This window comes from Marinobacter alkaliphilus (genome assembly GCF_055394375.1).
The window spans coordinates 4,001,592-4,058,151 of the sequence record NZ_AP043751.1; the positions used below are offsets into that span (position 1 = coordinate 4,001,592).

The 56,560-nt window shown below is 57.4% G+C and carries 53 protein-coding genes, 1 tRNA gene and 1 CRISPR repeat array (1 of these 55 running past the window's edge); of the genes, 22 read left to right on the forward strand and 32 right to left on the reverse strand.

The genetic code is table 11. The features are described from left to right. On the reverse strand, window positions 1-152 hold the 5' portion of the coding sequence (locus ACZ5Q2_RS18345) for an ATP-binding protein (protein WP_432210595.1). Its footprint begins 1,423 nt before the window's first position; 152 of the gene's 1,575 nt are visible here — the first part of the coding sequence; its start codon is at window positions 150-152; its stop codon lies beyond the left edge, outside the window. Window positions 153-209: 57 nt separating this feature from the next. Next, window positions 210-944 (reverse strand): response regulator, encoded by a 735-nt coding sequence (locus ACZ5Q2_RS18350; RefSeq protein ID WP_058091771.1) that lies wholly within the window; start codon window positions 942-944, stop codon window positions 210-212. Window positions 945-1,185: 241 nt separating this feature from the next. Here ACZ5Q2_RS18350 and ACZ5Q2_RS18355 point away from each other — a divergent pair, with 241 nt between their 5' ends. Beyond that, window positions 1,186-1,947, forward strand: a complete 762-nt coding sequence (locus tag ACZ5Q2_RS18355) for a GNAT family N-acetyltransferase (protein WP_432210594.1) — start codon at window positions 1,186-1,188, stop codon at window positions 1,945-1,947. A gap of 17 nt (window positions 1,948-1,964) precedes the next feature. Then, window positions 1,965-2,780: a lysophospholipid acyltransferase family protein gene (locus ACZ5Q2_RS18360; protein ID WP_432210593.1), complete on the forward strand. Its 816-nt coding sequence runs from the start codon at window positions 1,965-1,967 to the stop codon at window positions 2,778-2,780. On the opposite strand, the gene ACZ5Q2_RS18365 is transcribed toward ACZ5Q2_RS18360, so the two are convergent. From ACZ5Q2_RS18365 to ACZ5Q2_RS18380, 4 genes are all read right to left on the reverse strand, one after another. Beyond that, entirely contained in the window at window positions 2,740-3,216 is a 477-nt protein-coding gene (locus ACZ5Q2_RS18365) for an FKBP-type peptidyl-prolyl cis-trans isomerase (protein ID WP_058091769.1), read from the reverse strand. The two genes, ACZ5Q2_RS18360 and ACZ5Q2_RS18365, sit on opposite strands and share 41 nt — an antisense overlap. Then, a complete protein-coding gene (locus ACZ5Q2_RS18370) occupies window positions 3,203-5,428 on the reverse strand; it encodes an acetyl-CoA hydrolase/transferase C-terminal domain-containing protein (protein WP_432210592.1) in 2,226 nt (741 codons plus the stop codon). The genes ACZ5Q2_RS18365 and ACZ5Q2_RS18370 overlap by 14 nt, the downstream gene beginning before the upstream one ends. Window positions 5,429-5,573: 145 nt before the next feature. Next, window positions 5,574-5,909 (reverse strand): hypothetical protein, encoded by a 336-nt coding sequence (locus ACZ5Q2_RS18375; RefSeq protein WP_058091767.1) that lies wholly within the window; start codon window positions 5,907-5,909, stop codon window positions 5,574-5,576. Window positions 5,910-6,126: 217 nt separating this feature from the next. Further along, the gene (locus tag ACZ5Q2_RS18380) at window positions 6,127-7,164 is read right to left on the reverse strand and encodes an NADP(H)-dependent aldo-keto reductase (RefSeq protein WP_432210591.1); all 1,038 of its coding nucleotides are present in this window, start codon (window positions 7,162-7,164) and stop codon (window positions 6,127-6,129) included. An 86-nt stretch (window positions 7,165-7,250) separates the two neighbouring features. Here ACZ5Q2_RS18380 and ACZ5Q2_RS18385 point away from each other — a divergent pair, with 86 nt between their 5' ends. The 3 genes from ACZ5Q2_RS18385 to ACZ5Q2_RS18395 are packed head-to-tail and all read left to right on the forward strand — an operon-like array spanning window position 7,251 to window position 9,760. Beyond that, window positions 7,251-8,498, forward strand: a complete 1,248-nt coding sequence (locus tag ACZ5Q2_RS18385) for a glycosyltransferase family 4 protein (RefSeq protein ID WP_230713742.1) — start codon at window positions 7,251-7,253, stop codon at window positions 8,496-8,498. After that, window positions 8,464-9,027, forward strand: coding sequence for a phosphatase PAP2 family protein (locus tag ACZ5Q2_RS18390; protein ID WP_061332312.1), 564 nt, complete (start codon window positions 8,464-8,466; stop codon window positions 9,025-9,027). Before ACZ5Q2_RS18385 ends, ACZ5Q2_RS18390 begins: the two co-directional genes overlap by 35 nt. Window positions 9,028-9,082: 55 nt before the next feature. Then, complete coding sequence (locus ACZ5Q2_RS18395) at window positions 9,083-9,760, forward strand: hypothetical protein (RefSeq protein WP_432210590.1); 678 nt, start codon at window positions 9,083-9,085, stop codon at window positions 9,758-9,760. Here the strand turns inward: ACZ5Q2_RS18395 and ACZ5Q2_RS18400 are convergent. Together ACZ5Q2_RS18400 and dinB are read right to left on the reverse strand one after the other, a co-directional pair. Beyond that, a complete protein-coding gene (locus tag ACZ5Q2_RS18400) occupies window positions 9,733-11,145 on the reverse strand; it encodes a pectin acetylesterase-family hydrolase (protein WP_061332314.1) in 1,413 nt (470 codons plus the stop codon). The genes ACZ5Q2_RS18395 and ACZ5Q2_RS18400 overlap by 28 nt on opposite strands. Before the next feature lie 164 nt (window positions 11,146-11,309). Then, window positions 11,310-12,374, reverse strand: a complete 1,065-nt coding sequence (dinB, locus tag ACZ5Q2_RS18405) for a DNA polymerase IV (RefSeq protein WP_061332315.1) — start codon at window positions 12,372-12,374, stop codon at window positions 11,310-11,312. Window positions 12,375-12,489: 115 nt separating this feature from the next. Here dinB and ACZ5Q2_RS18410 point away from each other — a divergent pair, with 115 nt between their 5' ends. From ACZ5Q2_RS18410 to minE, 5 genes are all read left to right on the forward strand, one after another. Further along, window positions 12,490-12,768 carry a DUF1244 domain-containing protein gene (locus ACZ5Q2_RS18410; RefSeq protein ID WP_058091762.1) on the forward strand — a complete coding sequence of 93 codons (279 nt, stop codon included), beginning with the start codon at window positions 12,490-12,492 and terminating at the stop codon, window positions 12,766-12,768. Next, a complete protein-coding gene (locus ACZ5Q2_RS18415; RefSeq protein ID WP_061332316.1) occupies window positions 12,768-13,130 on the forward strand; it encodes a HopJ type III effector protein in 363 nt (120 codons plus the stop codon). Before ACZ5Q2_RS18410 ends, ACZ5Q2_RS18415 begins: the two co-directional genes overlap by 1 nt. 23 nt (window positions 13,131-13,153) lie before the next feature. Further along, complete coding sequence (gene minC / locus ACZ5Q2_RS18420; RefSeq protein WP_106693471.1) at window positions 13,154-13,918, forward strand: septum site-determining protein MinC; 765 nt, start codon at window positions 13,154-13,156, stop codon at window positions 13,916-13,918. A 64-nt stretch (window positions 13,919-13,982) separates the two neighbouring features. Next, window positions 13,983-14,795: a septum site-determining protein MinD gene (minD, locus tag ACZ5Q2_RS18425; RefSeq protein WP_061332318.1), complete on the forward strand. Its 813-nt coding sequence runs from the start codon at window positions 13,983-13,985 to the stop codon at window positions 14,793-14,795. A 3-nt stretch (window positions 14,796-14,798) separates the two neighbouring features. Further along, on the forward strand, window positions 14,799-15,050 hold the full coding sequence (minE, locus tag ACZ5Q2_RS18430; protein ID WP_061332319.1) for a cell division topological specificity factor MinE: 252 nt from the start codon (window positions 14,799-14,801) through the stop codon (window positions 15,048-15,050). A gap of 14 nt (window positions 15,051-15,064) precedes the next feature. Here the strand turns inward: minE and ACZ5Q2_RS18435 are convergent, their stop codons facing one another. Further along, the gene (locus ACZ5Q2_RS18435) at window positions 15,065-16,072 is read right to left on the reverse strand and encodes a DUF2804 domain-containing protein (protein WP_061332337.1); all 1,008 of its coding nucleotides are present in this window, start codon (window positions 16,070-16,072) and stop codon (window positions 15,065-15,067) included. A gap of 137 nt (window positions 16,073-16,209) precedes the next feature. On the opposite strand from ACZ5Q2_RS18435, the gene ACZ5Q2_RS18440 reads away from it, so the two are divergent. The 3 genes from ACZ5Q2_RS18440 to ACZ5Q2_RS18450 all read left to right on the forward strand — a co-directional run bounded on the left by ACZ5Q2_RS18440 (window position 16,210) and on the right by ACZ5Q2_RS18450 (window position 18,940). Continuing rightward, window positions 16,210-16,944, forward strand: a complete 735-nt coding sequence (locus ACZ5Q2_RS18440; RefSeq protein WP_061332320.1) for an START domain-containing protein — start codon at window positions 16,210-16,212, stop codon at window positions 16,942-16,944. A 94-nt stretch (window positions 16,945-17,038) separates the two neighbouring features. Further along, on the forward strand, window positions 17,039-17,530 hold the full coding sequence (locus ACZ5Q2_RS18445; protein ID WP_058091756.1) for a CBS domain-containing protein: 492 nt from the start codon (window positions 17,039-17,041) through the stop codon (window positions 17,528-17,530). A gap of 24 nt (window positions 17,531-17,554) precedes the next feature. Then, window positions 17,555-18,940: a PhoH family protein gene (locus tag ACZ5Q2_RS18450; RefSeq protein ID WP_061332321.1), complete on the forward strand. Its 1,386-nt coding sequence runs from the start codon at window positions 17,555-17,557 to the stop codon at window positions 18,938-18,940. A 2-nt stretch (window positions 18,941-18,942) separates the two neighbouring features. Here ACZ5Q2_RS18450 and ACZ5Q2_RS18455 read toward each other — a convergent pair whose 3' ends face one another. Continuing rightward, window positions 18,943-19,926, reverse strand: coding sequence for an AraC family transcriptional regulator (locus tag ACZ5Q2_RS18455; protein ID WP_227510172.1), 984 nt, complete (start codon window positions 19,924-19,926; stop codon window positions 18,943-18,945). A gap of 114 nt (window positions 19,927-20,040) precedes the next feature. On the opposite strand from ACZ5Q2_RS18455, the gene ACZ5Q2_RS18460 reads away from it, so the two are divergent. The 3 genes from ACZ5Q2_RS18460 to ACZ5Q2_RS18470 are packed head-to-tail and all read left to right on the forward strand — an operon-like array spanning window position 20,041 to window position 24,501. Then, a complete protein-coding gene (locus ACZ5Q2_RS18460) occupies window positions 20,041-21,654 on the forward strand; it encodes an FAD-binding dehydrogenase (RefSeq protein ID WP_432210589.1) in 1,614 nt (537 codons plus the stop codon). Window positions 21,655-21,658: 4 nt separating this feature from the next. Next, window positions 21,659-22,846, forward strand: a complete 1,188-nt coding sequence (locus tag ACZ5Q2_RS18465) for an L-lactate dehydrogenase (RefSeq protein WP_432210588.1) — start codon at window positions 21,659-21,661, stop codon at window positions 22,844-22,846. Further along, window positions 22,843-24,501, forward strand: coding sequence for an acetolactate synthase large subunit (locus ACZ5Q2_RS18470; RefSeq protein WP_432210587.1), 1,659 nt, complete (start codon window positions 22,843-22,845; stop codon window positions 24,499-24,501). The genes ACZ5Q2_RS18465 and ACZ5Q2_RS18470 overlap by 4 nt, the downstream gene beginning before the upstream one ends. A gap of 51 nt (window positions 24,502-24,552) precedes the next feature. Here ACZ5Q2_RS18470 and ACZ5Q2_RS18475 read toward each other — a convergent pair whose 3' ends face one another. The 18 genes from ACZ5Q2_RS18475 to ACZ5Q2_RS18560 form a co-directional block, all read right to left on the reverse strand. Next, entirely contained in the window at window positions 24,553-25,041 is a 489-nt protein-coding gene (locus ACZ5Q2_RS18475) for a hypothetical protein (protein ID WP_061332326.1), read from the reverse strand. After that, window positions 25,042-25,380, reverse strand: a complete 339-nt coding sequence (locus ACZ5Q2_RS18480) for a hypothetical protein (RefSeq protein WP_061332327.1) — start codon at window positions 25,378-25,380, stop codon at window positions 25,042-25,044. It lies immediately after the preceding gene. Window positions 25,381-25,691: 311 nt separating this feature from the next. Further along, window positions 25,692-26,153, reverse strand: a complete 462-nt coding sequence (locus tag ACZ5Q2_RS18485; RefSeq protein ID WP_432210586.1) for a DUF2931 family protein — start codon at window positions 26,151-26,153, stop codon at window positions 25,692-25,694. 191 nt (window positions 26,154-26,344) lie between these two features. Next, window positions 26,345-26,959 carry a DUF2931 family protein gene (locus ACZ5Q2_RS18490; RefSeq protein WP_197463842.1) on the reverse strand — a complete coding sequence of 205 codons (615 nt, stop codon included), beginning with the start codon at window positions 26,957-26,959 and terminating at the stop codon, window positions 26,345-26,347. Continuing rightward, window positions 26,949-28,700, reverse strand: coding sequence for a type VI secretion system PAAR protein (locus ACZ5Q2_RS18495; protein WP_156471749.1), 1,752 nt, complete (start codon window positions 28,698-28,700; stop codon window positions 26,949-26,951). Before ACZ5Q2_RS18495 ends, ACZ5Q2_RS18490 begins: the two co-directional genes overlap by 11 nt. Window positions 28,701-28,986: 286 nt before the next feature. After that, a CRISPR array of direct repeats spans window positions 28,987-32,074; the repeat unit is 28 nt; unit sequence TTTCTGAGCTGCCTGTACGGCAGTGAAG. A 129-nt stretch (window positions 32,075-32,203) separates the two neighbouring features. Continuing rightward, window positions 32,204-32,767, reverse strand: a complete 564-nt coding sequence (gene cas6f / locus ACZ5Q2_RS18500) for a type I-F CRISPR-associated endoribonuclease Cas6/Csy4 (RefSeq protein WP_061333311.1) — start codon at window positions 32,765-32,767, stop codon at window positions 32,204-32,206. Between the two features lie 3 nt (window positions 32,768-32,770). Next, complete coding sequence (csy3, locus tag ACZ5Q2_RS18505; RefSeq protein ID WP_061333310.1) at window positions 32,771-33,799, reverse strand: type I-F CRISPR-associated protein Csy3; 1,029 nt, start codon at window positions 33,797-33,799, stop codon at window positions 32,771-32,773. Between the two features lie 41 nt (window positions 33,800-33,840). Continuing rightward, window positions 33,841-34,839, reverse strand: coding sequence for a type I-F CRISPR-associated protein Csy2 (gene csy2 / locus ACZ5Q2_RS18510; RefSeq protein ID WP_061333309.1), 999 nt, complete (start codon window positions 34,837-34,839; stop codon window positions 33,841-33,843). Then, window positions 34,836-36,170: a type I-F CRISPR-associated protein Csy1 gene (csy1, locus tag ACZ5Q2_RS18515; RefSeq protein WP_432210585.1), complete on the reverse strand. Its 1,335-nt coding sequence runs from the start codon at window positions 36,168-36,170 to the stop codon at window positions 34,836-34,838. Before csy1 ends, csy2 begins: the two co-directional genes overlap by 4 nt. Window positions 36,171-36,218: 48 nt before the next feature. Next, window positions 36,219-39,602 carry a type I-F CRISPR-associated helicase Cas3f gene (gene cas3f / locus ACZ5Q2_RS18520; RefSeq protein ID WP_432210584.1) on the reverse strand — a complete coding sequence of 1,128 codons (3,384 nt, stop codon included), beginning with the start codon at window positions 39,600-39,602 and terminating at the stop codon, window positions 36,219-36,221. Next, window positions 39,599-40,576 carry a type I-F CRISPR-associated endonuclease Cas1f gene (gene cas1f / locus ACZ5Q2_RS18525; RefSeq protein WP_061333306.1) on the reverse strand — a complete coding sequence of 326 codons (978 nt, stop codon included), beginning with the start codon at window positions 40,574-40,576 and terminating at the stop codon, window positions 39,599-39,601. The genes cas3f and cas1f overlap by 4 nt, the downstream gene beginning before the upstream one ends. Window positions 40,577-40,658: 82 nt before the next feature. Next, window positions 40,659-41,618: a helix-turn-helix transcriptional regulator gene (locus tag ACZ5Q2_RS18530; protein ID WP_061333305.1), complete on the reverse strand. Its 960-nt coding sequence runs from the start codon at window positions 41,616-41,618 to the stop codon at window positions 40,659-40,661. Window positions 41,619-41,697: 79 nt separating this feature from the next. Next, window positions 41,698-42,123 carry a secondary thiamine-phosphate synthase enzyme YjbQ gene (locus ACZ5Q2_RS18535; protein WP_058091873.1) on the reverse strand — a complete coding sequence of 142 codons (426 nt, stop codon included), beginning with the start codon at window positions 42,121-42,123 and terminating at the stop codon, window positions 41,698-41,700. 14 nt (window positions 42,124-42,137) lie between these two features. After that, a complete protein-coding gene (locus ACZ5Q2_RS18540) occupies window positions 42,138-43,205 on the reverse strand; it encodes a succinylglutamate desuccinylase/aspartoacylase family protein (RefSeq protein WP_061333304.1) in 1,068 nt (355 codons plus the stop codon). 6 nt (window positions 43,206-43,211) lie between these two features. Then, window positions 43,212-44,117 carry a 30S ribosomal protein S6--L-glutamate ligase gene (rimK, locus tag ACZ5Q2_RS18545; protein ID WP_058091875.1) on the reverse strand — a complete coding sequence of 302 codons (906 nt, stop codon included), beginning with the start codon at window positions 44,115-44,117 and terminating at the stop codon, window positions 43,212-43,214. Window positions 44,118-44,119: 2 nt separating this feature from the next. Then, complete coding sequence (locus ACZ5Q2_RS18550) at window positions 44,120-44,611, reverse strand: ATP-dependent zinc protease family protein (protein ID WP_061333303.1); 492 nt, start codon at window positions 44,609-44,611, stop codon at window positions 44,120-44,122. After that, complete coding sequence (locus ACZ5Q2_RS18555) at window positions 44,592-45,479, reverse strand: mechanosensitive ion channel family protein (protein ID WP_061333302.1); 888 nt, start codon at window positions 45,477-45,479, stop codon at window positions 44,592-44,594. The genes ACZ5Q2_RS18550 and ACZ5Q2_RS18555 overlap by 20 nt, the downstream gene beginning before the upstream one ends. Window positions 45,480-45,501: 22 nt before the next feature. After that, the gene (locus ACZ5Q2_RS18560; protein ID WP_061333301.1) at window positions 45,502-46,314 is read right to left on the reverse strand and encodes a hypothetical protein; all 813 of its coding nucleotides are present in this window, start codon (window positions 46,312-46,314) and stop codon (window positions 45,502-45,504) included. Window positions 46,315-46,454: 140 nt separating this feature from the next. On the opposite strand from ACZ5Q2_RS18560, the gene phrB reads away from it, so the two are divergent. Further along, window positions 46,455-47,846, forward strand: a complete 1,392-nt coding sequence (phrB, locus tag ACZ5Q2_RS18565) for a deoxyribodipyrimidine photo-lyase (protein WP_061333300.1) — start codon at window positions 46,455-46,457, stop codon at window positions 47,844-47,846. Window positions 47,847-47,989: 143 nt separating this feature from the next. Here the strand turns inward: phrB and ACZ5Q2_RS18570 are convergent, their stop codons facing one another. The 4 genes from ACZ5Q2_RS18570 to hemA are packed head-to-tail and all read right to left on the reverse strand — an operon-like array spanning window position 47,990 to window position 51,966. Beyond that, window positions 47,990-48,736 (reverse strand): HesA/MoeB/ThiF family protein, encoded by a 747-nt coding sequence (locus ACZ5Q2_RS18570; protein WP_061333299.1) that lies wholly within the window; start codon window positions 48,734-48,736, stop codon window positions 47,990-47,992. Window positions 48,737-48,747: 11 nt separating this feature from the next. Continuing rightward, window positions 48,748-49,602 (reverse strand): peptide chain release factor N(5)-glutamine methyltransferase, encoded by an 855-nt coding sequence (gene prmC / locus ACZ5Q2_RS18575; protein ID WP_432210583.1) that lies wholly within the window; start codon window positions 49,600-49,602, stop codon window positions 48,748-48,750. Then, window positions 49,592-50,680 carry a peptide chain release factor 1 gene (gene prfA, locus ACZ5Q2_RS18580; RefSeq protein ID WP_432210582.1) on the reverse strand — a complete coding sequence of 363 codons (1,089 nt, stop codon included), beginning with the start codon at window positions 50,678-50,680 and terminating at the stop codon, window positions 49,592-49,594. The genes prmC and prfA overlap by 11 nt, the downstream gene beginning before the upstream one ends. Continuing rightward, the gene (gene hemA / locus ACZ5Q2_RS18585) at window positions 50,677-51,966 is read right to left on the reverse strand and encodes a glutamyl-tRNA reductase (protein ID WP_354444390.1); all 1,290 of its coding nucleotides are present in this window, start codon (window positions 51,964-51,966) and stop codon (window positions 50,677-50,679) included. The genes prfA and hemA overlap by 4 nt, the downstream gene beginning before the upstream one ends. Window positions 51,967-52,200: 234 nt before the next feature. Between hemA and ACZ5Q2_RS18590 the strand changes: the two genes are divergently transcribed. The 5 genes from ACZ5Q2_RS18590 (at window position 52,201) to ACZ5Q2_RS18610 (ending at window position 56,546) form a co-directional block, all read left to right on the forward strand. Then, window positions 52,201-53,952: a tetratricopeptide repeat protein gene (locus ACZ5Q2_RS18590; RefSeq protein ID WP_432210581.1), complete on the forward strand. Its 1,752-nt coding sequence runs from the start codon at window positions 52,201-52,203 to the stop codon at window positions 53,950-53,952. Further along, window positions 53,952-54,578, forward strand: coding sequence for a lipoprotein insertase outer membrane protein LolB (gene lolB, locus ACZ5Q2_RS18595; protein ID WP_432210580.1), 627 nt, complete (start codon window positions 53,952-53,954; stop codon window positions 54,576-54,578). The genes ACZ5Q2_RS18590 and lolB overlap by 1 nt, the downstream gene beginning before the upstream one ends. A 4-nt stretch (window positions 54,579-54,582) precedes the next feature. After that, window positions 54,583-55,446 (forward strand): 4-(cytidine 5'-diphospho)-2-C-methyl-D-erythritol kinase, encoded by an 864-nt coding sequence (ispE, locus tag ACZ5Q2_RS18600; protein ID WP_286254072.1) that lies wholly within the window; start codon window positions 54,583-54,585, stop codon window positions 55,444-55,446. Between the two features lie 22 nt (window positions 55,447-55,468). Then, window positions 55,469-55,543 (forward strand) — tRNA-Gln (locus ACZ5Q2_RS18605). A 52-nt stretch (window positions 55,544-55,595) separates the two neighbouring features. Further along, complete coding sequence (locus ACZ5Q2_RS18610) at window positions 55,596-56,546, forward strand: ribose-phosphate diphosphokinase (protein ID WP_432210579.1); 951 nt, start codon at window positions 55,596-55,598, stop codon at window positions 56,544-56,546. Window positions 56,547-56,560: the final 14 nt, after the last annotated feature.

The window sequence follows — 56,560 nt, forward strand, 5'->3', positions numbered from 1 at the left end:
AGCCAGCGCATCAACGGGTCCGCGAACCGTTCATGCCAGTATTGATGACGAACGGAGTTGATACCGTTAAATAGAAGAACACACAGCAGAATGACCAGCGCAGTGACACCGGCCAGACGAGCATAGACTGTCAGGAAGAATTTCAGGGACATGGGGCCTACCCTGGTAACACGACCTGCCCACCAGGGCGGGCAGGTCGCGGAAAACGGTCAGGCTTCTTTGACGAACAGGTAGCCTTTACTGCGCACCGTTTTGATTCGACGGGGGTGAATGGGATCATCGCCGATTTTCGGCCTGATACGGGACACCCGAACATCAATCGAGCGGTCCTGGCCGTCATACTCGATACCACGCAAGGCGGTAAAGATCTCTTCACGGCTAAGCACCCGACCGGCATTACTGGCCAGCAACCAAAGCAGGTCAAATTCTGCGCTGGTCAGGTCAATGCTTTCTTCACTGAGCCAGGCCTCCCGCATGGAGCGATCAACCACCAGGTCATTGAACTGCAGGCGCACAGGCTCCTCACCACCTTCTTCCGGATTACCGGCAGGGGCGGTTTCCATCCGCCGGAGCATGGCCCGGATTCGGGCCAGCAGAACCCTTGGCTGTACCGGCTTGCCGATGTAATCATCAGCCCCCATTTCCAGGCCAAGTACCTGATCCAGGTCGTCGGTTCGGGCAGTGAGCATGATGATGGGTCCAGAATAGAAGGGCCTGACCCGACGGCAGATCGACAGGCCGTCTTCGCCCGGCAACATGAGATCCAGCACAACAAGATCTGGCTGCTCATTACGGATTCGTTCAACTGCGGCTCCACCATGAGTTTCCAGGGAGACTGTCAGCCCGTTGTTTTCGAGGTACTCGCGGGTAAGATCCGCAAGCCGTTCATCGTCCTCTACGATCAGGATTCGCCAACTCTCGTTTGTCTGTTCCACGCCATCCATCTCTGTTTTTTTATTCCGGTTTTTGGGGTCGTCCACCCGACAATACAGGCAACGTACCGTTACAGCAATTATACATGCTATTCAGAAATATACATGGAACGGTCATAGGGTTACAGCCTGTGACACAAATCCGGTTAGCGACAGATCCCGGCCATTGTCATACAGACGTCACCGGCAGTTCACCTCACTGTCACAGGAGCTTCATAGCCTTGGCTTGTGATTGAAACAAGAGGCCAAGGCCATGACAGCACAAATCGCCCGTTCCCAGCCGCGCCGGGGGCGCCAGCTGAAAACCACCCTGACACGTTGCCCACAACTCATCGAAACTGCCCAGCGTCTGCGCTACCGGGTTTTCTCCGAGGAATATGGCAGTGATCTGGGCGCCACCACGCCGGGCATTGATGCCGATGCCTACGATGCCCTGTGCGACCATCTGATCGTTACCGATGCCGGCACCGGTGAAGTAGTGGCTACCACTCGCATCCTGCACCAGGACGACGTGCCTTCGGTTGGCGGCTTCTATTCGTCGGGCGAGTTCGATCTGAGTAACCTGGGCAAATTGCCGGGCACCCTTGCGGAACTGGGCAGAACCTGTGTCCACCCCGATTACCGTAACGGTGGCACCATTACGCTCCTGTGGGCAGCCCTGGCAGAATATCTGGATAGCCGGAACGTGGATTACCTGATTGGCTGCGCCAGCATCAGCATGGCTGATGGCGGCATGAAAGCCTGGCGGATAGCACGGCACCTGCAGAATGAATACCTTGCTGCCCCGGCATTCCGGGTTACTCCGCGCCGGGCCCTGCCACACCTGACCCGTGCCGAACACGAACACAGCGACGATGTGCCAGCCCTGATCCGTGCCTACATGCGCCTGGGCGCCAGGGTGTGCGGAGAACCCTGCTGGGACCCGGACTTCCGCTGCGCGGACCTGCTGGTGGTTCTGGAAGTCAGCAAACTGACCGCCAGATATAGCCGGCATTTCATGGGGCGCACTGCCTGAAGGCAAAGGAGCAGCAGATGGGGTGGATACGATTACTAATCCGGCTTACCGGGTTCCTGGTGTTTCTTGCGTGCACCTGCGCCCTGGCCATCACCCTGAAACTGGTCGACCTGTTCCGGCGACAACCTGTCGACCGTGCGCCCTGGGCCGCTTTCTGCTTCCGTCGGGCCTGCCAGTGCCTCGGGTTCCGTATCCGGGTACACGGCCAGCCCACGGAAGCCCATGCACTCTACGTTGCCAACCACATCAGCTGGTCTGACATTCCCATATTGGGGTGCATAACGCCGTTGAGGTTCCTGTCCAAGGCTGAGGTGGGCAACTGGCCAATTATCGGCTGGCTCGCCAGACAAGCCGGCACTCTGTTCATCCAGCGCGGAAGCGGCCAGGCCAGACGAATAAAAACGGAGATAAGACGATGCCTGAATGCCGGGGAGTCTGTCCTGGTGTTTCCGGAAGGCACCACCAGCTCGGGACTGGCAGTGCTGCCGATCCACGGTTTTTTGCTGGCCGCCGCCCGCGACGCCAACACACCGATCCAGCCAATAACCATCGGTTACCGCAGAGCACATCGTCCGGATCCGATCGCCCCGTTCATCGGTGACGACAGTTTCCATACCCACCTGATCCGGCTGCTCAGGCAACCGCCGACCCGGGTGGATGTGGTGATTCACCCGGCCATAGACCCGGCCTGCCCGGAATCGAGTAACGCCCTGACCGCTTTAATCCATCAGCAGATCAGTGCCGGTTTGAAGCATATTCACGCAGGCGAATTCGAAGCCACGCCCACCGGCCTCAGAACAGCGGGCGCCCCTGGGCTACCTCGTCTTCCGTAGCCTCTCTGCGGCCGACGATCTCCAGGTCAAAATACAGGGTAAAGCCAGCCAGCGGATGGTTGGCATCTACCTTCACCAGGTTGCCATCGATGGAGACCACCTGCACCACCTGGGCCTGGTCGCCGGAATTGGTCTGGAACTTCATCCCCACCTGCAGGTTCTCCACGCCTTCAAACAGAGAACGGGGCACCTTGCGGACCAGGTCTTCGCGATAGTCTCCGTAAGCCATTTCCGGGGGGATGGTAACTTCAAGACAATCGCCCACCCGGCGGTCTTTCACCGCTTCCTGGATGCCCGCGATGATTTCCGGGGTGCCGTACAGGAAATGCAGTGGCTCACTGCCTTCCGAGGTATCCACCAGCTCACCTATACGGTTCTTGAGCACGTAATGGACAGTGAATACTTCGGGCTTGAGTTGCGGCTTATCGGCTTGCATCAGCTTGTTTTGTTTCCTGTTTTTTACGGGGTTCGAGTTTTTGCAGGCCATGGATTACCAGCTTCCGGTCCAGTTTTTCCCGGAATCCTGACGGCTTTTTCAAACCCATTCGATCAAGCAGGGCGTCATAACGCCCCTCTTCGTCGTCCGCCTTCAGGGCCTGCCAGATGGTCGCCAGTTTACCACGGGGAGTAGCCGTTGCGGCTTTCAGCCCCTTAAGGGCTTTCCCTAATTTCAACTCTTCGTCGGTGAAATCCTTGCCAAACGGGAAGGCCGGGAACCAGTCGCCTTCCCCCCCGGCCTTCAGGGCCCGAGCGACTTTCTCAGGGGTATTCTGGCGCCAGTGTGCCGGGAGTTTGAAGTCCGCTTTTACCTTGCCCGCTTTCTTGGCCTGCGCCAGCAATGACTCCTGGAATCGGGAGTCGGCAATCCGGATCAGCCTGAGGAACACTTGTTCATCGGACTGCCCACGAAGGTCCGCGATACCGTATTCGGTAATCACGATATCCCTCAGGTGCCTTGGGATGGTGCAGTGGGCGTAGTTGAATACAATGTTCGAGACGGTCTTACCGGCGGAGACCCGCGTGGCTCTCAGGGCCAGGATGGAGCGAGCCCCCGGCAACTCATGGGCCATGGCCACAAAGTTGTACTGGCCGCCAACACCACTCACCACACGGCCATCCGCCAGCCCGTCCGACACCGCCGAACCGTTTAGAGTGTACATCATGGCGGAATTGATAAACCGTCCATGGACCCGTTGTGCCACCTTGAGCTTCTGATCACCGAAGCGATGGTCATACAGGTGGTTGATAAAATTAACACTGGTCATGCAGATCTTGTCGCGCTGGTCGTCTGAAAGCTCTCTCAGGGTCTGATAGAACTTCTCCGGGCCAACGTAGAAACCACCGTGCATGGCAATCCCACCAGCCAGCTTGTCGCCCAGCGCCAATGCCTCGAGCGCTTTACGGGTGTCGGCATTGGAGAGATCCGCCTCAACCGATACCTCCTCATTGAGTCGTATCCTTCCGCCCTTGAACTCAACATGGTCGCGCAGCACCCCGTGCCGGACCAGCCAGTTCACATCCCGCGCCCGCAATGGTGAGGCGATCAGGCCTGCGTTGTGCAAAACGTCCAGGGCCTCCAGGCTTGGGGTCTCGGTGAGCTCACCCCGGTTGATCAGGTTCTGCAATTCCGGGTGGTTGTAGACTTCGCGCTTGAGAATACCTTCCTGAAGCAGGTAGACAAAACCGTCCACCATCATTTCGCTGCATCCATACAGTCCCTGCTCAAAAGGCTCTGTACCACCATACTCCTGCACCACCGGAAACTGATCCTGCACCTGCAGGTGATCGAACACGGCTTTCCAGGCGTCATTATGCTTGTGTCTGAGGATGGCGCTGTGCACCAGGGCGGCGCCAAGAGACCCGATCCCCACCTGCAGGGTGCCGCCATCCTTCAGCAAGCTGCTGGCGTAAAAGCCGATCAGGTGGTCCGCGGGGCTCACCACCATCTGGGGCGCGGAGAATAACGGATAGTCGGAGGCCCGGTGAGACAGGATCACGTCAAACTGGCTGGCTTCAACCTGGGCGTGATGACCGAACCACGGCAGGTGGTGATTGAGCTCTGCCACCATGGCCACCGGAGTGCCAGCGGCTTCCCGTTCCCGAAGCAGCGGCAGGATGTCCAGGGTCAAATCCGGATTACAACTGAAGCTGAGGTGTCCTGGCTGACCATGATCTTCACCAGGCGACATCAACTGGCCCAGCACATTGACGCCCTGCGCCATCAGGTCCCGGACGGCGTGGGTATAGTTGGTGCAAACGTAGTGGCGCTGCTGGCTTTGATTGTTGAGATAACTGCCGGCCTTGAAGAAGAATTCCGAGACAGTCACGTTGTCTGGCAACCGGTTCCGATTGACGTCTCGCGCGTAATCCAGCTCAGGAATGTTGCCATAAAGGCGTTTGGTAAAAGGCCCCAGAAAGCGCTTCTCCAGCGACGATGCACCCTCGGGAGCCAGTAACGACAACGCAGTGACAATATGCAGCTGGATTTCCGGATCATTCTTGGCACGCTGGTAAAGGGCATTCGCAAAGCGAACGGGCTTACCAAGACCGAGAGGTAATCCCAGAGTAATGCGCTTTCCTACCCGTTCGATTACCCGGTCCACGCACGCGTTCGCGTCGTCGTAATAGACTCCGTTCTGTTCTGCCATCACCAGCTCTCCACTGTTTGAGAATCGCAACGGGGTCGATGATCACACGACAGAATGAAGCTGACAATGCGTCAGGTCATGAGATTGGCTGATTGGTGGGAGTAACGTGGGAAGATACGGGTAAAACAGGGGTCTTGAAGGTGGTTCAGAAGCGCCAGCGCAGGTTAAGAGCCGCACCTTCGTTCAACAGACCAATGCCATGGTCAGGCTGCGCGGGGTCAGATGCGTAGATCTTGTGCTGCGCGCGGCGGCTCAATCCGATACTCAACAAACGCGAACCGATAGCGGCAAAAGCATCCAAATGGTTGTCTTCGTAATCTCCAGACATCCATTCCTGAAGCTCATAGATTTCCTCGGCCGATACCATGTCATCACGCTCAGCCATCATACGATCGGCCAGAATAGGCTCAGCGGCTTCGGCGCGCACTACGAACGCGACGAAGTTGAGGGCCAGCAGGGCGATAAACAGACGAATGATCATGATGACAACACGCACCCGGAAAAATGATTTCGGAACATTAACGCTTCAGCACCAAAGTCTAATGATTGCTCCTGAAAATGGTGTGACTTTGCACACAAATGCGCCAGCAGCCCGACGCAAATTGGTCACTTTTTTGTCAACAAATGATCACTTGTATTGCAATCTGTAACCGCCCCGAGAAACGGAAACAGGGCAACCTCGCCGTAGGCTGCCTCCCTCAGGGACAAGGGTAGGTAAATTCGTCGTGAATAGCCTCCACGGCCGCCACCAGATCGGGGCTTAGCCGGATATCTGCAGACCCGACATTTTCCTTCAACTGGTCCATGGTGGTTGCACCGATAATGTTACTGGTCACAAACTCGCGGCTATTCACCCAGGCCAGCGCCAACTGCGCGGGGGTCAGCCCATGGTGATGGGCCAGCTCCACGTAGGCACGGGTTGCATCAGCAGCCCGCTCCCCGGTGTATCGGCTGAAGCGTTCGTAAAGCGTCAAGCGGGCCTTTTCTGGCCATTTTCCGCCCAGATACTTGCCTGTCAGCATGCCGAACGCAAGGGGTGAGTAGGCCAACAAGCCGGTGCTTTCCCGGTGGGCAAACTCCGCCAGGCCCAGCTCGAAAGATCGATTCAGGAGGCTGTAGGGGTTCTGGATGGAAGCCACCCTGGGCCACTGTTTCTCGCGGGCCAGGCGCAGATATTCCATGGTCCCCCAGGGCGTTTCGTTGGACAATCCCACGTGGCGCACCTTGCCCTCTTTGACCAGCTCATCGAGGGCGCCCAGCGTTTCCTCGATAGGGGTCCAGGTTTCGTCCGGGTTACGCTGATACCCCAGCTTGCCGAAGAAATTTGCACTGCGGTCCGGCCAGTGCACCTGGTAAAGATCGATGTAATCGGTTTGCAGGCGCGCCAGACTACTCTCACAGGCTGCGCGAATATGCTCCCGGGTCAGCCTCGGGCCGCCGCGCAGATAACTCAAACCATTGCCCGGTCCAGCCACCTTGGTGGCAATCACCAGATCGTCCCGGCGCCCTCTTCGGGCAAGCCAGTTGCCCAGATAGGTCTCGGTCAGGCCCTGGGTCTCCGCTCGTGGCGGCACCGGGTACATCTCGGCCACGTCGATGAAGTTGATGCCTGCCCCGGTGGCGTATTCCAGTTGTTCAAACGCTTCCTGCTCGGTGTTCTGCTCCCCCCAGGTCATGGTTCCCAGGCAGATCAGACTGACATCGATGTCGGTTTGTCCAAGTTTTCGCGTTTGCATGAGATCTCCTCGTGCATATAGAAGACGTAAAGGGAATGTCACAAAGTTGTCGCATGGCTGTCATGCCGGATTTCCATAGTAGAAGCATGACAGCGACACATTCAGGATGCACCGTGACCAACCCCAAGCTGACTGACCGGCGCCCGCAACACATTACCATTGTTTCGGAGACGTTTCCGCCGGAAATAAACGGCGTGGCCAACACCTTGAAGCACCTGTGCCAGGGGTTGATGCAACGGGGCCACAAGATCACGGTGGTAAGGCCAAAGCAGGCCCATGAGCAAAAAGGGCTGTTTGAAAGCACCGGTGACGGCCTCTTTACCCGTGAACTGGTGGTCACCGGCCTGCCCCTGCCCGGATACAGCGATCTGCAGTTCGGCGTGTCGCGCCCGGCCACCCTGAAAAAACTCTGGCAGAGTCAACGACCAGACGCCATCTATGTTGCCACCCAGGGACCGCTGGGTGTAGCAGCAGTATCCGCCGCCCGAAATCTTGGCATCCCGGTGTCGTCCGGCTTTCACACCAACTTCCATAGCTACTCCCGTTACTACGGTGCCGGCGGCCTGGAACGATTACTCTGCGCCTATGGCCGCTGGCTCCACAACCGGACCGCCATCACTCTGGTACCAACCCGAAAAATGCAAGCGGTTACGCAAGCCATGGGCATCCACCCGACCGGCCTGTGGAGCCGCGGCGTGGACTGCCATCGCTTCACTCCCCACAAGCGTGACCACGACCTGCGCGCCCGCTGGGGCCTGACCAACAGTGACCGGGCGGTACTCTACGTGGGCCGACTGGCCGCCGAGAAGAACCTGCGCATGGCGGTCGCCTGTTTTGAACGGATCCGGGGCCTCCATCCCAATGCCCGGTTCATTCTTGTGGGAGACGGCCCAATGCGCAAACAACTGGCGGAACGCCACCCGGAATACATTTTCTGCGGCACCCAACGCGGAGAAGATCTGGCCAGGCATTATGCGTCGGGCGACCTGTTCCTGTTTCCAAGCAAAACCGACACCTTTGGCAACGTGGTTCTCGAAGCCATGGCCAGTGGGCTCGGAGTGGTCGCCTTTGACGACGCGGCGGCCGCTGAACACCTTCGCCACGAAGAAAATGGTCTGAAAGCAGAGCTGTCGGAGGACGAAGCCTTTATCAACCACGCATTGCGACTGGCTGACCAGCCCACCCTTTTGAGCCGGGTTCGCGCCCAGGCCCGCCTGGATGCGCTGGATCTGAGCTGGAACAGCCAGATTGAACAATTTGAACACCTGGTACTCAACCAACCGGCACAGGCCCGATACCATGGCATCAACAAACAAGGCATCTCGCTTCTTTGACCTGGCAGACCAGCGTGAATATGCGCTGTGCCAGGCCATCAACCGTGCAGTCCGGTTCCGGCCTGTACTGAGCTATTTCCGGGTCGTCAGCCGCCTTGGCGACGGCTGGTTCTGGTATGCACTGATCCTCGCCCTGCCCCTGCTGGCTCCGGAACAGGGGTTGGGGCTGGCGGTGCTGATGGCCTTTACCGGGCTCACCTGCACCCTCACCTACAAAGGCCTGAAACACAAACTTATCCGGGAGCGCCCGTTTATCTCGTTTCCGGCCATCAATTGCGGCACACCACCGCTGGATCGCTACAGCTTCCCTTCCGGGCACACCCTGCACGCAGCCTGTTTCCAGGCCATGCTGTTCGTCGCCATGCCAGTGGCCGCCTGGTATGTTCTGCCCTTCACCCTGTCGGTAGCCGCCTCCCGGGTGGTCCTGGGCCTGCACTACCCGAGCGATGTTGCCGCGGGGGCTGTCATCGGCGCAGGCATGGGCTGGGTGTCAGTCCTGATGTTCGGAGCGACTTTCGCCACGCTTTAGTGTCCCTGAGAATCTGGTCTAAACTGGTTCCGAAGCCTTATTGCCGGAGCCCGTCATGAAGCACGGAAAACCCTTCATCATTGCCGTGGCCACCGCAGCAGCACTGGTGTTACTCTGGCCTGGACCGGCCGACACACCGCCAGGGCAGGTCGACGACGGTGCCCCCAATGATCCCCTTTCACACGCCCCTGCCGACACGCCAGTACCGATCGATCTGACCCCCGAGCAACAGGCATTGCTGGAAGACCCCAGAATCATTCAGTTCGCCCAACGACTCGATTTCGAGGAAGAGCTGCAACGCTTTTTCCAGGAAGCAGCCGAACTGGACGCCCAGCAACGACAGAACCGGGCCGACCAACTGGAACAGCAGCTGGCCCGCTACGAGCAGGAAACCCAGGTCAGCGCGCCAGAAGCGCTCATGGTGAGGCTCGCCCTGCTACAGCTGCTGGAGCAGGACGAAGCGGCCGCCAAGGCGGCGGCCACAGAACTGATCGAACGCTATCAGGCCCGGTCTGAGGCGCGCCTTGAGGCCTGGCGGTCGGCCCCTAAACCCGAGTTTGATCGCTACAAGGTCCGGGAGAAAGAGATTGTTGAAGAGGTCATGGCCCTGGACCGAATACCCGGAGGGCTGACCCGAGACCAGTATCTGCGTCAACGCCTGCTAGAAGCGCGGATCGAGACCATGGGCCAGCCCGAACCAGACCCTCAGAGCAACTGGTCCAGCGACCAGTAGAGCAGATTGAACGGTTTGTTGTAATCCGCCACCGTGTCGGTCTCTGAAGCCTGCATAACCGAACCGCTGCCGTTCATCACGTTGTTCACGAAGTGGTCCAGTTCCAGGCCCAGTTCCTGAATATCCGAATTGGCGAACTCGATGATTGAGGTGCAGTGGCTTTCATTCACATCCCGGAACATGGGCAGGTAGTAACCAAAGTTATCCAGCCCGGCCAGGGTATTTTTCAGGCGTTCGGTATCCTGCGCCCATTTCTGGTGAAGCAGGGCCTCCTTGGTAGCCTGATCCGGCGCCTGTTCGATGTCATCGAAGAAACGTTCGTAGGAGTAGGATGAGTAATTCAGATCGCGCCAGAAATGAGTATGCCCCATGCGATCCTGAGGTAATGCACTGGCCAGGGCGGGATACAGCGACCCCAGGTCATTCAGGTTTAATCCGGGCAAACCAGACTTCAGATAGGCCAGAGGCCCATTGTCCTGATCCAGCCCCCACACCTGCCGGATCAAACCCTGCAGCAAGACCGAGGGGTACTGTTGTGGATCTGCCCCTACCGGCGCACTGAATGCCGGCCCGGAGTCGTTGATCAGAAAACTGCGGGTGGGCGCCATGTCCCGGCGGGCCGGATAATAGTTTGTCAAGCCACCGATGCCACCTGCGCTGCAGCCAGTTGTCAGCATCTGCCCGGGCCGCTGGAGATTGTCTTTCAACCAGGAAATCACCGCCCGGCTATTACGCAGCCCGTTGTGGTGCCAGACCAATGGTTCAGCCTCACCCTCCGGGTCCTGGTACACCGCTACCCGGTCACCGGAGTAGATGTCGCCAGTGCAGTAAGGCACGTAGACCATATTCCAGTTCTGGGTTTTCACCCGGCTCCAGGGGTGCAGGCGCACCACAAACGGGCTGACCAGGCTTGCGCCGGGGTTCAACAACGACAGGTAGTCGTCCGGTATGCCATCGGGGTTCCGGGCACCACGAATGCCAGTCTGACCGCTGCAACTTTCATAGTCCCAGCAGGCACCGCCGCCTTCAAAATAAACCACCGTATTGGAGGTGTTGGGCACCCGGTTTACAAAGAACTTGTATTCGGAACCGTTGCCACATACCGCCCCGGTTTCCGGCGCCAGTGGAACCGTCTGCCACTGGTAGTAGGCACCGGGCGAAAAGCCGTCGTTGTACCCAGGCGGATTTGCCAGCAGGGGGTATTCTCCCTGGCGTTGGTCAGAGGTAACCGGATTATCCGCTCCGGGAGGCGCAACCAGATTGCCGAGGGTTCGCCAGAACCCGTAGTCGCCAAGTTCCGCAGCGGCGGGGGCGGCAAAGGCTAATAATAACAACCCGGCCAGCGCGCTATGGCGACACCGGGACCACCTGTCAGGCTTGTTCATTTTTTGCTCTCCTGCACTTGTTATTTTAATGGGCGGGCCTGGCCCGCAACGATTACAGCAGGAAATCGTCAACCTAAAACTAGATATGACACAATGTCACGTCAAAGAGAGCGCAAGACCGATTTACACTAAAAAAGGCGGGGATATAGCCACTTGGGAAAAGATCAGTCGAACAGCCTCAGCTGGGTAACCGGTGCCTCATCGTTGCGAAAACGCACGCCCACCCCCAACAAACGGACCGGGCGATCGGCCCGGGTAACCAGCTCATCCAGCAGGGGCTGGTAATCGGCAACCTCGGGTTCGGCCACCGACTCCCGTACCCGCTCCAGGGTATGGGTTGAAAAATCACTGTAGCGAATCTTCACAAACAATTTGTGGATGGGTTTCTGCCGCCCCTTCCTGGCGAGTCTCAGATTGAGATCCGCCACCAGGGCGGGCATCACGGTTTCACAGGCGGTCTTATCCGGCAGATCCTGGGAAAACGTCCGCTCCACGCTGACCGATTTCGCCACCCGCGAAACGATTACCGGCCGCTCATCCCGGCCTGCGGCCATTTCAAACAACCGGTAGCCCTGCTTGCCGAATTTCTCAATCAGGGTGTCCACCCCCAGCAACTGCATGTCACCGCAGGTTTTCACGCCCATGGAATGCAGCTTGGCGGCGGTCACCTGGCCCACACCGAACAGTTTTTCCACCGGCAGGGATTCGACAAATTCCGGCACCTGCTCCGGCGTGATCACAAACAGGCCGTCGGGCTTGCGCCAGTCACTGGCAATCTTGGCCAGGAACTTGTTCGGGGCCACGCCGGCGGAGATGGTAATACCTACCTCCTGGCGGACCCTCTCCCGCAGGTATCGGGCCATCAGGGTGGCGCTGCCACGGTGATCCGTTATGTCCGACACATCCAGGAAGGCTTCATCCAGCGACAGGGGTTCCACCAGATCGGTCATTTCCCGGAGAATGGCCATTACCTGCTGAGACGCCGCCCGATATCGCGCCATGTCCAGCGGCACGGTCACCAACCCCGGGCACAGCCTGCGGGCTTCACTGCCGGGCATGGCCGAGCGCACACCAAAGGCCCGTGCCCGGTAGTTGCAGGTGGTCACCACGCCCCGGCCCTCGGCGCCGCCAACCGCCAGGGGCACGTCCCTCAGCGTTGGGTCGTCGCGCATCTCGACCGCCGCATAGAAGCAGTCGCAATCCACATGAATGATCTTGCGCTGGGGCATGGTCCGTGGGCTCGCGTAAACAATCTGTACATTTATACAGCCTTGTATCTTAAGCTAACATGCAGAGAATGTCAGGAACCCTAACACCAAACCGGAACGTCTTCTGCGAGGCCCCATGACCAACCCCATACCCGAGTCTGACCGCACTGAGATCGAAGCCGCTGCTTTCAGGCGCCTGGTGGAGCATTTACGCCAGAATACCGACGTGCAGAACATTGACCTGATGAACCTGGCGGGCTTCTGCCGCAACTGCCTGTCCAAATGGTACCGGGCAGAAGCACAGGAAAGAGGCTTTGAGCTATCCGATCCGGACGCCCGGGAAGAAATCTACGGCATGCCCTATGAGCAGTGGAAAGAAAAATATCAGATTGGTCCGAAGCAGGATCACAAATAATGAACGTCAATGAGGCAGTACGCATCCACCTGGCTTCCCTCGACGCGGGCCACGCCAATTTTGATGACACCCTGGCGCTGATCGACCAGCATTTCGAGTTTCAGCCCACGGGCTTCAACAATGGCCCGGTGCGAAACGATGCCGGTGAAAACGCCGGTTCCTGCCGGGTGTTCGCACTGGGCCAGTACTGCAACCTGAGCGAGGCGGACACCCTGAACCTGTTCGCCCAACACTATCAACAGGTGCTGGGCGACCCTGCGGGCGACAGTCACGGAAACATCCGCCAGTTCATCAGCACGGGCTGGTCTGGCATCCGGTTTGATCAGCAGCCACTGCGAGCCCGCAACGAACCCAACCAGTAAGCCACCAGGGAAGACACTGATTCATGAGCGATACCGCCGCCTCCGGGCTAAAACAGAGTTTCCAGCTGAAAAGTGCCTCTGTTTCGCTGACAGCCCTGGAACTTTATTACTTCGACAACGACGAGTTCGAAGCCAATCTCCGGGACAAGATCAGCCAGGCTCCGGGATTTTTCAAAGATATCCCCCTGGTGATCAGCCTGGAGAAATACGAGGGGCTGGACAGTGAGCTGGACTTCTTCAAGATGATCGGTACCTGCCGCCGCCATAACATCCATGTGATTGGCGTTCGTGCCGGCAACGACGACCAGCGCCGCCTGGCTCGAGGAGCCTCACTGGCGCTGTTTCCCGGCAGTAGCCTGCGCGAACAGGCGCCGGCCCGGGCGCAACCTGATGAGGCCACCAAGTCGGAAGCCGAGACCTCCAGCCCCGCTGACGTTCCCACCAGCGAACCGGCGCCGGCCAAGATCATCAGCCAGACCGTTCGCTCTGGCCAACAGGTCTATGCGCCGGAAGGGGACCTGATCATTCTGGCCCCGGTTCAGGCCGGTGCCGAAGTGCTCGCCGCGGGCAATATCCACGTGTACGGACCACTCAGGGGGCGCGCGCTGGCAGGCATCCACGGAGCTGAAACCGCCCGGGTATTCTGCCAGTCACTTGAAGCAGAGCTTGTGTCCATCGCCGGACACTATAAAATCTCCGAAGATCTTCAGGACAATGGCTGGAAAAGCGCTGTGCAGATCCAGCTCAGGGACGACCTGCTGGTGGTGACGCCACTGGACAAGGCCTGATGTTGTGACAGCCAATAACAACGTTGAAGACATGACGAATCCACTGCGAAACAGGAACTGAACCTTGGCTAGAATCATTGTCGTTACCTCAGGAAAGGGCGGCGTTGGCAAGACCACCACCAGCGCCTCAATCAGCACCGGCCTTGCCAAGCGCGGCCACAAGACCGTCGTAATCGACTTCGATGTGGGCCTGCGCAACCTGGACCTGATCATGAATTGTGAGCGCCGCGTGGTCTATGACTTCGTCAACGTGATCCAGGGCGAAGCCACACTCAACCAGGCGCTGATCAAAGACAAACGGGTAGACACGCTGTTTATTCTGCCCGCCTCCCAGACCCGTGAGAAAGAAGCACTGACCAAAGACGGTGTGGAAAAGGTCATCAACGAACTGTCGGAAACCTTCGATTACATCGTCTGCGATTCCCCGGCGGGCATTGAACATGGCGCTCTGATGGCCCTGTACTATGCCGATGAGGCCATTGTGGTCACCAACCCCGAAGTTTCCTCCGTACGGGATTCCGATCGCATTCTGGGCATCCTCCAGAGCAAGTCGCGGCGAGCCGAGATGGGACAGGACCCGGTCAAGGAACACCTGCTGCTGACCCGCTACAACCCTGACCGGGTAGAACGCGGCGAGATGCTGTCGGTGACCGATGTCGAGGAAATTCTGGCGATACCGCTGTTGGGCGTGATCCCGGAGAGCCAGGTGGTACTGAACGCCTCCAACCAGGGCCTGCCAGTGATTCTGGAAGACCAGAGCGATGCCGGCCAGGCCTATGACGACGCCGTTGCCCGGCTTCTGGGAGAGGAGCGCGAACATCGCTTCATGACCTCCCAGAAAAAAGGTTTCTTCTCACGGATGTTCAAAGGGGGCTAAGGGATGAGTTTTCTGGATTATTTCCGAAGCAAGAAGACCAATACTGCGAGCGTTGCTAAAGAACGGTTGCAGATTATCGTGGCCCACGAACGGGGCCAGCGTGACATGCCGGATTACCTGCCACAGCTCCAGAAGGAGCTGTTGGACGTAATTCGCAAATATGTCCAGATCAGTGACGATATGGTTCAGGTGGACGTGGACCGTAACGAAAGTTGCTCGGTACTGGAGCTGAACGTCACCCTGCCGGAAAAGTAATCGCTGCGCCCGCCTTACCAGCGGGCATAGTGGTCTTCCATCAGTCCCCGCAGCCCGTCTACGGGGACTGACTGGCCCGCCTCATCTCTGACCGTTCCCCGGAAGGTGCCCACAAACTGCCGGAAATTGGAGGCAAGCACGCCAGCGTTCAGCCGTTCCTTGCGCGTGCCTGCAGGCACAAAACTCAGGTCCACCAGGCCATCCTCGGTGGTAACCCGCCAATCGGCACCCGGCCGATATCGGTCAAATTCGAAGCGGGCGGCGCCCAGCTTCACACACCGGCCATCCAGCCACAGGGCGTTCTCGGTCATCCCGGTTTCATTCACACCGGCCGCCAGATTAAGCCCCACAGACACCCCCTGCTCGGTTACCCCGGCCAGACAGGCCCAATTCCAGGCAGTTTCCCGGCGCATGAAGCCACAACTCCAATCAATAGAGCCGCGGGTTTGCTCATCACAGCGCCATACCTGCTGGCCCCAACGCACCTCCCCCTCAACCGGGACCCCGGCGGATTTGCGGGTAAAAACCCAGCCATTGTAGCCTGCCGGGCAGACCAGCCTGAGGGGTTGGTCAGTGTCTCGGAGTTCCAGGTCCACCCGAATATTTCCCGGGGCCGTCACCCGGATGTTACGGCCGCCAGTGGCCGGTTCGATGGCCAGCGACACGTCACCTTTGCGGAACCGGGCATGACCATGTTCAGGATAGGGTTCAATATCAGTGTGCCTGGCCAGCGGCTGCATGAATGACTGCTCAAACATTTGACCGCTTTCAAAATCAAACAGATAGAAAAAACCGTTGCCCACCAGTTTCAGGTCCACGATCGCCATGCCGAACACCCAGCCCGGTGCCATGGCGCTGACAAACTGGAACTGATTGAACCGCCAGCGCCGGGCCAATCGGGACCGGGGCCGGTCCATGACCGTACGCAGGTCATAATCCATATAGTTGATGGTCTCAACCGGCTGCTCCATCACACCCGGTGCTATTCTGCCCTTGGCATCAATCAGGTTCTTCAGGGTCATAATAATCGTCAGATCAGGCCATTCATGAGTTGTGGCGCACCAGTACGCTACCTGGTTCACAATCCCATATTCCCGCCAAAAAGCAGAAACCGGCACCATGTTAGACTCAGCGCACCTTCATCAAGGAAGTGTAGCTTATGACAATAATCAGAGCCCATGGCTTCAAGGGCATTATGGTGGGTGTGGTAAGCACCCTCATATTCCTGACCCTGCCCGGCCTGGCCAGCGATCACCCTTCACTCCCGCCGGAGGATGCCCAGGAGTGGACCCTGCGCAAGGAAGTCGACAACATTCGCATTTACACCATGGACCAGAGCAATTCCGGGTTTCAGGCCTTCAAGGCCGTGGCCAATCTGGACGTTCCCCTGGAAAACCTGATGGCAGTGATGATCAATCCCGAATCCTGCAAGGAATGGGTCCATAACTGCACCGAATCCTATGCCTTTGGCCAGGGCGACTTCCACGATCGCTATGCTTACTCCGTCAACGATATGCCCTGGCCGGTGACTGACCGTGATTACGTGTTGCGCATACGCACCCGGGGCAACGGCGACACCGGCGAAGTGGTGATGGACCTGAATGCCGTGCCGGGTATGCGGGCCGAATTCAACAGCCGGGTTCGGGTTGATCGCTCAGACACCCTTTACCGTTTCACCCCGGACGGCGACAAAACCCGTATGGTCTGGGTTCAGCACACGGAACCCAACGGAGCTCTCCCCGGTTGGCTAGTGAATAATCTGCTGGTCGACATTCCAGTGAAGTCCCTGCAAGCGCTGGAGGCCGTGGCCAAAGAAGACAAGTATCAGGGCTACCAACTTGAATGGGGCGAGAACGGCAATCTTCAGGCGGTCGTCCCCGCTGACCAGCCGTGACCAAGGGTTGATCAAGACACAGAGACAGGGGTGACGGACAGCCAAGGAACGGCTAAGCTTCATCAAAAGGACTGCAAATGGAAGAAGCCCACCAATGAGCGTTCTCGCCCATGAGATCATGACCCCGACCGTTAAAGCCGTACCGCACCACTGGACCATGGACCGGCTGGCGCGTTTTCTGACGGACAACGAAATCACCGGCAGCCCGGTAACAGACGACAACGGCGACATCATCGGCATCGCCACCCTCAAAGACATCACCGAATTCCGCTGGAACGCCAGCCGCACCGGTGATCAACCGCAGCTGACCCCCGAGGAACAGGAAGAAGCCCGTCGGCTACGCATGGTTATCTTTGAAGAGATGGGCAAAGTGCCGGTTGAAGTGCGCGATATCATGACACCCATCGTGCTTTCGGTTGACGAAGATACCCCGGTGCGAGACATTGCCAATATCATGATGCGCGAACACCTGCACCGTATTTTTGTCACCAGGGACTCAAAAATTACCGGTATCATAACCACTTACGATATGCTGAAGCTGATTTCCCAGAAGGAACTGACGCAACGCTGCGCCGAGAACGACTGAGCCACCAGAGAGGTAGCCCTACCTATGCCAAGAGCACCGCAAGCTCGCCGAAAAATGTACGTCCTCGACACCAACGTCCTGATTCACGACCCGAACGCCCTCCTGAATTTTGAAGAACACGACGTCATCATTCCGATGACGGTTCTCGAAGAACTCGACAGCCTCAAATCCGGCAAACAGACCGTCGCCGCCGATTGCCGCCAGGCCATTCGCAACATCGACAAATTGTTGGGCGACGCCAGCCCGAAAGTGATTGAAAAAGGTGTGCCGATTGTTCGCGGCAAAAAGGCGGAGCCTTTGGGCACCCTGTCGATCATCATGAGCACCGAGGGCATCGGCAATCATTCCCTGCCGGAACACCTGAACGACAACAAGATCATCAATACCCTGGCCGCCCTGCAGGCCCGGCACAAATCCCGCGACATCATCCTGGTCAGCAAAGACATCAACATGCGCCTGAAAGCCCGGGGCTTTGGCGTAGAGGCCCAGGACTACCACAATGATCAGCTGCTAGATGACATTGATCTTTTACCCAAAGGCTACAAGGAGTTCCAGAACTCCTTCTGGGATAACATCGCCAAGGTAGAAACGGTACAGCGTGAAGGGGTCACCGAACACCTGCTCAAACGTGAGGGCGAACTGGCCAGACTGAACATCAACGAGTTCGTGATTGATGAGCACGGTTTTGTCGGCCAGGTGGTGGACATCTCCGACGACCAGCTGGTGATCAAAGACCTGCACCAACACGACCTGATGAACGAGGAAGTCTGGGGGCTGGTGCCACGGGATATCTACCAGGCCATGGCTCTGCACCTGCTGCTGGACCCGGACATCCACCTGGTCAACCTGACCGGCTCCGCCGGCTCTGGCAAAACCATCCTGGCCCTGGCTGCCTGCATTGAAATGACCGTGGCCAGCAAGCTTTACAAGCGCATTATCGCCACCCGGTCCACCCAGGGGCTGGACGAAGACATCGGCTTTTTGCCTGGCACCGAGGCGGAGAAAATGGAGCCCTGGCTGGGCGCCATCGTGGACAACCTGGAAGCCCTGCACGAAGACGATGAGAACATGACCGCCAGCGTCGACTACATCCTCAGCAAAGTGCCGCTGCACTTCAAATCCATGAACTACATCCGCGGCCGCAGCTTCCAGCACAGCCTCATCATAATTGACGAGTCCCAGAACCTGACCCCGCACCAGATCAAAACCATCATCACCCGTGCCGGTAACGGCTCCAAGGTGATTTGCCTGGGCAACCTGGCGCAGATTGATACGCCTTACCTCAGCCCGCTAAGCTCCGGCCTGACCTACATGACCGAGCGCTTCAAGGGCTTCCGCCACGGAGGCCACATTCACCTGCAAGGTGTACCGAGGTCGGTGCTGGCGGAGTTCGCCGAAGCCAACCTGTAAGCCTAAACTGCCTCCAGCTTGCGCCAGCGCGCCGGGGGCATCCCCGTCCAGCGGTGGAAGGCCCGGTAGAAGGTACTCGGTTCGGCGAAGCCGAGCGATAGTGCAATATCCGCCAGGGACTGGCGGGATTCTCGCACGGCCGCCAGGGCAAGTTCCTGGCGCACCTCATCCAGCAAGCTGTTAAACGTGTAACCCTGAGTCTCCAGCCTGCGCGCCAGCGTCCGCTCACTGATACCCAACGCTCCCGCTGCCTCTGCCCGACGGGGCAAGGTTGGCCCGACACGTGCCACCAGCCATTGCCGCAGATCCTCTGCCGACACCGCTCCCTTTTCCAGGGCGGCCAGGCGCCCGGCATTGTATTGCTCGTGTACCTGAGCCAGGGCCGGGTCTGCCTGTGGCAGAGGCTTGTCCAGCATCTCATGACTCACCAGCAAACCGCTGAATGCCTGTTCAAAATCCACCGGGCAGCCAAACACCTCCCGATAACCGCGAACCGGCCCCAACCGGGCCTGACTGAACTGAACCCGCACCGGCCGCACCGCCGATCCCGCTATCCAGTCTGTCAGGCTCACCACCGCCGACAATACGGCCTCAATCTGGTGCGGACTGAATGCCAGCCGGCCCTGCCTTGGATGGTAGACAATCCAGGTACCCCGACTACCGGGCAACATCTGGAAGCGCCCACCGTCAGAGATCAGGCGCTGATATTTCTGCACCAGGGTAATGGCTTCGCGCAGCGTCGCCGCACTCTGCATGGCAAAACTGACGGCATCGATGCTGGCCGGGCGCACGCCCGTGCCCACTTTCAGGCCAAAGCCGGGATCGTGGGTACAGCGCTCGGCAGCGTGCCAGAGCCGGGTAATGAAATCGATGGGCCAGCGCTCCCAGGCCAGTGCCTGTGCTGGCAAGCCCGCAGTTTCGAGCAACACAGTGTCGCCAACCCCCAGACGGCGAGCGGCATCGATCACGGTGTTGACCCATCCCATGGAAACAGTGGCTTCTAAAGTCAATTATTCTGGCCTCTGAAGTCAATTCAGATCCGATCATAGCGTTATATGGTCTGTAACAACAAAACCAAAAACACAGCTTGGACATGCACCATGGCAAAACCTGATTGCTCAGACATCCTGATTGCCGGCGGCGGCCTGGCGGGCATGGTTACCGCCCTCGAAGCCCTGCGGGCGGGCAAGACTGTTACCATCGTTGACCGGGACACTCCCGAACGCTTTGGCGGCCTCGCGTTGTGGGCCTTTGGTGGCATGGCGCTGATCGACACCCCACTGCAGCGGCGTATGGGAATTGCCGACTCGCCGGAACTGGCCCTCCAGGACTGGCTGCGCTTTGGTGAACTGGACCCCAATGATGAATGGCCCATGCAATGGGCCCGCTACTACGTTGAACACTCCCGTTCCGACGTGCACGACTGGCTCGCCAACGAGGGCATTAAATTCATGCCGGCGGTGAACTGGGTAGAACGTGGCCGGTTTGGCGATGGCAATAGTGTGCCCCGCTACCATGTTACCTGGGGCACCTCCCGGGAATTGGTGCGCTGCATGGTTAACGCCCTGCATGAGGAAAATGCCAGCGGCCGCCTCACCATTCATCACCGCCACCGGATCACCGGGCTGGACCATCAGGCAGGTGAGGTCTGCGGCGCCATTGCCATCAACGAGGAAACCGGCAAAGAGGTCCGGTTTGAGGCTACCAGTGTGGTGCTGGCCATGGGCGGCATCAACGGCAGCCACGCCGAATGCCGGGCCAATTGGCCCAAACATCGCCCGCAACCGGCCACCATGCTTAACGGTGCCCACCCGTTTGCCGATGGCAAACTGCACCACTGGGCCAAAGATCACCTGGGCGCGCGCATTACCCACGCCGGCGAAATGTGGAACTACGCGGCGGGCTTTCCCCACCCCTACCCGCATTTCCCGGGCCATGGCCTGTCTACCATTCCATGTAAATCCGCGCTCTGGCTGAACCACCGGGGCGAGCGCATCGGGCCGGAGCCCCTGGTGACCGGCTTCGATACCCACTGGCTTTGCCAGCGCGTGGCCGAACAGGAAAAACCCTGGACCTGGCACCTGCTGAACCGGCGTATCGCCCTGAAAGAATTTGCCATCTCCGGTGCCGAACACAACGCCCGCATCCGGGACAAGCAATTCCCCCTGTTCCTGAAAGAACTGCTGCTGGGTAACAAACCGCTGGTGAATCAGATGCAGAACGAAAGCCGTCACTTCCTGGTGGACGACACTCTGGAAGGGCTGGCGAAGAAAATGAATGCCCTGACCTGCTCTCTGGACATTGACGCTGCCACCCTGAAAGCCACCGCCGATGCCTTCGATGCCAATTTCAGCAAAGGCAGCCAGCTGAACAACGATCCGCAAATCCGCATGATTCGCCACGCCCGCCAATGGGGGCCGGACCGGCTGCGTACCTGCAAACCGGCGCCGCTGCAGAAGCCAGGGGCCGGCCCCTTCATCGCCATCCACATGCAACTGACCACCCGCAAGAGCCTGGGCGGCCTGCGTACCGACCTGCAAAGCCGGGTGCTGGATGCCAGCGGCCAGCCCATCCGAGGCCTGCACTGTGTGGGTGAAGCGGCCGGTTTTGGTGGCGGCGGCAGCAACGGCAAGCGATCACTGGAAGGCACCTTCCTGCCCGGTTGCATTCTGACTGCCCGGGCGGCCGCCCGTTCCATCACCAACGGAGGCTGACACCATGCCCCTGAGTTATCCGGCCACTGCCGCCGACTACCAGATCCTCGCCCGCCGTAAACTGCCCCGTTTCCTGGCAGACTACCTGGACGGCGGTGCCACCGAAGAGCAAACCCTGCGGGCCAATGTCAGCGGTTGGCAGGATATCGCCCTGCGCCAGCGTGTTCTGATTGATGTCGACAACGTAGACACCCGCGCCCAGCTGGCCGGCCAATCCTGCAGCATGCCAGTGGCCCTGGCGCCCCTGGGGCTGGCCGGCATGATGGCACAGCGGGGAGAAGCCCAGGCGGTAAGGGCAGCCAATGCCGCCGAGGTACCGTTCACCCTATCCACCGTTGGCATCTGCCCGCTGGACGAAGTGAAAGCCGCCGCCAATGCACCCTTCTGGTTCCAGTTGTACATGATTCGTGACCGGGAGTACGTGGACACTCTGCTGAAAAAAGCCTGGAATGCCGGCTGCCAGACCCTGATTTTCACCATCGACCTGCCCCTACCTGGCCCCAGACACCGGGACACCCGCAACGGTCTGGACAGCAGCGGTGCCCGTTCCGTCTCCCTCAAGGCACAGCAACTGCTGTCGCGGCCGGGATGGCTTTGGCAAGTGGCCATAAAAGGCAAACCCCTGACCTTCGGCAACCTGAGCGACGCCGTGCCAGAGGCCAGCAATCTGGATTCGTTCAAACAGTGGGTGGATACCCAATTCGATGCCTCCGTTACCTGGCAGGCCATCGAATGGCTACGGGAACGCTGGCCCGGCAAGCTGATCCTCAAAGGCATTCTGGAGGTGGACGATGCCAAAGCAGCCGTCAACGTGGGTGCCGATGGCATCGTGGTCTCCAACCACGGCGGTCGCCAGCTCGACGGTGTGGCCGCCACCGCCAGCAAACTCGCTGATATCGTTGCCGCCGTTGGTCAAGACACCGAGATCCTGGTGGATGGCGGCATCCGCAACGGCGTGGACGTTTTCCGCGCCCTCGCCCTGGGGGCTAACGGCGTGATGGTTGGCCGCCCCTGGGCCTGGGCCCTGGCGGCGGAAGGCCAGGCCGGATTAACCCGACTCCTGAACACCTGGCAGCAGGAACTGAAACTGGCCATGACCCTGACCGGCGTCACCCGAATTGCTGACATCAGCGCGGCCCACCTGGATCTGCCAAACACACACACATTGACCCAAGCTGGAGAACAACAATGACCAACGGCGCTCAGGCACTCATGAAAACCCTGGTGGATTCGGGTATTGAAGTCTGCTTTACCAACCCCGGCACCAGCGAAATGCATTTTGTCGCCGCCCTGGACAGCGAACCCAAGATGCGAGCGGTACTGGCCCTGTTTGAAGGCGTGGCCACCGGTGCCGCCGACGGCTACGCCCGGATGGCTGACAAACCCGCCGCCACCCTGCTACACCTGGGCTGCGGCCTGGGCAACGGCCTGGCCAATCTGCACAACGCCCGCAAAGGCAAGGTGCCGGTGGTCAACATTGTTGGCGACCATGCCACCTACCATGTGAAATACGACGCCCAGTTGCAGTCTGACATCGAAACCGTGGCCCGCAACATCTCCCCCAATTTTGTGCGCACGTCACAAAGCACCGAAGCCCTTTGCCAGGACGCCGCCGAAGCCATCACTGCGGCCCGGGGTTTGCCGGGCCAGGTAGCCACGCTGATTCTGCCGGCAGACGTGTCCTGGGGCGAAGGCGGCAAACCTTGTGCAGCACCAACACAGCCGCAGGCACCCGCGGCCGATGACCACGCCGTTCAGGCCGCCGCGGAGGCCATTGGCAGTGGCAAGAAAACCGCTCTGCTGCTGGGTGGCCGGGCGCTGCGTGAGCCCGCCCTGCTGGAAGCAGCCCGCATTGCCGCCCACAACGGGGTCACCCTGTTTGCTGAAACCTTCCCGACCCGCATTGAACGGGGCGCCGGCCTGCCGCCGGTGGAGCGGATCGCCTACCTGGCAGAACTCGCTACCCTGCAGCTTTCCGAGTTCGACCATCTGATTCTGGTGGACGCCAAGGCGCCGGTATCTTTCTTCGCCTACCCGGGAAAACAGAGTTACCTGGTGCCGGACAACTGCACCGCGCACACCCTGAGCGCGCCGGAACAGGATGCCACCGCCAGCCTCAAGAAGCTGGCCGATACCCTCGGTGCCAGCAGTGCCCAACCAAAACTGCAGGCGCCTGGCCGCCCCGGCCTGCCCAAAGGCAAACTCACCGCCGAAAAAGTTTGCCGGGCGGTGGGCGAGCTGATGCCCGAGAACAGCATCATTGTGGACGAATCCATCACCTCCGGCCTGATGCTCAACGCCATGACCGCCGGCTCGCCGAGGCACGACATGATCACCCTCACCGGCGGTGCCATCGGGCAAGGCATGCCGAACGCGGTCGGTGCGGCCATCGCCTGCCCCGACCGCCAGGTTTACGCGCTGATCGGTGACGGCACCGCCATGTACACCAACCAAGCCCTGTGGACCATGGCGCGGGAAAACCTGAACGTGACCACCATTATCTTCAACAACGCCTCCTACTCGATCCTGAACGTAGAACTGGAACGGGTTGGCGCCGAAGAAGCCGGAGCCAAGGCCAAATCCCAACTGGACATCAGTGGCCCGGTCACCAACTACGCGCTGCTGGCCCAGAGCATGGGGGTGCACGGCACCCGGGCAACCACCGCGGAAGAGCTGATCAAAGCCATGGAATACGCCAAACACAACCCCGGCCCTCACCTGATCGAAGCGGTAGTGCCGGAATCCCTGAATGGCGTGAAAAGAAAGGTTCTGCCCTGGCTGCTGAAATCGCTGCCGAGCCTGCCAAGGCCACTGACCAAGGCGCTTAAGAAGAAAATTGCGCCCTGAGGGGCTAATTAGAAAGGGCGCAGCCACTGGAGAATGGCTGCGCCCTTTGGATCAGAAAACACCCAACTCATCCAAAATTTTTAGTGCATCGAAAGGCTCGTCAAAATAATGATAATTCGCCAGTTCAGCCAACATATCTGGAGGAAGGTTGTTTAAATGTTCGTAGAAGCCCCAAGATGACACGTGAAGTAGAAATTGCTTGTCAGCGGCATACGTTTTAGTAGCCTCACTCACATCACGGGACTCGAGTATGGCTCCGACGATGAACGATGCATCACCTATTTCAGGCATCGTGCAGTTATGGAGGGATATAGAGCTTTTAGACACGAGAAAGCGCCTCACATCATCGTCGTCATACCTTCTCAGTACATCTAATGCATCGTCTCCCGGTGAATATCTATTACTCTCGACCCTTTCGCATGCAACCAATTTTTCCTCGTACTTCTGTAATTTCAGGTCAATAGTTCTCCTGGCGAAATCAGGGCCTTCAGCCAAAATAAGCCCTGGGAAAAGAAGACAGATAATCATTACACGTTTCATTTATATACCTCCTGTGCAGCCGCTATAGATAGCCTTCCAGAACTGACGCTGCTCATAGCTCTTACCAGGAGACAAGTATTGCATTCTAGCTTCCTTTTCTATTGATTTTCTTACAATATCTCCTGCCTGAGACATTGCTTTCGTGAAAAGAACGAAGTCAAAGCCACTGATATTGAAGGTCGCTTGTGCCGAATTATTTCCAAGAAATATCGTTGCCAACGCCCCTGCGGGCATTATAATTTCGAGCATATTCCCTGCCCTTTGTCTTCTGCGAATATCCTCGATGGTTTCCCAATCATCATAATCAAGCTTTAGTCCAGTAATATCAGGACATTCCATTTTTTCCTCCTTGAGTAACACCGTCCATTTGTTGCATTCAAGAGACTATCCCCGATCCAGCTCCATGTACATCCGTGTATTTGCGACAGGTAGCGAGGGCATAACGTACAGCTTCTACGCACGTATGAGGCGCGACGCCATGCCCCAAACCGGCCAGCCTTTCGGGCCTCCCGCCATGGACACGGCGAAGTCGTACTTGCGGGGTTCCAAGGAACAGATCGAAGCAAAGATTGGTAGCAGGATGAAGAAGATCGCTCCAATAGCCGGGCCCTTACGCATGCGCCACTCCTGTCTCCTTATCCATGGAACGGCTACCACGGAGACGGCATACTTCCCTCATCAACCAACTCCTGAGTTTGCAATCGGTAGCCGCTCGGATCCCCTTCAACCACGTCAGCCTGGACGTTCTCGATCAGCGGCGTGTGGAAATCGTGGCTGCGATCGTAATTGCAGGTGGAGCAAAAAGCCTTCCACCAGGCAAGCGCTTCTCCCTTACCTGAAAACCCAACAATCAGAGTATGGCTATAGTCATCAAGCGGATAGTCCCGATACCATTTGCGTAGTTTGTCATCAAGATCCTCTGGCAGCGATACGGTAACGTCATAGAATGTCTGGGTCCGGTAGGAGAACCAGCGGGCATGCACGCTGCTGGGTGCAGGCTTGGGACCCAATACGGCCACACCGCCCATTGGAGGATGTTGATCAAAGCCGTGTTCAATTCCACCAGCCGGCACTCTCCAGGATTGATCAACGATTACTTCTTCAACCCACACGGGCCATCCTTCAGGCCCTCCCGCCACGGACACGGCAAAGTCGTACTTTCGGGGTTCCGATGAGCAGGCTGCCATCCAGAGCGATAATAGAATAACTAATGCGGATCTTCGAAGAGCGTCAGAATGAGCGCGCCGGCACACGTTAACTGACTGGTTCGCTCGGCCATGAAGTATCTTAATTTTCAACATTGCTACTTGGGCGATGAATCAGCCATACCAGTCGGTAATGGAATCGTACCTTCTCTGACATGCTGATAGGTTATGTCCTCGTACCACGCAGGATTACCCTCAACAACTTCGGCGACAACGTTTTCTGCCAGAGGTATGTGAAAGTCGTGGCTGCGGTCGTAATTACAGGTGTTACAGAACGCCTCCCACCAGGCGAGTGCTTCTCCCTTACCCGAAAACCCAACAATCAGAGTATGGTTGTAGTCATCAAGCGGGTAGTCCCGATACCACTGGCGTAAATTGCCATCGAGGTCATCGGGTAGCGAGAAAGTGACCTCATAGAACGTTTGGGTTCGGAAAGAAAACCAGCGGGCCTGCACGGTTCTGGGGGCAGGTTTAGGACTTATCCCCACGACGCCCCCTCCCGGGGGGATATGGTCATAACCACCACGCAGTGACCCGCCACGAGCGCTCCACGTTCCATCGAATGTGATGTCTTCAACCCAAACCGGCCAGCCTTTCGGGCCTCCCGCCACGGACACGGCGAAGTCGTACTTGCGGGCCTCCGATGAGCATGCTGTTACCATGATCAGTAGCAGGATTGAAAAAGCGGCTCTTGCAATGGTCTTACTGTGCACTCGCTACTCCTCTATTGGACGGAACTATGGCTTGGGTTGGCCGGTTCTGAAAGATCGACCGTTGACCAGTAGGCTCTGGGTCTAGCCCAAATTTGTAGATGCTATGGGAGGTATGGATAAATCCACCCAGATATTTCCGAGAAGCTTCCAGTGACCCTCCCGATGACTGCCAGGATTCGATAGCCGATTGCAGAGTGGCCGGCAAGGCGTGATCAGGATTAGACCGGTTTAGGTCATCAACGGGAACACCGCCGATCACGGCAAAATCATGCATCCTATGCAGGTTATAGATAGCTAGTTCCTTACGAGTATGCCTACGCTCCTGCACGTGGATATCGCCGTTTGGCTGGGGCACTGCTACCACCGTCCGGCCTGGGCGCGCGTACTTCGCCTCAAGCTGCGGAATCGCTGTGCGCTGGGTATGGCCGCCGTCCGCAAGACCCGAGTGGATGCCCAGAACGATCTTCTCAATATTCTCGAAACCCTTGTCCGGATTTTCATAACCGCCGCCCACATCGGAATGGGCACCCGGTACGGCTATTTCCGTAAAGTGTGATGGCCCATTACCGCTGGCATTCATAATACTGCTCAATGGGAAATTCTTGCGGATCTCATGATGGGCCGTAAGGTGCACCACCCGTTCGGCACTGCTGGGCGAAAGGTTCAAGTTAAAGTCCAGGTTGGCGTTGTCTCCGGGCAGGTAAAAACTACCCACAGTGTCAAACAGGCCAACAAAATTGACCCGCACCTTCACACCAGACGGGAAAGCGGGTACGGGTGTAACGCCAACCATTGGGGAGAACAAAGAGGCACCCTTAAACTGGGGCAGCAGGACCGTTTCCGGTTGTCCATTGATCAGATTGACAAAATGCCGGGCCAAGGCCGCGCCCCGGCTGAAGCCGAAGACATCAAAGACTACTTCTTCATAGTCCCCGGCAAAGATATCTCTTCGCATCCGTTCGAGTGCAAAGCTAATTCTGTCATGCCCACCTTCGGGCCCAATGCCCAAACCCAAGCCCATGAGGTCCTCCGAGGCCTCAAAGCCATTCGGAGTGTGCTGGCCGTCAATGGTGCCTGGTCCATTCACGTAGATTCTTCGATAGTTGCTGCCAAGGCCATCGTCACGATACAGGTCATACAACTTCGCCACATTCGTCACATCGCGGTTCGCCAGGATCTGGTCATTGCCCCGATGGTTGCCAGTGCCATCAAAAAACACCCCCAGGCGAAGGGTTTTGCCAGACTCGTCAATAGCCTTGGTGGCCTGAGAAGGGGTTGCGGCTGAGCCAGCCCCTCCACCATCGTGGCTGGACGTGCTACTGCGCAGCTGCGCGCCGGAAGAGGCCCGCATGCCGTTTGTATGGTTTTTTGCTGTACTGGAGTCTGAGCTCAAAGGCGCAGAGTGAGAATTTGCCCCCGAAACACCAGAGAATGGCAATGGCGCATGGGTATCGCCAACCACCACGCTACTACTGCCAATGGTGACTCCACCACAGGAAATCGCACCACCGGTTGTGGCAACGGGTAACCCGTTAATGAAAACCGTGCTTGAACCGGAAGCGATAGTACGCGGATGAGGGGAATGCTTGGGTTTGGAGTGCGGGGCAAGTTGGTCACCTACCCGAGCGACGGGCTTGCCGTCGATGAATACATCCGGGGAACCGTTGATTACCGGGGTGGGCGGGAAACCCTCATGGTCGGTACCTAGATCCCCCAACAGCACAACTTTCTTGCCGCTCATGGCTTTGCTCCTTGCCTCTTCCTTGATACCCCAATAATCCCGGGGCTCCTTGACGGGCAATCCTGCCCTTATGCCAGCTTTATTCAGATCGCATGTGTTCCGTATATATGCAAACTAGAGTGTATCAGCACCGCTCGGCCTGAAGGAAGCATCTACGCAATCGGAAACTGAGCACAATGGCGGCAACTCCTCATGCACCACAGCGCTCAAGCCTTTCCCGAGCAACGAACGATGAGCTTAGTACGGCAGTGAAGTGCAGGCTTTCCGGTTTCAGCGGGGCGCTGGGTTTCTGAGCTGCCTGTACGGCAGTGAAGTTTGAGCTCACGGAAGAACAGAAAAAGTCACTTTTCTGAGCTGCCTGTACGGCAGTGAAGGCGTAGATGCCGCGAATAGCCGTGCGGCCGATTTTCTGAGCTGCCTGTACGGCAGTGAAGCCCATGGTGATGGCAATGGATTCGCTGGCACTTTTCTGAGCTGCCTGTACGGCAGTGAAGAGGTATGAGCCGGAAAGACTGGGCCGCGTTCATTTCTGAGCTGCCTGTACGGCAGTGAAGGACGGCGCCACGCCCGACCGCCGCACGCGCCTTTTCTGAGCTGCCTGTACGGCAGTGAAGCTGACTTTTCCCGGTTCCGGTATCCCCCAGCATTTCTGAGCTGCCTGTACGGCAGTGAAGATTCCATCCAATGCAGAAACTCTTGGTTTTTCTTTCTGAGCTGCCTGTACGGCAGTGAAGTGATCAGTGTACGCGCCGGTATCAGGGTCTTTTTTCTGAGCTGCCTGTACGGCAGTGAAGGCCTGGATTATGCAAACCGGGCCTACGGAATCTTTCTGAGCTGCCTGTACGGCAGTGAAGGCTGGCGCCTGGTAGACATTGGGGAGCGCTGGTTTCTGAGCTGCCTGTACGGCAGTGAAGAGCGAGACACGCTACTGATTCGCTATCTCGATTTTCTGAGCTGCCTGTACGGCAGTGAAGTCGACACCAACATCCTCAGCAACGCCCGAGAATTTCTGAGCTGCCTGTACGGCAGTGAAGCGCCCAGCTGGCGGACTTTGGATTCTGCAATTTTTCTGAGCTGCCTGTACGGCAGTGAAGACTTGGATCTTGGCCAAGCCGTCCGATGAATTTTTCTGAGCTGCCTGTACGGCAGTGAAGAGCAAGTTCGATGCAATGGCGGCCCGGCTTGATTTCTGAGCTGCCTGTACGGCAGTGAAGGGTAGCTGTAAGCCCTATAACTCTCGCTTTTGTTTCTGAGCTGCCTGTACGGCAGTGAAGGAGACAGCCTCACGTGGACAGTCTCTATTTCTTTTCTGAGCTGCCTGTACGGCAGTGAAGCGTGATTCGCGCCAGCTGTGCGAATCGGTAAATTTCTGAGCTGCCTGTACGGCAGTGAAGATCTCGCTGGATTCTGTGGCGGACAAGCTGGGTTTCTGAGCTGCCTGTACGGCAGTGAAGTGGCTTTCCACGGTGCGAGCTATCCCGGCAATTTTCTGAGCTGCCTGTACGGCAGTGAAGGCCTTATCCCGGCGCTATTGCATGCGCATTCATTTCTGAGCTGCCTGTACGGCAGTGAAGGACAGCCGCCTGAGCGCCGTCGAGTATCAGAATTTCTGAGCTGCCTGTACGGCAGTGAAGTGGCGCTGTTTCTCGTAGCTGGATTTTGGGTATTTCTGAGCTGCCTGTACGGCAGTGAAGCCCTCATCTCGCCTCCTCAATCTCTTTCAGCATTTCTGAGCTGCCTGTACGGCAGTGAAGAAGGGACTGGCGGTCACTGGATTACGATGTGATTTCTGAGCTGCCTGTACGGCAGTGAAGGCAGCGGTGGATGCTGGTCAGTGCCGGTTTACTTTCTGAGCTGCCTGTACGGCAGTGAAGTGACGATGACGGCAATCAGGTGCCCGACCAGTTTTCTGAGCTGCCTGTACGGCAGTGAAGAGCCTCTTCCACCGCCTCGGCCTGCTTGCGGATTTCTGAGCTGCCTGTACGGCAGTGAAGGAAGAATACGAACGCGAATACCTGTCGCACTTTTTCTGAGCTGCCTGTACGGCAGTGAAGTGCAGCGGTAGACGAGCATGGGCGGGTGCAGTTTTCTGAGCTGCCTGTACGGCAGTGAAGGCCATGAGCTGGTGGGCGATGATAGCGGATATTTTCTGAGCTGCCTGTACGGCAGTGAAGTTCTGTGAGGTTGCAGAGCGCTAATGTCTCTCTTTCTGAGCTGCCTGTACGGCAGTGAAGGGTGGCATCTCAAGTTGGCAAGCGACAAACCATTTCTGAGCTGCCTGTACGGCAGTGAAGGATGCCTGGGACAGCAACACGCCACTGGATGATTTCTGAGCTGCCTGTACGGCAGTGAAGTAGGGTGGTTTTTTCTCAGAATCGTCAGCCTTTTTCTGAGCTGCCTGTACGGCAGTGAAGATCGCTCCGAGCACGTCCAGAACATCAGCCATTTTCTGAGCTGCCTGTACGGCAGTGAAGATCCCGCGCGCAGGATGTCAGCAACAGCGGGATTTCTGAGCTGCCTGTACGGCAGTGAAGGAGGGTAAGCGCCGTGGCTGACGCATGGGCATTTTCTGAGCTGCCTGTACGGCAGTGAAGACCGGGGGAGTTCATCAAAACCCGACCCTTATTTTCTGAGCTGCCTGTACGGCAGTGAAGCGGGATTAAGGGTATTTCGCTTTAGCATCATATTTCTGAGCTGCCTGTACGGCAGTGAAGTTAGCCGAGTATCACGCCCTGGTGGTCAGATTTTTCTGAGCTGCCTGTACGGCAGTGAAGTCCGATTGGTTTTCAGCCTCCCAATGCTGCCGTTTCTGAGCTGCCTGTACGGCAGTGAAGTGGTTGTGGTTTAGGTCTGATTCGGGCTTGTATTTCTGAGCTGCCTGTACGGCAGTGAAGGATGAAAATTAAATCAGCGTTTGATCGCGCATTTTCTGAGCTGCCTGTACGGCAGTGAAGGCTGACAAGTTTGCCAAGGCGTTGCCGGTGATTTTCTGAGCTGCCTGTACGGCAGTGAAGGGGCGACAACGCCAACACCTACGCACCGGCTCTTTCTGAGCTGCCTGTACGGCAGTGAAGGTAAAGCGCTATGGAGCTGGTCAGGGCGTAGTTTTCTGAGCTGCCTGTACGGCAGTGAAGGCCGTCCACATAGCCAGCAGCCAATCGGGCGGTTTCTGAGCTGCCTGTACGGCAGTGAAGGCGGCTTCGGCTTCAAAGTCGGTGGTTTTCCATTTCTGAGCTGCCTGTACGGCAGTGAAGGGCGCACCCGTTCAATGATTACTGGGAGGTGTTTTCTGAGCTGCCTGTACGGCAGTGAAGCGGGCCAGGTGTACGCAGTCGGCGTTATGGATTTTCTGAGCTGCCTGTACGGCAGTGAAGTAGCGATAATACACCGTAAGTTTCTAGTTTTTAAAGAGCAATAGAAAAATAGCGGGCAAAACCCATTTTTTCTGGTAGCCCGCTATCTCATTGATTTATATACTTCTTAATTCCAGCCCTAAAAAAGGGTCAGAACCAAGGAATGGTTGCCGTTTTACTCAGGCCGTAAGAGTTGAATTCCCCTTCCGCCGGGCCAGACTGCTCTGGCAAATGCTCGATGAACAAGGGAAACTTCCGCGCTGTACTCTGGCTCCGAAGCATTACAAAGGGGTACTTCAGTTTGCATTCGGCACTGTCCGGAATAATACTTCGTGCTTCTTCCAGCGAAACATTATGTCGTTTCGCATGCCGGCGCCTCAAGCGTTCAGCATTGGTTTTGCCCTGAACCCTTCTGACGACCCTGTGCGTTACGCCGTCCGGAACCAGGCCGGGACTACCCACACACACATGGTCTCCCATTCCGGTGAGCCAGGGGCTACTCATCAACCGATCCAATGTTGCCGAATCGCTGTGCAGACGAAGCACGCTTCCCAGAGTGCGCGGCTTGCTGGTATGTTCCGGAAAGCTAACACCCAGATTGCTCATCGCCATATCAGTCAACGCCCTGTGTAATTTGCCATACAGCACACTCATCAAGAGCGGAGCCGTGAACTCGGGATCAGGCCGTATCTCGATGTTCAGGAAATAGTCCATGATTCAACCGGCCTCCCCGAACACCCCACCACGAATCAGTGTGGCGACAACAAAGTGCTGCTGTTCAACCGGTGGTACTTTGTCCTTGATAATCCAGCCGTCCAGCAGTGAGTAAAAATCCACCTTCTGTTTCGGCTGCCGATAAGCTTTGCCCTGTGTGGTTACTGACCCGTAGGGTTCAACGGCAATGGGGCCAAGATCTTCTTCCGTGGGATACCAGGTATCGATTGTGCGCAGTGCGTTCCCCAGCTTCTGAGAGTGAATGCCGGCCACACCCCCAACGTCGTACAGGGTTTTGCTTTTGGTTGACTTCCCTTTATCAAGGATTAATTCCTGAGACGGGAATACTTCCTGCCCATTCCCAACCCGCACAAACGCAGTTATCTCAAGCAGCACGTGGCTTGAACCAACCAATCCTTCTGCGATTGTATTTGCCAAAGCATCCAGGTCATCCTTGGAAGACTGCGGCACATCGAATCCCCTGAGTGAGAAGTCGAGCGCATTGAACACCCACGTATTGGATGCGGAACCGTTCCTGATCTGTCGAACCTGAACCTCGATATTTTCAGATCCAATCCGATTCCGCCACAAAAACCGGCCATTCGCCAGATTGTAGGCGTACCGGGAAGCGAGCTCGGTGAACCCTTGGTCGGTGACATACCCGCCGACAACGGATTGCAGCTTTTCCCGGTACTCTGAATTATTACAGGCGGACGGCTGGCCCGTTCCTCCCAACACTCGCAATGTGAACCTCGTCATGAGCGTATCCGCATCGCTCGGCAACATGGCTACATCCACGGTTTGCAAGTTCGGGTTCTCAATCTGCGCATCCAGCTTTGCAGGATCCTGATCCTTGGTTTTTAGCCTGTTAGAAATCGTTCCGCGAACCGATTTCTCCCGCAGACCTATCGGAGCCCAATCGTCAGCCTTACTCCTGTCTTCCCAATTCCCACTGAAGAGCAGTGCATCGGAAGGGTCTAGCTTGCGCTCGAAAGCGAGGACAGATGCAGTTTTCAGAGTGTTATTGGTCATGTGGTTGTTCCTTTTGATTGATGGCGATTGTCTGGTAGTGGTCAGGCGCAGCGCCTGCGCCCACCGTAGGGATTACTGCACTGATAGATGCCGGAATCCGGGTCGGCATCGGATACCCAGAGCAGATCATCAATGGTTTTGAGTCGGTGTGGACTTACCCATTCACCAATGGAATAGAGAGTTTCTACAAACCGGAACGGTGTTGAGTTATCCCTCGCCCGGGCTACCTGTCCCGGAGGGTAGAGATCAGAAAGTGCGCCGTAGCCAACAGGGATAGGCACAATCCATCCCGGTGGCCGACGCACTTGCCAGTTCAAGTCCTTCCGTCCGCTCTCAGCCGATTCTTCCTCAACACCATCAGCGGTCTCCGGATAAACGTGTAACCTTGATAGATCGAGCCAGGCATCCAGAGCCGTCGCGTCCGGCTGTTCGCTTCGCATATCCTGGAGCCTTTTCTCCAGCAAATCCTGCCGGGACACCAAGGCAAATCCCGGCAATAATTGGCGGCGAATTTTACGGAATTGCTGCTGCCACTCATTTTCAGACTCGTCGATCCGGATAAGACTGGGCTGGTGCTGCCAGTTGGATCGCTTCATTCGCGGGATCACGGAGCCTCCGGCAACACGCATACCAGAAAGAATATGAGCGACATCGTCGGCAATGATTTTCAATTCCCCATTACCTTCCGCGAGCGCCGGGCCAGCCACACCAAACACCAGTGAAATTTCCAGGTGTGCCCTGCCCTCTTCCGCAATGGCGGACGTACTACCATCTTTGCCCACCGGATTACGTGTCAGGCGGAATGCCCGCGTGTACCCGCCTTCGGTCACTTGTGGTTCAAAGTGATGGCAGATAACACCAACCCTCTCCAGCATTAACTCCATGCTTTCGGGCAGCTTGCGGTCAAGTGCCTGCATCAGACCAACAAACGCCGTAATCGCCGGGAATCCCCAGGTCATAGGCGATGAGATAGCATTCGCGTTCTGGACCTTGATGCGCGGTATTATCAGGATTCCTTCTATCGTTGATTCCGCCGTCATGCTTCCAGCTCCATTTCCAGTTCATCAAAGGCAGCCATCCAACGCTTGTCGTCGCTAAGCCCCTTCATCCAGTCTCCATCCCGCTTGAGCTGGTCAGACCAATGTTTGTGCTCGGGATCACCAACCGGAAGAGTCCCGGCAAGTGCGTGGTTTAGCCAATTGGCAAAGCGGTGGCGAATGGTGCCGGGCCAATCACCCTTCATCCATTGCTGCCTGAATAGTTCATCCAACTCGGCCCGGCCAGGATCCAGCCAAAGCTGCTCAGCTTCCGGGAGACGACACTCTACAGATGCAGACCAGCCTGAAGGCAAGGTGCGCAGCTCCGCTGCAAACTGCAGGAGTTCGCCGCAGAGGTCATCAATCAACTCATCCCGAGTATTCCTTGTCTGCAAATTTTTGGCGGGATCAGCCGCCAGAAATTCAACCAACTGACGGAGTAGTCGTTTCGTTTCCGCACGATAGCCAAACAAGGGGAACACGGAATCCTTGTTAAGCGGCGGCTTTACATCGCGGGATTGCCACTGGGGTGGGAGCGAGGCTAAAAGATAGTTGTTGCCTCCCCGCTCGCTGTTCAACTGGCTGATATTCTGGGGCTTGGTGCCGCCCAGTTTCTGAACCGCCAGCTCCGGGTATTCATAGAAACCATGGTCAAACGGCTTTTTTTCCCGCCGGGCTTGCCGAGCTTCCTTCTGACGTTCTCCAAACCGGTCCCTATTAATACGCTGAAAGACTTCATGGGCAAGTGATGTGGCGTATATGGGGGACAGCAAGTGATAACCGTCGTCCGCACCAGGATCGTCCCCCACAAGGAAATACACTTGCTTCGCCTTTGTGTGGGAGCTCTCCGAAGAACCAGGTGAGGTAATGCCGGCGAAAGCCTCCACCCACTCCTCAGCCTGGGTGCGGTCATTCGACAAAGCTGCAATCAGGGATTCATCTCTTTCCAGCACCCTGTCCAAAAGCGACTTACCGGCAAATGTCAGCCTTAGAAATTTATAAACATCCAGAGCGGCAGCATTTCCAACCACATCTGCATTAAACGACTCACCCAGAGAACTGGTCCCTACAAGACCGCCTGCGTTGAGCTCGCCCGGCGGTCTATAGAGACTGGAGCCTTTCGCATCCGGGTGGGTGGCTTTGAGGGAATGGGTGACTAACTGAATCTGGGCCACACGGCGTGCAGCATCGGCGACCCAGCTTTCGAATCGGAACTGTTCATTCAATTCCTGACGTTTGGGGTCGTCTTCAGCAAGCTTTTCAACTTTGCCCTGCAGCCTTTCCTGGAGAAACTTCTCCACGACAGCTCTCAATTTTTCTGCTTCGTCAGACATATTTGACTCGCTCTGGTTTAGCTTCCTGTTTCATTCTTATCCAAGTATTCATCGCTGCTGGGAAAAACCCAGCACTGGGTGATACCGCCACCCCTGTTCGCTTTCCCTAAGGGTGACAACCCCAAATTTCCGTGCACAGGCCTCCAACTCCATATCGAGTTCCTCAGCCAATGCGACCAAGGCTTCCATGTAATCCGACTCTCCCCAAGGCTCAACGCCAGCCCCCAGCAGTGTCTCTACTGCAATTCTGTGATTCTTCTTTTCCATAGGAATCAAAAGATCGGGACCAGCCCGGCTACTGGTATCCACCTGATGCAACTCGTAATCCTCACCGCTTTCATCGGGCATCAACACCAATTCATTCTGAACGGTCGTATTTTCCCTGAACGGCTGATGCTGTGGGCAAACACCGGTTAAGGTTCCATGGGGGAGCGACCACCATGAATAGGCCCTGAACGGCGGAAGTGGCTTTGGCGCGTCGGCCTTCATTCTTTGCCGGCGCGTAGTTGGTTTGTTTGTGGATGCCACTTCCTCCGATGAAACCTCCACAGGCAGAAGCATCAGGTCGGCAAGCCGGGCATGCTCCAGGTCGATAAGACTATCGTGGGGTGCAAGAGGTGAGCGGGCCATTATGCGAGGACGGGCATCAATGGCGGCCACTTCATCACTTGTCAGCAATTCGGTCAGGTGGTGGGAATTAAGTAGCCACTTGCCTTCCGACTCGAACCCAGGGCGGCAAAACGCCGGATCCCCCGGACTTCTCAGGTGCTTAATATTCACATCGAAGACACGAATATTGGTGGCCTCCCACTTTTCAGTACGATGTCTGCGAACCCGCCCCGCAAGCTGAATCAATGACCGCATGGAAGAAGGCTCAACAATCGCCCAGTCGTAGTCATGATCCCGACCAACCTCAGTGACAGGGGAGCCCAACACGATAAAGATATGGTCGGGTTCATCCGACGAATCCAGGCGTGACCGGATGTCGGTAATATCGAACACCCGTTGCGGCTTTCTTCTATCCAGTACGTTGTCCAATTGCTGCTCAATGGATGATCGAATCAACAATGGGTGCTGGGAATGATAAACACAGAGATGGATGCGAGGCGCCTCTGGGGAATCGCTGTTAAAAATATTGATGGCAACGTCAATCAGGGGCTCTATATTGGCCATCCGGACCAGACCGAAACTGACCCTTTTCCCGGATTTCGGATCAGAGGAATGATTGGCTTCATGCAATGCCACGGCATGGCGGACCACGTCATCAGCCACCGACCGACAGATTGCCTTCAGATCTCTTCCGTCCGCACTCAAAGGGACCACCTCGCTACGGCGCCTGACAGCGGACTCACCCAATTTTCTATATCTACTCTTCACGAATGCGCCGTGGGCTTCACTGAAACTATTACGCTCCGCGCAGTCAGCATGATGCCGGTCGAATTCATCAAACCAAGCACAGCAGATATTCACGGGCTGTCCAGGGATACCCCGGTTTTTCTGGTACTGCAACCGCCCATCCCGATAAGCATCAAACAGGCCTTCGATCAGGGCCGGGGGCAGTGTGGCGGAGGACAGCAACACGCGCGAGCCCAGAAGGCCAGCCCAATGAACCAACCGGGTCAACGCTGGTAAGTCGTTCATGTCAAAGTCGTCTGGCTCATCCAGTACCAGATCGCTACTCATCAACCGGATCATGGGAGCTATCTGGTGGCCGCCCCTTAGGCTCTCTGTAGCAGGAATCAGATGATCGACGGTACAGGTGAGAATCGGAGCCGAGATAAGCGCTCTGACGTGATTGTCCTGGCCGGTTCGGCGCAGTACCGGATGGGCCTCGAAGTTGCCCTCAAAATGCACATAGGTGTCGTCGTCCAGCAGGGGCTGGGATGAAGCCGAACCGGTTTTCTCCGCCTCGCTCTGCTGATGCTCGAACAGAGTCCGGTTAGCGGTCCCTCCAACCCGAATAGCCAGATCGTCATCACCGAGTTTCATCAGGTCCCGATAGGCCTTACCCGTTTGCAGGGTCAGTGTTCTGAGGCCCAGTGCAATGGAAAACCGAGCGCCTCGTTGCGGATCCGCCAGGGCATACATGATACGGCCATTGGCGAGAGTCTTGCCGCAACCTGTTGAGGCCATGTTAACGCCGAAGAAGCCCTGGTCCACGCTGCGACTACGCAGCCCCTCGGCAAGGTCAAAGGCCTTGTCCTGCCAGCGAAAACGGGCATGGTCACTCCTTTTACGAAACCCCTTATGGCGCGCCAGGCTAGGCAGGCTATCGGTCAGGGATGGTAGTGACCGGCAAATGGCTCCTGCATGATGCTCCACACCCAGCAAATGTTCATCCAGCGGTTGATTAAGCTCCCCTGTTTTACGGTTGGTGTTAGCGTAAAGCCGGTAGTGAGGGTCGCCTGCCGTGCGCAGCTTCGGATCTGTCAGGCTGGAGTAATGATGGTCCGCCAGCATCAGCGACATTCGAGCCACATGCATCACGTAGGGATAATCCAGCCAATCGGTTTCCAGCATTCCTTGCCGGTTCATCATTCGTATTGCTACAGAGGAAGCGCGCTCACACCATTTCCCGGTACTGACCGGAAGCCCTTCTTTAAAATTCCAGTAGGGCTCAAGTTCGCTTGGTCGTGAATCACGAACAATCTCGTTCCAGCCCGGTCCGATTTTGCTCACCACATCACGCAACAGCCCAGAGCCAAAACCTGGAACCTTTTTTCCCAGCCGATCCTGCTCACCATCAGGCCTTTGACCAGGCAGAACTGGCAGGCGATGATGGGTAAGCACAAGCCAGCCCACTGCTTTTGCTAAAGGTGGCAATTGTTGGAATGGCTTTGACGTATCGTTGTCGAGACCATCCCGTTGCAGGTTCCGCAGCCAGGAATGCTTGTCATCATCTGATGGGTTTGCGAGTCGTTTCAGCCAACCAACATCGTCGTCACTGCCAACGAACGCCTGGAATAGCCTCAGCGACAGCCACTCGTGACGATAGCGATTCTTTTCCATAGGCTTGGTGCTGATTAAGCGCTGCTGGAAAGCCTGGCAGGCTTTACCCAGGTCGTGCAGCAATGCGGCCAGAGCCGTCAGCAGTCGAATTTCCTCGCCCGTGTGCCAATCGTTTTCATCCCCTGCCCGCAGGATGTTGCGGCTGGTACTGTTGGTCGGCACCACGCCCCGGGAGCTGAATTTTTTTGCGTCCCCTACTATCCAGATCAGCTCACTATGGTCTTTTCCCCGAATCCAGTGGCACGCGACCGCTGTATTTTTTCTCGCTTTCTTTCGCAGGAGACGGCGAAGGGTGTCTAATCCTGCTTGAGTAATCGGAGTTTGCCATGTCCGCTCACCCTTGCGCTCAGCAAATTGATCCAGAATTCGGCGAGTTTCCGGCAACGCATTGCCCGAACACTGCGAAACAAACAGCACATTCATGACTTGTCCGCCTTCGTGGTAACCGCCACGTCTTTAAGAGTGTCGATCATGAAATCCAGCGATTCAGAGCGAGACAAAGCCTCTATGCATGCCTGACGAAACTCCTGCTCCTCATCCCCTCTCATGGCAGAAACAAAGGCCTGTGGCAGGATAACAGCGTCTTTAACCAGATCGGCTGCATCGAAGACAAGTCCGCCCCTACGGGTTTTTCCGTGCAGAACGGCCAAGCCGTGGGGCAGCCCGAGAACCCAGGTTGCCGTTGCACCAAGGCCGTATGCTAGGTAATTGCCGTGATCCAGGAAGCGGTTTGCCGGGTCAACACTCCCTCCGCGTTTGGCCCGCACGAAGGATCCGTAATCGACTGCCTGGGAAGCCATCTTGAACAGTTTTTTGGTCAACCTGGCCTCTTCTGTGAGTAATGCGATGTTATCCGCCGCCTCAAATACTCCATCCTTTGCTGAGTCCAGTATTGGATCAAGCGTTTCCGGCTGTATGGAAAACCCACTTTCCGAAAGTAACCGGTTATTAATCCAGTGCGCTCTTATGCGGTTCAACCTAGCGATCTGGAATGCCTTGGCTGCTATCAATCTCAGTTCATCATCAAACCAGAAGCCTACCCACGCCTGAAGGTACTCGGTTGGTCTGTACTCACTTTGTGGGGAAAACCACGCCACCTCAATATCGACTTCGTTCGCAGAGAACAATGGTGTCCCGCCCCCACCGCAGAACCCAACAAGTACACCCGCTTTGGCCAGCTCCCGCATCGCAGCCTGGGTAATCGACGTTCCGGTTCCAAGTAACACTGAAGTGGTATTGGCAATCGGAATATTCCAGTAAAGAGACCTACGTCCTTCCTCGGTGACGAACTCCACACGCCCGCCGTTAACCAATACCCGGCAGTACTCCAGGTAGTAAAGGTTGGCTCTTTTTGATTGCAAGATCGTTTTTAAGTCGCTGGAAGTCAGGTCGTCCATTTAATAATCATCCGGTCGGGCTACTTGTTTACCAAACATAACAGCAGTACTGCCCCAACCACTGCACCACCGAAAAAAATCCTCAGTAGATCTCTGCCATTCTGCGAACCCTGGTCACCACTTCACGCCTGAGGCTTTCCGGCGCAACAACCTCAACATCCGGCCCATAGCGCAATATCTCCATAACCAACTCACGCTCATCAGAGTAGGGAACATGAAGGTGGTAGCTGCCACCCTGCCACTCACTTTTTTGTTCTTCATGCCAGATTTCTTCGGCCACCCAGCGGGCCGCATGCTCGGTAAACTTCAGGTGGGCGATTTGTGTTGCTGCACCCCCGAATATTCCGAACCCAGAGCCCGCAAAGGCGTCCAGGTCATCTTTCAATGCTTTTTTGGATGGATCAGCAGAAACGGAGGGGGCAGACATTCGGTCCAGTGAAAACAACCGGAGGGCATTTGCTTCGTCACAAATAGCCAGCAAATACCAATTAGAGCGGTAATGCACTAACCGCTGGGGGTGCACGGTTCGCAGCTTGTCTGTGCCCGTGCTTCTGGAGAGGTAATGGAAGGTCAGGCATTTGCCCGCAAGCGTTGCTTCGGCAACCGGATCAAAAATCTGGTGTTCCGCTGAGCGGGTCTGGATTGGTTGGATTCGAATGCGCTCGCTGATGGTCTCTGCATCATGGCCGGATTCACCCAACAAATCCCGGATTCTTGTCCTCAGCGGAGCCAGGCGATTAGTGATAAGCCCGGGCTGGACGTTCTCCAGGAGGTACTCGCAGGCTAGCAGGGCATACAGCTCTGCTGGATTCATCCAAAACCCTGGCAGCTCAAATACAGGCGCTTCCGGTTCATAGTGGTGGCCGTTCTCTTCCCGGCAGTATTCGATTGGAGCACCCAGGGAGTCTCGCAGGTACTCGAAGTCTCGGGTGATGGTATTCCGGCTGGCCTCCAGTTCTTCCATAAACCTGCGCATGGGAACTGGCTTTTTAGCACTGCGAAGTAATTCGTGGATTCGGTAAATGCGGTAAAAGCGACTCACTTGCTCTCCTTGCTGAACATCCCTCCTCAAGCAAGATTAGCTACATATCCATTCGGGTGCCACTTTAGGTTACAAACGCTCACCAACGCCCCTGCAACGTCGCCACAATCTTCCGGCTACCGGCGTTATCCCGGTGTTCACACACATAGATACCCTGCCAGGTACCCAGGGCCAGATGGCCGTGACTGATGGGCAGCGTCAGTGACGGGCCGATCATCACACTCTTGATGTGGGCCGGCATGTCGTCCGGGCCTTCCATGGTGTGCTCATAATGCGGAGCATTCTGGGGCACCATAACGTTGAAATGGCGCTCCAGATCGCCCCGGACATCGGGATCGGCATTCTCGTTGACCGCCAGGGACGCGGAGGTATGCTGGATGAACAGGTGCAGCAGCCCCACTTCGCAGTTGGTCAGTTCCGGCGCCTGGGCCAGAATTTCATTGGTGACCAGGTGAAAACCCCTGGGCAGCGGGGCCAGTTCGATCGTGTTCTGGTGCCAGATCATAGTACCAACTCCGGTTATTTTTGCAGTTCGTCCCAGGGGTGTACGGGCACTACCGCGTCTTCCGACACTTCGCTCTCGAAGGAGCTGCGGAAGTAGTCCATGGCTTTTTCAGCTTCGCCCAGCTCGTCGAAGCGGGCGATGTGATAGATGGCCTCGCCTTCGTTCACCAGTGGCAGGTTGTTTACACAGATCACAATGCCGGAACAGGGGGACGTGATCGCCACCTCCGATTCACCAAAGGGGTCCGCCACCATGGCCAGTTTCTGACCTTTACGCACCTTCTGGCCGAGGCTGGCCACGGGGCGCATGATGCCGTCCATATCTGCCCGCACCCACTGTGAGTTAGCCGCAGTTTCAGAGCGCTTTCTGGGCGCCCTCGGGCCTTTCTTGGCAGGCACCATTTCCAGTTCCCGCATCACCCGGATAATACCCTTCACACCGCTGGCGATAACCACATCATCAAAGCGCAAGGCCTCACCGCCTTCAAAGGTGATGACAGGAATATCCAGGGAATCGGCGTAGGCCCGCAGGCTGCCTTCCCGAAGACCTGCATTAATGATGATGGGGGCACCAAAGGCATCCGCCATTCGGGAGGTTTCCGGGTTCTTCAGCTCTGCGCGAATCTGCGGCAGGTTGAAGCGGTGAATGGCGCCGGTGTGCAGGTCGATAATGTGGGTGACCTTTTCCATAATTTGGGTGCGCAACAGGTAGGCAATGCGGCCGCCCAGCGAACCGGTTTCCGAGCCCGGGAAGCAACGATTCAAGTCCCGGCGGTCCGGCAGGTAACGGGTGCGCTGCACAAATCCGAAGATGTTAACGATAGGAACTGCCACCAGCGTGCCCCGCAGGTGCCGGAGCGCGCCGTTTTTTAACACCCGGCGGATGATTTCCACACCGTTGATTTCATCGCCATGAATCGCACCGCACACCATCAGCACCGGGCCGTCACGGCGGCCGTGCACCACTTCCACAGGAATGTGCAGCGGTGTATGGGTATAGAGTTTGGCCACCGGGACTTCCACAGTCTCACGGGTACCGGCTTTTACCTGTACGCCAGCGATTTCAAACGGTGCTCTTGCCATGCGCGCTTATCCCCTGCCCCGGGTTTTGGTTTTCCAGGGTTTGTAGTTCTTTTCTGTCCAGTTAATGATCATGCCGGCCACGTTCTTGCCGGTGGCATTCTCGATGCCTTCCAGGCCCGGCGAGGAGTTTACTTCCATCACCAGCGGGCCACGGCTGGAGCGCAGCAAGTCCACACCCGCCACGTTCAGGCCCATGGCCTTGGCGGCGGTAATAGCGGTGCGTCGCTCTTCCGGGGTAATGCGGACCAGCGAAGCGGTACCGCCCCGGTGCAGGTTGGAGCGGAACTCACCCTCGGCGCCCTGGCGTTTCATGGCGGCAATGACCTTGTCGCCAATCACAAAACAGCGAATGTCAGCGCCGCCGGCTTCCTTGATGAACTCCTGCACCAGGATGTCTGCCTTCAGGCCCATAAAGGCCTCAATCACACTCTCTGCCGCCTTGCGGGTTTCCGCCAGCACCACGCCGATGCCCTGAGTGCCTTGTAGCAGCTTGATCACCACCGGCGCGCCGCCCACCATCTTCAGCAGCTCCGGCACGTTGTCCGGTTTGTTGGCGAAACCGGTGACCGGCATGCCCACGCCCTTTCGGGCCAGCAGTTGCAGGGAACGCAATTTATCCCGGGAACGGGTAATGGCCACGGATTCGTTCAGCGGAAACACCCCCATCATCTCGAACTGGCGCAGCACGGCTGTGCCGTAGAAGGTGACCGAGGCACCAATCCGGGGAATCACCACGTCGAAGTCTTCCAGCACCTCTTCGTGATAATGGATCAACGGGTTCGCAGAGGTGATGTTCATGGAGCAATGCAGGGCATCGATCACCTTCACTTCGTGGCCACGGTTAATGCCTTCCTCCACCAGACGCCGGGTTGAGTACAGGTGACGGTTTCGCGACAGTACCGCAATTTTCATATTCAGGTCCTTAATGCCGGCTTACCGGCCAGGTAGGAAGCTTCAGGGTAGATCAGGGACCGGCCCGCCATGGCGGTACGGCCCAGCAACATCCGGAACCGCATGGAATCCCGGTTGGTCAGTGTCATTTCAATAGGCCAGCTCTGATCGCCCACCACCAGGGTGGTCTCAATCACCAGCCGCATTTCTTTGTGCCCTCCGGAATCCGATACCGTTCGCTCATCAAGCACTTTGGCATCGCATTCCACCACCTGGTGCAAATCGTTCTGAACGGGGTGTACCCAGAATTTCACCCGGCGTTCTCCGTTCTCCGTGTAGGGTTCGGTGCGAAAGGTGTGCAGGCACGATGTGCGCGCACCGGTATCCACTTTCGCCTTGATTCGGCCAATATCCAGATCCGGCAGGGCCACCCATTCCCGCCACCCCAGAGCGATCTTGTTATCCGCCTGGATGGGTTGAGTGCTCTTGATTGCTTCAGTTGTCTCGCTCGACATCCGGGGAGTCCTTATCTTTCTGTTGTTCCGGGCCCATCAGTTGCACACGGAAGGGCGCGGAATGGCTACCGGCGTATATGCTGGTATGGGGGAACGGAATCTCGATACCCTGCTGATCCAGTGTTTTCTTGATGGCCACCATCATGCCGCCACGGCCCTCGAAGAATTTGTCTTTGGGTACCCAGAAGGAAAATTGCAGATCCACGGAGGACGCGCCAAAGCCCGTTACCAGAACAAAAGGCTTGGGTTCTTCAAGGCATACCGCATTTTTCTCCGCCAGCTCCAGCAACAGATCACTGACACGCTCTACATCTTCCGCGTAGGCAATACCCACAGTCAGATCAATCCGGCGAATGGGAAAGCGGGAGCGGTTCACCAACCGGGTCTTGATCAGGGTTTCATTGGGGATTCGTACATACAGGTTGTCCGGTGTGCGCAGTTTCACACTCAGCAAGTCAATAGAAACGATTTCCCCGATAGTGGCATCCACCTCGATAAAGTCACCAATCTCGAAGGGTTTCTCAATGACCAGGAACAACCCGCTGATGATGTTGGAGGCTGAGGTTTGCGAGGCAAAACCGATGGCGACGGTCAGAATACCGGCGGCACCCAGGACAACCTCGAGAGAAAAACCAGCCTCGCGCAGCGCTGCCATGGCGAACAACATGAAGATTGCATAGAAGAACAACCGGCGAATCATCACCATGTGATGGCGAGACACCCGGCTCTCAACCATACGGCCAACGCTGCGGGCCACCAGTGAACCCAGAACGATACCCAGAGCCAGCAAGAATCCGGCGGACAACCACTGCCCCCAGGCAATCCCGTTGATCACCTGTGTTATGGTTGCCTGAATTGCTTCCAACACGTAACTGCTCCTGTAGCGGCTGTTAGCCAAACATATGGTCGAAGGCGCGAACCAGCCTTCGGCCCCGGGCAAGCTTTTCCCGGGCCGGAGCGATGGCTTCGCAAGGGCCAGCCTCAGCAACCACAGACGACGCTATCTGCAAGCTGGCAGAACTCATGTCCGTTTCGCATTCCACCGTGATACCGGGTGTCCACAGCTGCCCTTTCTCGTTGCGATACAGAGACAACAAGGGCGTAGGCATGCTGAAACGCTCCAGCAGGAGCGGTTTCTCCCGACTGTTGATAATGGTGACCGGAGTAACCGCCCGCCAGGGCCTTTTGGGTACCGCTTCCAGCGCTAATCGCCCGTATGTCGACGAGGCGTAACACAACTCGCCTTCACGGGTATTCCGGCCAAGCCAGGTCAGGGAAGGTGGCGCCAGCGGGATTTCCGCCAATTCCAACCGCTCTTCACCCACGCAGACTTTCATCCAGAGTGCGGTGCCCACATAGAGAACGCAACGGGCGCCGGGTGGAATTGTCAGGGGCTGAAAGGGACGAATCACCGTTGGCAGACTGGCCATGGCCGGATAAAAGTTCACCATACCTTTGTCACTGGCCCGAACGAAACGCTGAACCGCAATGTCGGCAGAGGGCAATGTATGGCCGATGGACTCAAGCCAGTGCTGGGGATCGGACTCGACGTCTATCTTCTGCTCCCGGATTTGCCATTCAAGGTCCAGCAAAGTCACCCATAACCGAGTGTGACCAAGCTGGTGCTGCTGTGTCTGGCCGGAAGCCAGTTGGTATGGGTGTGCCCAGACACCATCGCGCTGGCTTTCGGTAACGTCAGTCATGCCGAAGAAAAAACTCCTTTTGGGGTAACCGGCTAGTCTGCTTAACTATAATCCAATCCGGTAGTTACAGCGAATATACAAGCCAATGATTTATCGCCTGTAATTTCACCTATGCCACACACTCAAGGGTACGCATTCTGATGACAGAACTGGTCTGGTTCCGCAACGACCTCCGCCTGGCAGACAACGCCGCCCTGACTGCCGCCTGCGCCCGCAGCAAACCCGTGAAAGCCTGTTTCCTGATAACGCCACGGCAATGGCAGGAGCACGACTGGTCCGCTGCGCGGGTGCAATTCGTGCTTGAACACGCCAATGTCCTGGCCCGCCAGCTGGCCAAGCTGGGCATTACCCTGTCATTTCTTTACGCGGATACCTTTACTGAAAGCCTCGACAAGCTGGAAGCATTCTGCAAACAACACCAGATTGCAGGCCTGCACTTCAACGAAGAGTACGGCATTAATGAGCGGAGACGGGACAAGCAGGCCCATGACCGGCTGACCGCCCTCGGCATCCGGGTGGCCAAGTACCGGGATCAGACCGTGGCCCCGGTGGGCCAGATTCTGACCCAGCAAAACGAACCCTATTCCGTTTTCACCCCGTTTTCCCGCCGCTGGCGCAGCTGGATTGAGGAAACCCAGCCCACGCTGTACCCGGCACCATCGTCCATGGGGCCAGCAGTAGAACCCGAGCAAACCGATACCCTGCCGGCACCCTTCAACGATGCACCCGAGCCACTGGTGGCCACAGGCGAGGACGCTGCCCATAGTCAGCTCGAGGCATTCCTGGCCGAACGGGCGAAAGACTATAAAGACAACCGGGACCTCCCCGCAGAGGATGGCACCAGCCAGCTGTCGCCCTACCTGGCCAACGGGGTGCTTTCCGGCCGCCAATGCCTGATTGCCGCAAGGCAGACAGGTATCACGGGCGATGGCATCGAAACCTGGATTAACGAAATCGCCTGGCGTGATTTCTACATCAACATCCTCTACCACTACCCGAGAGTGAGCATGGGGCGGGCGTTCAAGGAAGAAACCGAGGCACTGGTGTGGAATCAGCCGGGGGACCACTTCGAAGCCTGGAAGGAAGGCCGCACCGGTATCCCGATTGTGGATGCCGCCATGCGTCAGCTGAAAGCGACGGGGTGGATGCATAACCGCCTGCGGATGATCACCGCCATGTTCCTGACCAAGAACCTGTTTATCGACTGGCGATTGGGCGAAGCCTGGTTTATGCAGAACCTGGTGGATGGGTTTCTGGCATCCAACAATGGCGGCTGGCAGTGGAGCGCTTCAACCGGTACCGATGCAGCACCTTATTTCCGGGTGTTTAATCCGGTAACTCAGAGTGAGAGGTTTGACCCGAAGGGAGAGTTTATTCGGGAATGGGTGCCTGAGCTGGCCAGACTGGATAACAAACGGATTCACGATCCTTCCAAGGGCGGAGTTATCCCGAAAGGCTACCCAAGACCGATCGTCGATCTGAAAGAGAGCCGGAAAGAGGCCATTGCGAGATTTCAGGCTTTGAAAGATTGAGACTTTGGAGTCTTGTTGCCGGTCAGGGTTGGGGACGGCCTTTCCAAAACACGCCGTGAATACGTCCCTGTAGGCTCCGCTCCGCCATCCATGGCTCCGCAGGGTTTTGGAAAGGCCGTCCCCAACCCTAACCTACCTTTGAGCTAGCCGGCACAAACCGGGCAATCGGGGTCCTTCGCCAGCTTCATTTCCCGCCATTCCATTTGCCAGGCGTCCAGGATTAGTAAACGGCCTACCAATGGCTTACCGACTTCAGAGATCACTTTGATGGCTTCCATAGCCTGGGCTGAGCCGATCATTCCCACCAGGGGAGCAATAACACCAGCCTCGGAACAGGTCAGATCCTCATTACCTTGCTCAGGATACAAACAGTGGTAGCAAGGGCTTTCAGGATGCCGGGGATCGTAAACAGACAACTGCCCTTCACCACGAATGGCAGCACCGGATACCAGCGGGACCTTGTTGGCGACCGAGGCCCGGTTCAACGCAAAACGGGTATTGAAGTTATCAGTACAGTCCAGCACCAGCGTGGATTCAGCAACCAGCTGTTTGAGGTCGTCGCCATCCACCCTCCGATTCACCGCACTAACGGTGATCTCCGGGTTGATCGCCCTTACCCGCTCGGCCAGGCGCTCCGCTTTTGAATCGCCAAGCCAGCTCTGTTCAAACGCAATCTGCCGTTGCAGGTTGGCCAGTTCGATCTGGTCATCATCCACCAACGTCAGGTGGCCAACGCCTGCGGCGCCCAGATACAAGGCTACCGGGCAACCTAAACCACCGGCGCCGATGACCAGTACATGGGCGGCCTTGAGTTTTTCCTGGCCGGCGATGTCGAACCGGGGCATCAGAATCTGGCGGCTGTATCGGAGCAGTTCTTCGTCGCTGAGCATGATCGGTCTCGCTACTGGTCGCTGGCCGGTTTCCGGGCCAGGGTCATTCGGTCATTTCCGCCGTAGTCTCGGCGGGTTTCTATGTTGCGCCATCCGGCTGCGGCAAACAAATGCCGAACAGCCTCACCCTGGTCGTAACCATGCTCCAGCAGCATCCAGCCATCGGGGTTCAGGTGTTTGAGGCCTTCGGCGACCAGCAACCGGATGTCATCCAGGCCATCATCGCCCGCCACCAACGCGGATGGTGGTTCAAAGCGCACGTCGCCTTCGTGCAGGTGACGGTCACTGGCGGGTATATAGGGAGGGTTGGAGATCAGCAGGTCAAAGCCACTTTCGGGGATCTGGTCGAACCAGTGGCTCTGCACTACGGTGATCGGCAGTTGCAGGGCGCGACTGTTTTCCCGGGCCAGTTCGACGGCCTCTTCAATACGATCGCTGGCCATAATCTGCCACTTAGCTTTCTCGCTGGCCAGCGCGAGCGCAATGGCGCCAGTACCGGTGCCCAGGTCCAGCACGCGGGCGTTTTCAGGCAGCGGTAGTTCCAACGCGGTTTCCACCAGGCACTCGGTGTCTGGCCGGGGAATCAGGGTGGAAGGGCTGACTTTCAGGGGCAAAGACCAGAATTCCTGCTGTCCCAGCAGGTAGGCGATGGGTAAGCCCTTGACTCGTTCAGCCACCAATTCACGAAACGCTTGCGCCTGATCAGGGGCTACTTCCCGCTCGGGCCAGGCCCGGAAGCTGGTGCGGCCCAGGCCGGTTACGTGGCTCAACAGTAATTCGGCGTCCAGTCGGGGAGAGTCGCCACCGATCCGTTCAATGGCGTTATTCAGAAGGGCTTCACAGGTCAGCGAGGACTCACTGCTCATTAGCCAGTTCTGCCAGCAATTCAGCCTGGTGTTCCTGTTGCAGGGGGACCACCACGGCGTCGAGATCGCCGGCAATCACCTCGTCCAGCTTGTACAGGGTGAGGTTGATGCGGTGGTCGGTTACCCGGCCCTGGGGGAAATTGTAGGTGCGAATACGTTCCGAGCGGTCGCCACTGCCCACCAAACTTTTGCGGGTTTCCGCCATGCTCTTCTGCTGTTTCTCCAGCTCGGCATTCTGCAGCCGGGACGCCAGCAGGCTCAGGGCCTTGGCGCGGTTCTTGTGCTGCGAACGTTCTTCCTGGCACTCCACCACTATGCCGGTGGGCAGGTGGGTAATGCGGATGGCAGAGTCGGTTTTGTTGACGTGCTGGCCACCAGCGCCGGAGGAGCGGAAGGTGTCTACCCGCAAATCAGCTTTGTTGATTTCGATGGCTTCGGATTCATCAGCCTCTGGAATCACCGCCACGGTACAGGCGGAGGTGTGAATGCGGCCCTGGGATTCGGTTTCCGGTACCCGCTGCACCCGGTGGGCTCCAGACTCAAACTTGAGCGTTCCGTAGACGCCATCTCCTGACACCCGGGCGATGACTTCTTTGTAGCCGCCGTGCTCACCCTCGTTCTCGCTCAGCACTTCCACCTGCCAACGGTGTTTTTCCGCATAACGGGAATACATGCGGAACAGGTCGCCGGCAAAAATCGCGGCTTCGTCACCGCCGGTACCGGCGCGCACTTCCAGGAACACATTCTTGGTGTCGTTCGGGTCTTTCGGCAGCATCAATCGCTGCAGTTCTTCATCAAGCTCTTCACTGCGCGCTTCGGCGGCGGCCAGTTCTTCTTCCGCCATGGCCCGCATGTCGGCATCGCCGTCTTTGGCCAGCTCCTTCGCTTCTGCGATATCCTCATGGGACTGGCGCCAAGCCTGGAAACACTTCACCACCGGTTCAATCTCGGCAAACTCCCGGGACAACTCCCGGAACTTGTCCTGGTTGGCAATCACCGAGGCGTCGCTCAGCAACGCGTTGACCTCCTCGAACCGTTCAACAAGCTGTTCGAGGCGGGACTGGATCGAAGGCTTCATAGTTTTTCCGTGGTGGTGGGCTCGTCAGCTTCCAGGGCATCAAGCTGATACAGCTCCCGCAGGCATTCGGTCACTTCGGTGCGACCCTCGGCCATGGCCTTACGTACCTGAACAGAGGGCTGGTGAAGCAGTTTGTTGGTGAGGCCCCGCGCCAGGCTACGCAAAACCGTCTCTGGGTCCACGCCGTTGCGCAGGGCTCGCAGCGCTTTTTCAGATTCGATATCCCGCAGCAGTTCGGCTCGCTGGCGGAACACTTTCAGGGTAGAAACCGCGTCCAGGGCCCGGAGCTGGTCCAGGAATTCCTGCACGCCACTGCTGATCAGGTTCTCAGCTTCGCGGGCGGCGCCTTCACGGGAGCGGATGTTTTCTTCAATCACCTGCCGCAGGTCGTCGACGGTATAAAGGTAGACATCTGCCAGCGACCCCACCTCCGGCTCAATATCCCGTGGCACGGCAATGTCGACCATGAAGAACGGACGGTGTTTGCGCTTCTTCAGCGCGCGCTCCACCGCTCCCTTGCCAAGTATTGGCAACGGGCTGGCCGTAGAGGAAATGATGATGTCGACGTCCGCCAGGTGATCGGGAATTTCCGACAGAACAATGCCCTTGCCACCGTGCAGTTCGGCCAGCGCCTGGGCACGTTCCAGGGTGCGATTGGCCACCAGGAAGTCTTTCACGCCGGCATCGGCCAGGTGGCGGGAGACCAGTTCAATCGTTTTGCCCGCGCCAATCAACAACGCCTTGTTGCGGGACATATCGGCAAAGATATGATGCGCCATGCTGACAGAGGCATAGGCCACTGACACAGGGTTTTCCCCGATGGCTGTCTGGGTTCGAACCCGCTTGGCTACCGAGAACGTCTGCTCAAACAGGCGGGACAGGAAAGAGCCGGTGGCACCGTGCTCGCGGGCCAGGGAGTAGGCATCCTTTAACTGCCCGAAGATCTGCGGTTCGCCCAGCACCATGGAATCCAGCCCCGCCGCTACGCGCATCATATGGCGAACGGCCTCGGAATCCCGGTGAACGTAGAGCACTTCTTCCAGGTCGGCCACATCCAGCTCGTGAAAACCGGCCAACCAGCGCAGCACCGTGGGCGCGCAGTCGTCGTCCCCAGCCAGATAAAGCTCCGTGCGGTTGCAGGTAGACAGAATAGCCGCTTCGCTGGCACCGGACGCCGCCCGGAGTTCCGAGAAGGCTTCCGCCATCCGCTCCGGGGTAAAAGCCACACGTTCGCGGATCTCCACGGGTGCGGTTCGGTGATTGATTCCCAGTGTCAGCAATGCCATTTCGAGGTTAAAAAACCTTATGCCAGTCGTGGATCATATTGTGCCATTCTACCGGTGAGGGCCACCGCCTGCCACCCGAAAACACGCCGCCTTCGGGAACTGCGGACAGGTTGGGCAAGTTATAATGCTTATGCCATTATAGAGGCTCGGCCACGGCCTAAACCCGATCTGCCTCAATTCTACGGCAGAACAGAACATACTCTGACGTACTGCCGACAGCACACGGGAAGTTGCATGCAAAAATCCGCACCGTATCTGGTTACCAGCCTGCTGGCCTTCACCATTGCCGCCCTGCCCGGCTGCGCCAGCTTTTCCGAAACAACAGAACCAAAGGCTGATGAACCTACTCCCATAGTGGTCACCCCGACGCCACAGGAAGAGATTCGTTATGCGGATTTCGAGCCGGAAGTGCTTTACCAACTCCTGGCGGCGGAGATTGCCGCCCAGCGAGGGCGCTACGACGTAACCCTGGTCAACTACCTGCAGGCAGCCAAAACCTCAAAGGACCGCGGCGTCATCACCCGTGCCATGCGCATTGCCCAGTCCCTGAATGCCGATAACGCGCAGCAGCAACTGGCAGACCTATGGCTACAACTGGAGCCCGACAACCTGCTGGCACACCGGGTTTCCGCGATTCAGGCGGTCAAACGCCAGGATCTTGAAACCGCGCTGGTCCATATGGAACGCATTATGGAGCAGGGAGAGGACGCGGACTTTGACAGCCTGGCGGCGATGTCTGCCAACCTGCCACCGGCCCAGCAACGGGAGTTGCTGCAGCTCTACGAGCGACTGGCTGAACGGCATCCGGACAATCCCGAGCTTGAGTACAGCATTGCCCTGCTCCTGAAAATCACCGGCGCCCCGGAGCAGGCCCTGGAGCGCATTGAGCGGCTCACCAACCAGCAACCCAACTTCCAGCCCGCCATCGCACTCAAAGGCGACCTGCTGTACCAGACCGGTCAAACAAGAGAAGCCCTGACTTACCTGACCACAAACACCCGGCGATTCCCGTCCAACCGGCAACTGGGCACGCTTTACGGCCGCATCCTGATTAACGAGGGAGAACTTCAGGCTGCCCAGGACGAGTTCGAGCGACTGGTCAAACGCTATCCCCAGACCCCGGGGCTGCGGCTGTCATTCGCTCTGGTTGCCCTGGAAAATCGTCAGCCGGAGCTGGCCAGAGAGGAGCTTACGGAACTGATCGAACAGGGCCACCACACCGATGAAGCCAGCTACTACCTTGGCCGCATAGAGGAAGATGCGGGCAACATCACCCACGCCATCGGTTACTACATGAGCGTAGAAGGCGGAAACTACTTCTTCCCCGCCCTCGCCCGGGCAAGTGAACTGCAAGCCGAGACAGGGGATCTGGAAAGCGCACTTGCCAAGATTGACACACTGAGGGAGTCAAACCCGGGACAGGCTGAAAATTTCTGGCTCCTTGAAGTCAACCTGCTGCTCGACCAGCAGCGCGAACAAGACGCCATGGCAGCCGCCAACCATGCCCTTGAGGCCTTTCCTGAAAACATTCAAATCCGTTATGCCCGCGCCATGCTGCACGACTCTCTCGGCAACACCGAACTGGCGGAAGAGGACCTCAGGGCCATCTTATCGAATCAACCAGACAACGCGGTGGCGCTGAATGCGCTCGGGTATATCCTGACCATTCGTACCGAGCGCCTGGATGAAGCCCGCAGTTACATCGAACAGGCACTGGCCCTGGACCCGAATAATCCCGCCATTCTCGACAGCATGGGCTGGGTACTGTTTCGCCAGGGCGACACCGAAGCCGCCCTCGAATACCTGGCCGACGCCTGGGCCGCCTACCCGGACCCGGAAGTAGCCGCCCATTACGGCGAAGCCCTCTGGATCAGCGGAAATGAAGAACAGGCCCGCGTTATCTGGGAGGAAGGCCTGGAACAGGATCCGGACCACGACATTCTGATTGAAACCATCCAACGCCTGACCGGCAACGGAAACTCCTGATGTTGAAGAATTTATTCGCCGCCCTGCTGGTACTGAGCCTGCTGGGCGGCTGTACCACCATTCAGCTGGAACCACTCCCGGAAGGCATGACCGACCAACCCCCAGCCAACTGGGCTGAACAGTCCCGCACACTGGGTCAATTCCAGCACTGGCAGCTTTCCGGGAAACTTGCGGTGCGCCAACCATCGGACAGCGGCACCGCAGTGATTAATCACTGGGAACAGCAAGGCGAGCAATACGACCTGGCGCTATCGTCGTCCTTTCTCGGAATGGGTAGCACCAGCCTGCGCGGAACACCGGGATTTCTCGAACTGCAACTGGCTAACGGCGACACCTACCAGTCAACGAACCCGGAACAGCTCGTACAGGCCGCAACTGGCTGGCAGCTGCCCATCGACAACCTGGCCTGGTGGATTCGTGGCCTGCCGGCACCAGACGGCAATTTCCGGTTATTGTTCGATGACCAGCAACGGCTAGCCATCATTCGCCAGGACGGCTGGGAAATCCGCTACGATCGCTGGCAGGCGTTCATTGATGACCTGCCTCAGCTCCCCGCCCGAATCACCGCCCTGAAGGACGACAAGCGCGTTCGAGTGGTAATCAGCGACTGGCAGAGAAAGGACTGAGCACGTGAGTAGCAGCATTACCCTGCCTTCGCCGGCCAAGCTCAACCTGTTCCTGCACATCGTGGGCAGACGACCCGATGGCTATCACGAACTGCAAACCCTGTTTCAGTTTCTCGATTACGGCGACGAGATCACCTTCACCCTGACCCCGGGGGATGCCCGCATACGCCTTGAGGAACCGGTTCCCGGGGTACCTGACAACGACAACCTCATTATTCGCGCAGCCCGTGCCCTGGCCGAACGCGCCAGCCATGCATTGCCCGGCGTGACGATCCGCATTCAAAAACGACTTCCCATGGGCGGCGGCCTCGGGGGCGGCAGCTCTAACGCCGCGACCACCCTGGTGGCACTTAACCACCTATGGGAACTGCATCTTGATGAAGACGAGCTTGCCGAGCTGGGCCTGGATCTGGGCGCCGATGTGCCGGTGTTCGTTCGCGGCCGCTCCGCCATTGGCGAAGGGGTGGGCGAAAAGCTCACGCCCGCCAATCCGCCGGAAGACTGGTTTGTGGTCCTCAAGCCTGACTGCGAAATAAACACCGGGAAGATTTTTTCGGAAGAAGGGTTGACAAGGGACACCCCAAAAATGAAAATAGCGCCCGCTTTTGAGGGAGACGCCTCGAGGTACCGAAACGACTGTGAGGATGTAGTTCGAAAACTGTATCCTGAGGTTAACAAGAGCCTGGAATGGCTTTCACAATTCGGACCTGCAAGATTAACCGGAACCGGGGCTTGCATTTTTGGACGTTTCCCGACAGAATCCGCAGCCCGGATTATCTGGGAAAGCAAACCCTCCGGCATCACGGGGTTCGTAGCTAAAGGGGTGAACCATTCACCTCTGCACAAAAAGCTGACAGAGCTGAAATGATGCCAAGAAAGCACGATGATATTGGGGTGTCGCCAAGTGGTAAGGCAACGGGTTTTGATCCCGTCATGCGCAGGTTCGAATCCTGCCACCCCAGCCACCTTTCTCCCGCTTCTTCTGAATCAAACGCCGATACTGAGAAGGATGCTGTCGTGTCCAAATTGATGATCTTCGCTGGCAATGCCAACCCTGAACTGGCGCGCGATATTGCCAGGAAACTGCATATTCCCATGGGCCAGGCCACCGTTGGCCGTTTCAGCGATGGTGAGACCACCGTTGAGATCAATGAAAATGTTCGTGGTCACGACGTTTTCATTATCCAGCCCACCTGCTACCCCACCAACGACAACCTGATGGAACTGATCGTGATGGCCGACGCCCTGCGCCGCGCTTCCGCCACACGGATCACCGCCGTTATCCCTTACTACGGATACGCCCGCCAGGATCGTCGCGTTCGCTCTACCCGGGTAGCCATCAGCGCCAAAGTGGTTGCTGACATGATTTCCAGCATCGGCGTCGACCGTGTGCTGACCGTCGACCTCCACGCTGACCAGATTCAGGGCTTCTTCGACATCCCGGTGGACAACATCTACGCCACCCCGGTGCTGCTTGAAGACATCGAAAAGCAGCGGTTCGAAAACTTTGTCGTGGTATCTCCGGATGTAGGCGGTGTTGTACGTGCCCGCGCCGTTGCCAAGCGTCTGGATGATGCCGACCTGGCCATCATCGACAAACGCCGCCCGAAGGCCAACGTTTCCCAGGTAATGCACATCATCGGTGACGTCAAAGACAAAACCTGCATTCTGGTTGACGACATCGTCGATACCGCCGGCACCCTGTGCAAGGCAGCCAACGCCCTGAAAGAGCACGGCGCCTCCCGCGTAGTCGCCTATATTACCCACCCGGTGCTGTCCGGCCCGGCTGTCGAGAACATCAACAACTCGGAGCTGGACGAACTGGTGGTGTGCGACACCATCCCGCTGGGTGACAAAGCCAAAAATTGTGATAGAATCCGCCCCCTCAGCATGGCTGGGCTGCTCGCCGAATCCATTCGCCGCGTGAGCAACGAAGAGTCCATCAGTGCCATGTTCGAGAACGTCTGAACAGCCTTATCGCT

What these genes read in the sequence shown, in the direction of transcription:
- ACZ5Q2_RS18350 (WP_058091771.1), bottom strand. Translation starts at nt 944, where the DNA reads ATGGATGGCGTGGAACAGACAAACGAGAGTTGGCGAATCCTGATCGTA.
- ACZ5Q2_RS18355 (WP_432210594.1), top strand. Translation starts at nt 1,186, where the DNA reads ATGACAGCACAAATCGCCCGTTCCCAGCCGCGCCGGGGGCGCCAGCTG.
- ACZ5Q2_RS18360 (WP_432210593.1), top strand. Translation starts at nt 1,965, where the DNA reads ATGGGGTGGATACGATTACTAATCCGGCTTACCGGGTTCCTGGTGTTT.
- ACZ5Q2_RS18365 (WP_058091769.1), bottom strand. Translation starts at nt 3,216, where the DNA reads ATGCAAGCCGATAAGCCGCAACTCAAGCCCGAAGTATTCACTGTCCAT.
- ACZ5Q2_RS18370 (WP_432210592.1), bottom strand. Translation starts at nt 5,428, where the DNA reads ATGGCAGAACAGAACGGAGTCTATTACGACGACGCGAACGCGTGCGTG.
- ACZ5Q2_RS18375 (WP_058091767.1), bottom strand. Translation starts at nt 5,909, where the DNA reads ATGATCATTCGTCTGTTTATCGCCCTGCTGGCCCTCAACTTCGTCGCG.
- ACZ5Q2_RS18380 (WP_432210591.1), bottom strand. Translation starts at nt 7,164, where the DNA reads ATGCAAACGCGAAAACTTGGACAAACCGACATCGATGTCAGTCTGATC.
- ACZ5Q2_RS18385 (WP_230713742.1), top strand. Translation starts at nt 7,251, where the DNA reads ATGACAGCGACACATTCAGGATGCACCGTGACCAACCCCAAGCTGACT.
- ACZ5Q2_RS18390 (WP_061332312.1), top strand. Translation starts at nt 8,464, where the DNA reads ATGGCATCAACAAACAAGGCATCTCGCTTCTTTGACCTGGCAGACCAG.
- ACZ5Q2_RS18395 (WP_432210590.1), top strand. Translation starts at nt 9,083, where the DNA reads ATGAAGCACGGAAAACCCTTCATCATTGCCGTGGCCACCGCAGCAGCA.
- ACZ5Q2_RS18400 (WP_061332314.1), bottom strand. Translation starts at nt 11,145, where the DNA reads ATGAACAAGCCTGACAGGTGGTCCCGGTGTCGCCATAGCGCGCTGGCC.
- dinB (WP_061332315.1), bottom strand. Translation starts at nt 12,374, where the DNA reads ATGCCCCAGCGCAAGATCATTCATGTGGATTGCGACTGCTTCTATGCG.
- ACZ5Q2_RS18410 (WP_058091762.1), top strand. Translation starts at nt 12,490, where the DNA reads ATGACCAACCCCATACCCGAGTCTGACCGCACTGAGATCGAAGCCGCT.
- ACZ5Q2_RS18415 (WP_061332316.1), top strand. Translation starts at nt 12,768, where the DNA reads ATGAACGTCAATGAGGCAGTACGCATCCACCTGGCTTCCCTCGACGCG.
- minC (WP_106693471.1), top strand. Translation starts at nt 13,154, where the DNA reads ATGAGCGATACCGCCGCCTCCGGGCTAAAACAGAGTTTCCAGCTGAAA.
- minE (WP_061332319.1), top strand. Translation starts at nt 14,799, where the DNA reads ATGAGTTTTCTGGATTATTTCCGAAGCAAGAAGACCAATACTGCGAGC.
- ACZ5Q2_RS18435 (WP_061332337.1), bottom strand. Translation starts at nt 16,072, where the DNA reads ATGACCCTGAAGAACCTGATTGATGCCAAGGGCAGAATAGCACCGGGT.
- ACZ5Q2_RS18440 (WP_061332320.1), top strand. Translation starts at nt 16,210, where the DNA reads ATGACAATAATCAGAGCCCATGGCTTCAAGGGCATTATGGTGGGTGTG.
- ACZ5Q2_RS18445 (WP_058091756.1), top strand. Translation starts at nt 17,039, where the DNA reads ATGAGCGTTCTCGCCCATGAGATCATGACCCCGACCGTTAAAGCCGTA.
- ACZ5Q2_RS18450 (WP_061332321.1), top strand. Translation starts at nt 17,555, where the DNA reads ATGCCAAGAGCACCGCAAGCTCGCCGAAAAATGTACGTCCTCGACACC.
- ACZ5Q2_RS18455 (WP_227510172.1), bottom strand. Translation starts at nt 19,926, where the DNA reads ATGGGATGGGTCAACACCGTGATCGATGCCGCTCGCCGTCTGGGGGTT.
- ACZ5Q2_RS18460 (WP_432210589.1), top strand. Translation starts at nt 20,041, where the DNA reads ATGGCAAAACCTGATTGCTCAGACATCCTGATTGCCGGCGGCGGCCTG.
- ACZ5Q2_RS18465 (WP_432210588.1), top strand. Translation starts at nt 21,659, where the DNA reads ATGCCCCTGAGTTATCCGGCCACTGCCGCCGACTACCAGATCCTCGCC.
- ACZ5Q2_RS18470 (WP_432210587.1), top strand. Translation starts at nt 22,843, where the DNA reads ATGACCAACGGCGCTCAGGCACTCATGAAAACCCTGGTGGATTCGGGT.
- ACZ5Q2_RS18475 (WP_061332326.1), bottom strand. Translation starts at nt 25,041, where the DNA reads ATGAAACGTGTAATGATTATCTGTCTTCTTTTCCCAGGGCTTATTTTG.
- ACZ5Q2_RS18480 (WP_061332327.1), bottom strand. Translation starts at nt 25,380, where the DNA reads ATGGAATGTCCTGATATTACTGGACTAAAGCTTGATTATGATGATTGG.
- ACZ5Q2_RS18495 (WP_156471749.1), bottom strand. Translation starts at nt 28,700, where the DNA reads ATGAGCGGCAAGAAAGTTGTGCTGTTGGGGGATCTAGGTACCGACCAT.
- cas6f (WP_061333311.1), bottom strand. Translation starts at nt 32,767, where the DNA reads ATGGACTATTTCCTGAACATCGAGATACGGCCTGATCCCGAGTTCACG.
- csy3 (WP_061333310.1), bottom strand. Translation starts at nt 33,799, where the DNA reads ATGACCAATAACACTCTGAAAACTGCATCTGTCCTCGCTTTCGAGCGC.
- csy2 (WP_061333309.1), bottom strand. Translation starts at nt 34,839, where the DNA reads ATGACGGCGGAATCAACGATAGAAGGAATCCTGATAATACCGCGCATC.
- csy1 (WP_432210585.1), bottom strand. Translation starts at nt 36,170, where the DNA reads ATGTCTGACGAAGCAGAAAAATTGAGAGCTGTCGTGGAGAAGTTTCTC.
- cas3f (WP_432210584.1), bottom strand. Translation starts at nt 39,602, where the DNA reads ATGAATGTGCTGTTTGTTTCGCAGTGTTCGGGCAATGCGTTGCCGGAA.
- cas1f (WP_061333306.1), bottom strand. Translation starts at nt 40,576, where the DNA reads ATGGACGACCTGACTTCCAGCGACTTAAAAACGATCTTGCAATCAAAA.
- ACZ5Q2_RS18535 (WP_058091873.1), bottom strand. Translation starts at nt 42,123, where the DNA reads ATGATCTGGCACCAGAACACGATCGAACTGGCCCCGCTGCCCAGGGGT.
- ACZ5Q2_RS18540 (WP_061333304.1), bottom strand. Translation starts at nt 43,205, where the DNA reads ATGGCAAGAGCACCGTTTGAAATCGCTGGCGTACAGGTAAAAGCCGGT.
- rimK (WP_058091875.1), bottom strand. Translation starts at nt 44,117, where the DNA reads ATGAAAATTGCGGTACTGTCGCGAAACCGTCACCTGTACTCAACCCGG.
- ACZ5Q2_RS18550 (WP_061333303.1), bottom strand. Translation starts at nt 44,611, where the DNA reads ATGTCGAGCGAGACAACTGAAGCAATCAAGAGCACTCAACCCATCCAG.
- ACZ5Q2_RS18560 (WP_061333301.1), bottom strand. Translation starts at nt 46,314, where the DNA reads ATGACTGACGTTACCGAAAGCCAGCGCGATGGTGTCTGGGCACACCCA.
- phrB (WP_061333300.1), top strand. Translation starts at nt 46,455, where the DNA reads ATGACAGAACTGGTCTGGTTCCGCAACGACCTCCGCCTGGCAGACAAC.
- ACZ5Q2_RS18570 (WP_061333299.1), bottom strand. Translation starts at nt 48,736, where the DNA reads ATGCTCAGCGACGAAGAACTGCTCCGATACAGCCGCCAGATTCTGATG.
- prmC (WP_432210583.1), bottom strand. Translation starts at nt 49,602, where the DNA reads ATGAGCAGTGAGTCCTCGCTGACCTGTGAAGCCCTTCTGAATAACGCC.
- prfA (WP_432210582.1), bottom strand. Translation starts at nt 50,680, where the DNA reads ATGAAGCCTTCGATCCAGTCCCGCCTCGAACAGCTTGTTGAACGGTTC.
- hemA (WP_354444390.1), bottom strand. Translation starts at nt 51,966, where the DNA reads ATGGCATTGCTGACACTGGGAATCAATCACCGAACCGCACCCGTGGAG.
- ACZ5Q2_RS18590 (WP_432210581.1), top strand. Translation starts at nt 52,201, where the DNA reads ATGCAAAAATCCGCACCGTATCTGGTTACCAGCCTGCTGGCCTTCACC.
- lolB (WP_432210580.1), top strand. Translation starts at nt 53,952, where the DNA reads ATGTTGAAGAATTTATTCGCCGCCCTGCTGGTACTGAGCCTGCTGGGC.